Here is a 55,211-nt window from a genome sequence, read left to right on the forward strand (position 1 = left end):
GATTTATTGGTGACCCCGGCAGGATTCGAACCTGCGACCATCGGCTTAGAAGGCCGGTGCTCTATCCACTGAGCTACGGGGCCGGCGTGACCGAAAAATCATGCTAACCGACACATGCCCCGATCACGAACGCGAAGCGTCAATGGGTCCAGGGCTGGTTTCGGTCGTATCGGAAATTGTCCGCATAAGCCACTTTGGACCGTTTTGCGAGGTGGGGCTCCTCGACCCGGAACGGAATATCGTTGCGCTCCGCGTATTCGATCGCCAGCTCTTTCGTAGCGAAGGAAAGCTGGAGCTGGGAAGTCATGTCGCCCGACGACGTATAGCCCATCAGCGGCTCGATGCGCTTGGGCTCTTCCGGCTCGTAGACGAGCACCCAGTCGCGGGTCTTGGCCTTGCCGGACTGCATGGCGGTTCGGGACGGACGGTAGATTCTCGCAACCATCATGGCCTCGTCGGGAGCGCGGGATTCGCGTCGAAATACGGACGGATTGTGATGGTCGGAGCGGCAGGATTCGAACCTGCGACCCTCTGGTCCCAAACCAGATGCGCTACCAGGCTGCGCTACGCTCCGGATGCCATGATCCGCCTGTGGACGGGGGTTTGCAGGGCTTGCCCGCCGAAGTCAAGGCCAACGCGTGACCGGCCTCGCTGCGGGCGCCGCCTGCCGCAACCGGCATCCGTAAAAATCCTCATGTTCAGCGGGGTCCGGCGCCCTCCCGCGCGTGAAATCATCCGATCAAGACGCCGCGAGACCGCAGCCCGGTCACGATGCCGGTATGATCTCGTGCTTGAGCCGGTCCCCGACTCGCGCGCCGTAGCGCGCCGCCGCCCCACCGTTCAATTCCAACACGTACTTGACCGGACCGCCGGAAGGAATCAGATCGAGCGACAGAGGCTGCGCGTTCGTCTTGATATGGGTGACCGTGCCAGCCTCGTCGAGGAACAGCATATCCAGGGGAATGAGCGTGTTCTTCATCCACATGGTCACCGGCCGAACCGGATCGAAGGAGAACAGCATGCCTTGCCCCGCCGGCATGGACTCGCGATTCATCAGGCCGATTTCGCGGTCCTTCGGCGTCAGCGCAAGCTCGACATCAATCTGGTGCTCACCCGATCCGGTGATCAGCGTCGCTGACGACAGGTCGTCGCCCGCCATGGCAAAATAGGCCGCGGCCAGGAAAGCGAAGACCGCGAATCCAGCCACGATGATTGGCTTGCGAAAAATCATGGCCGAGAACCCGCGGTCAGTGGGATGATGGCTGGACAGGTCCGGTCCCGGGATGGATTTCGGCGGCCATCAGACCCTTCGCACCGTCGCCGAACCGCACCAGCACCTCCTGTCCTGGGCGCAGCTCCATCATACCGTATCGCCGCAGGGTTTCCATGTGGATGAAAATGTCCTCCGTCCCCTCGCCCTGGGTCAGGAACCCATAGCCCTTGGTGCGATTGAACCATTTCACCACCGCACGGACAAGATCGCTGCTCGGCACCACGGTGACGTGGGTGCGCGACGGCGGCAATTGCGAAGGGTGGACTGCCGTCGATTGATCCATGGAAAGGATACGGAACGCCTGAAGGCCGCGCTCGCCTTTTTGCACCTCGCAGACGAGACGTGCTCCTTCGATGGCGGTCGTATAGCCGTCGCGGCGCAGACAGGTCACATGCAACAGGATGTCGGCGCCCTGATTGTCGGGAACGATGAATCCGAACCCCTTGGCGACGTCGAACCATTTGATATGGCCGGACACGACCGTAAGTTGGACGTCGCCGCCGCCCAATGATTCACCCTCGCTATGCACGTCTGCAGAGGTTCTCTCCGACATTCGGGGGTCCCGCCTCTTACGCCAACCGAATCGGCACAGTTGAGCATAGCATTAACCCTCCGGTTTCGAGCAAGGGCAACTAAGGCATTTGTGCAAAAATGCGTCTTCTTGCACACAGGTTTCGGCGATCCAGGTGGTTTTGCAAGTTCTGGTGAAAGTGACGTCTCCTCCAGTCTTTGCGCGGCCCTACCCGATCGACACCAGCGTCCGCCGAGCGGCATGGCGCCGGGCTCGCGCCACGAGTTGCCGATCTGGAAACGAGATTTGCCGCCACGATCGCTTTGTCGGCGTCGGGGGGTTGGCCGTTGGGAACCGCGCCCTAACGTCTCTCCTACCTCATCAATGGAGACATCCCCATGCGCTATCTGCACACGATGGTCCGCGTCAGCGACGTCGACCGGTCGCTCGATTTCTACTGCAACAAGCTGGGGCTGGTGGAAACCCGTCGCGTCGAGAACGAAAAGGGACGGTTCACGCTGATATTCCTCGCGGCTCCCGACGACCTTCCCGGCGCCAAGGAGACCAAGGCTCCCCTGATGGAGTTGACCTATAATTGGGACCCGGAAACCTACGACGGCGGGCGCAATTTCGGCCATCTCGCCTTCGAGGTCGACGACATTTACGCGACCTGCCAGGATCTGATGGACAAGGGTGTGACGATCAACCGGCCGCCACGCGACGGCTACATGGCGTTCATCAAATCCCCCGACAATATTTCGTTCGAACTTCTGCAGAAAGGCGAAGCCAAGGCAGCGGCCGAGCCGTGGGCCTCGATGCAGAACACCGGCAGCTGGTAACATGACCCGGACCTGACGGCGGCGGCCAGGGTTTGCCGACGATCATGGTGCTGCCGTATTCTGGCCATATGCGCCGAAATAGGTTTTACTGTGCAGGCTTCGATGCTGACCGTCCTGATGCAGGCAGTCGGCGGGGGACATCACGACGAAGCTTGCGACGTCTGCCGCGTCGGCGGTGGCTCGAAAAGGCGGACCAACGGCCCGCCATTGAGAGGGTGGATAATTTTGACGACGAATATCCGGACCGTGCGCCGCTGGCCGCTGCGGCGGCATATTCTGGCTGCGGCGGTGCTCTCGACCCTTCCGCTGATGGGCGCATGCGTTTCGGCGCTTGACGATACGACGGCGTTTGGCTTTGCCGGCGCGGCGCCATCCGAAGACATCCTGGCTGCCGATCAGCAGTCCGCCACAGACCCTGTCGTCGCCGACGGCGAGGTTCCGGCGAGCGCCGCGGCAGACCCATCAACGGTCGCGGCAGACCCATCAACGGCTAGCGAGGAACCGCGGACCGCAAGCCTGGCAGAAGCCCCTCCCCGCGCTTCGGCCAGCATGCTCGAAGCTGGCGACAAAGCGGTTGCCGCTTACGCGGGCGGCAGCGTCAGCGAAGGCGACAGGACGACCTCAGCCCAGGGCGGCCGCGAGGCCGACCGCTCGCTTTTCGCCTCGCTTTTTGCTCGCTCCGCCGCGCGGACACCCATCGTCAACGCCGAAAAAGGCAAGAGCCGCCGGGTCGTTCTGCAGCGCGAGGGCGCCCCGCGCTCGGGCGGAAACGATGCGCTGCCCGGGGTCGATCCGTCCTCGCTGTTCGAGATCGGCCAGCGCGCTTCGGCGGATGACGAGGAGATCCTCGAAGAGGCCAGCGGCAGCTATCAGGTCGCCTCGCTTACCGGCCTCGCCCGGCTTGCGCCCAATGGGCTTCTCGTTCGGCGCGAGAGCGTGCAGACGAACTGCTTTCCCGCAAAATTGGTCGGAACCCTGCGGGCGGTCGAGCGTCGCTTCGGCAAGAAGATCGTCGTCACCTCCGGCTACCGTAGCCCAAAACATAACCGTCGCGTTAACGGCGCCCGCCGCTCGCAGCATATGGGCTGCAAGGCGGCTGACATCATCGTGCCGGATGTCGATCGGTTCGCTGTCGCGGCGTATGTGCGGTCGCTGCCGGGCCGTGGCGGCGTGGGAACCTACTGCCACACCGCGGCGATCCACGTCGATGTCGGACCCAAGCGTGACTGGAATTGGCGCTGCAGGCGCAAGTGAGGCAAGACCTGTCATCCTTGCCCGGACGCTTCGGCCTCGTTCAACCTGTTGGCGGAGCCAGATGACTTCCCTGGAAGAGCGAAAAACCCCGTTCCGACGTCTTGCGATCCCAAACGAACACCCGTATACACCCCGTCGCCGCGCCCATCGTCTAGCGGTCTAGGACGCCGCCCTTTCACGGCGGAAACACGGGTTCGATTCCCGTTGGGCGTACCAGCACCCCTCTATCGAGCGCTGGTTTTCTGGAAAAACAATCACTTACCACCCGCTAATGTGGCTTGCTTGTCAGGCTGCTGCATAACATCATGTGCAACATGGCGGTTGAAGTGGCGATCTCGAATCATCTCACCAGACGCAATGGCGTCTGGCAGTATGTCCGGCGCGTGCCCGAGGATTTGCGGGACGTCTTTCCTTTCACGCGGGTTCAAAAGTCCCTGCGAACCGAAGTCGAACGGCGCGCTCGGGAGGTTGCCCTCGACCTCGACCGGCTGTGGGATGGGCGCTTTGCCGAAGCGCGCGAGCGCAAAGGTCTCGTCAGCAATACTGGCGAACTGCCCTCGATCCGCACGGAGGAATGGGCATGGCCGGATTGGGAGGCGCTCGCGGGCTGGTTCGAGGCGAGCCTTGCCGAGGAGGGCTGGCAGGCCCGTCTCCTGACCATGACCGGCCCGGTGCTGTCGAAGGACGCCGATTTCTCCCGCATCCCCTGGCGCGATGATGTCGCTGCACGCGAGCACATCGACCGCGCGAAGCTGCTGCGGTCGATGTCGGTTTCGGAGTATGGCGAGACGCGCGCCTCTTTCGTGCGGAGCTACCTCCGGCGGCTTGGCGTGGCCCTGACGCGATCCGATCCGAACTTTCTTCGCTTCATGGCTGCATGCCATGCGGCGGAGCTTTCTTATCTTGACCTGTTCAGGTTGCGGGAGTCTCGACAGGGCGGCATCGGCAATACGCATCCCGATGCGATCGAAGGACCTTGGCGGCAGCGGCGAGCGTCGTATCCGCATGAGGCAGCACCCTTTCAGGGTGGCGCTTCTACCGACGCTTAGAGCGGGGTGGTTCTGTCGACAACGGCGCCGGCATCCGCGGCGGGATGGGCCGGCAAGACGCTTACGCACTGCATCGACAAGTGGGTGAGCAACCGGCGATCGGCGAAGCAGGCCGTTCGGGACCATCACCTCAGCGACATGCGCAAGACCGTCGCGGCATTCGAGGCCCATACCGGCCTTCGCGACATCGGCCTGATCACCCGCAGGCATGTTCTTTCCTTCCGCGATCAATTGAATTCGCGGCCGGACTACAAGACGGCGACCGTGAACAAGAAGGTCAGCTACATCACCAGCCTCTTATCGACGGCACTGAATGCCGGTTGGATCGATCGCGAGATCGGCAGCAAGGTCTTTTTGCGGGTCCCTGGCGACGAAGGCACGCGTGAGGCGTTCACCGACCAGCAGCTTACGGCGATCTTCTCGCACCGGATTTTCACGAGCGGTTACCGCTCTTCGTCCGTGAAGGCGTGCGGGGAGCTGCAGTTCTGGCTGCCGCTGATCGCCTGCATGCACGGCATGATCTCCTCGGAAATCCTGCAACTCGGGCCGGACACCATCCTGCCGCACGACGAATATCCAGATGTCCTGTGCTTTTCGGTGACCAACGCCGGCGGCCGAACCACCAAGACGCTGGCCCGGCGCCGCTGGGTTCCCATCCGCCACGAGCTGCTGGATCTTGGTCTTCGCGATCTGGTGGAGCGGGCGCGCGCTGAGGATCGGCCGTGGCTCTGGCGGGAGATGGACAAGGACGGCAAGACGCTGGCGCGTGTCTCGAACTACGCGTCCACCTTCTTCGGCAATATTCTGAGGAAGGACCTGACGATCACGGAGCCGGGCCTGAGCCTTTATTCGTTCCGACACGGCTTCCAGGACCGGATCGGACGAGCCGGCTACGGCGAGGAGGTCAAGAAGGCGTTGATGGGGCATGCCGACACGGGCATGACGGGCCGCTACGGGACCAAAAAGGCCCCCAAGCCGGTTGACATCATCAAGCTGAACGAAGCCATCCAGACACTGTCCTGGCCGTTTCTGAAGGACATTCGTGCAGCCGCTATCGCTACCGGGGTCGACTCGCAGGCGCCGCGGAGGAGCAAGCCCTCAATAGCGCGCGAACGAGCGGTGCCGACGCACGAAACCATGCAGGCCGCAGGTGCACAGGTGTGAAAGGAGCAAATTGAAGCACTTCGAAGCGTCTCGAAGCAAATTTGAAGGGTCCTGCCGGTCCGCATCAGATGACCGCGCCAAAAGCCGGAAATCGGCCGTTGTAAGCCGTCGAGCAGCTTCAGTGCGTCGGGTGTGAAGCTCAAAATGTGTGGCATAAGATGAGGCACGTCTGTGGCATACCTGCAGCATGTGAGGCAAAGGTGAGGCATCGCCGTCACAGCGGAGCCTCCAGCGGTTAACGCCGACGGATTTGAAAGACAGGGTTGACGACTGCGAATCACATCGATCGCTGTGGAAAAGCGCAAGCGCGATGCGCGTCACAGTGATTGGGCATCAACGGCATGACTCGCCTCGCTGCCGGCTACCCGGCGGGACAAGCCAACCATCAGTGACAGGGACTATTCTATGGCGCTGAAAAGCGCTTGTCCGGCCAGGAGCGATGCGGCAAGCGGTGCGACGCCGTCCGGCAAGCCCGTCGGCCCACCGCAAGCTGGGCGCTCGCCGCGCCTTGCTTCGTCGCCGGGCCTCGGCCATGCATCGGCGTCAAGGTGCAGGGAAGCGCCGGTCCAATGGGTTCCTATCACCGCAGGTCGGTATCAATGGCGATTAGGCCATGCCTCCAACCCCTCTCAAACGGTCTCTTCGCCCGAGATCAGGCTTAGCCGCATTTTCCGGTGTAGGTGACGATTGGCCAACGGTTCTGTCGCACGGTTTGTTGGCGAATCCACCCCGACACATCCGAAATGCGCGCCTTGCACCAGTTGCCATCGGAGGCGGTCGTGCATTCGTCGATGACGACGCAGGTGTTCGGCGGGATGGTCGCCACCACCGATGCGTCCGGACGCGCCTCCGAACGGGCGTTGAGGCGTACCAGAACCTCCGCCATCGGCTTGACGTCCTCGCTCGCGGCTGTCGGCCTGGCGAGATCCTCCGGCGTCGCGCAGGTCGCAGTATAGCCATAGAACACACAGCCGGTCGCCTGAGAGGCGTCCACCGGCGCCGGGGCGGCGGCCGCTTCCTCGGTAATACGCTCGAAGACCACCGTGGAGCCCGACGCCGTCTGTCCACTCATCCGGTTCTGGTTGCCGCCAAGCCTAGCGATTACGGCCCGCTCCGGGCCGAGGAGGCCGAGCTGGTTGTCGACGATCGCCCACCCTTGGAGCGAGGCCATCGGCCCGGCGCAGTTCGAGGATTCCAACGCGTACTGTTCATTGTTTCGAGCGCCGGACAACACAATCCTGCAGGCGCCGTCGCCCGAAAAGGCTGGGTCCAGCGTCTGCCAAGTTCCGCTGAAGGCGGCTACGAATGCAGTTTCGCTCTGCGCCAGGGCCGACCCGCTCCATCCGACGAAGCCAGAGAGTGCTACGCACAAGACAATTGCCGCTCGGCGCATCCTGTAATCCTTTAAATTGCCATTAGTCCGCCGGAGATCACCCTCCGCGCCCCGATGTTCCATGATTCTCATTGGCCGACCGACAAGGTGCTCGAGGAGAGTTCTCTGTCGTTGGATTTCAGCGTCAGTTCCACCGACAGCTTGTCGCCCGGCGTCAGCGAGATGCCGACCGTCGCGACGTCGGCGCTCTCGCCGGCCTTCAGTGAGAACGAGCCGCCCTGGCTGGTCGACATGCGTCCGGAGGCGCCGCTTTTCTCGATAGACATCAGGGCGTCGACTTCGACGTCGCTCAGCGCGGCAGCGCGACCTGTGAGTTTCACGCCTGTTTCACTCGTCGTGACCACGATCGAGCCGAGCGCGGCGGCCTTGGCGATCCCCTGCGCCATTGCGGCATTGGTCATGGTGAGTCCCAGCAGGAGCGAGATAAAGCCAGCAATCGCTGCCCAACGCTTCTTCTTCGGAGAGGTCATGGTGGTCCGGGTGTTGTCTGGTTGATGGTGACGGCGCCGCGTGTCGTCACGCCGGCGGAGTTCGTCTGTGTCACCGTCACCGGGCCGAGAGCGTTGGTGATCACCTGCAAATCCGTGAGCGACTGAAGGTTGCTACCGTTCTGGCTGTAGATGACGGATGAGCCAGGGTTTGAAAGGGTGAGGTCAAGGCTGGCATTGCTGCCGCTTCCGTTCTGCACGATGGCGCCACTCGTTTGAAGGCCGGTCGCTAGGCTCGCACTATTGTCGTCACCATTCTGGATAACGGCTCCATTGATCGCTCCGGTCTCCGTCGTCCCGCCGAGCAGAGGGCGCGTGAACGGTAGCGACAAGGGTGAAGGTTGGTTGCCGTCGACCTGGAGCTCGGCGAAGTTGCCGGTTCCGTTCTGCGCCACGACGCCGACACCCCCATTGCTCGAGGTCACATTCGCCTCGTTGACGCCGGCGCCATTGTTGCGCTGGTCGAGAAACACGCCGCCGCCGTCGTTCCGGATGGTAATCGTCGCGCGATTGTTGCCGCCCGACTGGACCGCCGTATCGGTCAGCGAAATCGGCACCCCGGCATCCAAGTTCGGCAGTTCGCCGGAGCCGTCGACCTTCAGACCTCCGACACGGCTATTGGACGCCAACGACTGGTCGACGAAGAGCGAATTGCCGTCGCCGGATTGCTCGATCGTCAGCGTGTTCTGCTGGGCCGAGGCTTGCGCTGCCAAGAGAGCAAACGTCAAGCCCGTCGTCGTCGAGAGAAGAAAGGCTTTGAACATGTCGATCGCTTTCCACAGAACCATCCCGTCGTTGGACGAGAATCGCGTTGCTAATACGAACGTTGCGTGATGCTCACACTATTCGCATTTCCCGCCTGTGAAAAGACCGCCGTATTGTTATTGCCGAACTGTTGAACTGCGGCCTGATTGCCGGCCCCCCGGATCGACGCGGTGACGGCGTTGCCGTCGCCGTTCTGGGCCAGCGCGAAAAGATTGGAGCGGCCGGTCACGGCGACAGTCATGTCGTTGCCGTCGCCGAGTTGGGCCATGCCGAAGATGTTGGAGCTGCCGGTGATGGAGACATCCATGGCGTTGCCCTCGCCGTGCTGGGTAAGCCGGCCGGGCAACAGGCCGGTGGCGAGTGGCGCCCCACTGAAGGCGCCGCCGGATGGTCCGCCATTGCCGTCGCCTTCGATTTTCAGGTTGATCGCGTTGGTCAGCGATCCGCCCGCGCTCGCCGTCTGCAGCACCTCAAGGCGATTGCCGTCGCCGTCAATCTGGTAGGATACGGCGTTTCTGGCGTCCGAGCCGTCCGAAATGACCAGCAGATTGTCGGCCGTCGCAGGCGATGCGGCGAGAAGGGCTGCGGCGAAAAGGGCGTGGCGTGCGAGGGACATGCGATGTCTCCGGAACCGTTGCGGTTTCCGGACGATCGCAGAAGCACCTTAAATCCTCGTTTCGAAATCGGTCGAATTGCTGTCTTAATCTGCGAGCCGGATCCGAACCCCGAACATCGCCTGAAGACTATTGTCGGACCAGCAACCGGTTGCCGTCGCCGGTCTGGCTGAACCCGGCGATGTTGCCGTTGCCATCCTGAACGACCACCGACCGGTTGGCGCTGCCGGCGACGACCGCCGTCACCAGATTGCGGGCGCCCGACTGCGACGCCGCAAAGGCGTTGCGGTTGCCGGAGACGATGAAGTCGACCTCGTTGAACGCGCCCTCCTGCCGGATCTTTCCGGGAGCCAGTCCGGCGACGGCGCTCGCGGCGGCGAGGACGCCGTCGCCGAAGCCGCCCGAGCGGCGTGTGTTGTTGTCGTCGCCGTCGATCTCAAGCCGGACGCGGTTGTCGGAGCCTTGCTGGCGGAGGGATGCCGCATTGCGCCGACCGTCAAACCGTGCGGCGAGCGCGTTGCGCTCGCCCGACTGCTCGAACACCAACGCGTTGTCTTCGCCCTCCTGGCGCGCGACCGCCTCGTTGGCGGCTCCCTCGACGACGCCGGTGATGGCGTTGCCGGCGCCATCCTGCAAGAAGCCGAAGAGGTTGCCGTCGCTGTTGGCGCCGGTGACGTAGGAGATCATGTTGCCGTCGCCGAACTGCGAGATCGACGCCTGCAGGACGCCAAGGTCGCCCGGCACCAGCGCGAGCCGCCCGGCCCCGTTCCGCCCGTCGCCGCCATTGCCGTCGCCGGCGAGCGTCAGGGTGATCAGATTGCCGGTGCTGGCGACACCGATCTTGCCCTGGACGACGTTCTCGATGAAATTCTCCGTGCCGGCCTGCGTCAGATCGGCCCGGTTGCGGTTGCCAGCCTGATCGACGGCACGCACGATGTTGCGGTCGCCCAGCGACTGCCCGATGGTGACGACGTTGGACGTGCCGTTCTGCCGCGACGTCTCGATCCGGTTGCCGCCCCCCAACTGCGTGGTCGTCAGGCTGTTGCCGGAGCCCTCCTGAAAAGCGGTGACGAGAACGTTGCCAGCACGAGAACCATCGCCCCGCTGGGAGATCGACACCGAGTTGGTCACGCCGGCGAAAGCCGTGGTGGAATCGTTGATCTGGATCACCTGGCCGATCGCCTGGGTGGCGTCGTCGGGCCCAGCAGCAACAGCCTGACGCAGCGTGAGGCTGTTGGAGAAAAACGGCGAGGCGCGACCCAAGGCGCGACTCGCCACTTGTCGGACCGCCTCCAGCACATTGCGGGCGGCCCCCGTGAAGCTCGAAATCTGCTCGATACTGATCCGGTTGCGGTTGCCGCTCTGGCCGGTGCCAGTCATCACCAGGCCAAGGCTGGGGCGGGCCCCGTCACGGTTGTTGGTGGCGACCTTGTTGCCAAAGCCGGTCTGGTCGATGGCGATGACATTGCCGAGCCCGTCCTGGGTCAAGCGCAGCGTATCGGCATCGCCGCCGACGACATTGCCGTTGCCGTTTTGATCGATGCGAATCCGGTTTGTGTCGCCGGTCTGGCCGACGAAGACCTCGTTGTCTCCGGCGGATTGCGCGGAGGCCGAAGCCGATGCGGCGATGCCGGCCAGCAACGCGGCGGTCGTGCGGATTAGGAGGCGGCCCATCGCGACGATGCCCTTCTAAATGAAAGGTGGCGGCCGTTCGCATGCCGTCGAACGTGCCGCCGCTCTTTATCGGTGCACCGGGCCTCGCGGCCCGGCGCTTCTCAAGCCTTTTGCCTACTGGCTAATGCCGAGGCTGTTGCCGCTGCCGGACTGGGTGAAGGCGGCGACGTTGTTGTTCCCGATCTGCGCCACGACGGCCTGGTTCATGCTGCCGCTGATAGACCCGTCGATAGCGTTGCCGTCACCGCGCTGGTACGTTGCGAAGGCGCTCCGGTTGCCGGTGACCGTCAGCGACAGTTCGTTTCCGGCCCCCTCCTGGAAGAGGTCGCCCTGCGAGAACGAGGACACGCCCGTCAGCCCAGTGTTGCCGGAGTCGGCCCGCGCGTCGTCACGTGCGCTGCCGGCCGCCGTCCCGTTGAAGCTGTTGCCCGTGACGGCGAAGTTGTTGTTCAGGCTTCCGGTGATGGTGACGCCGGCCGTGTTGGTACCGTCCTGCTGCACGTTGAGGATGTTGTCGTCACCCCGGACGATCTCGACGGTGGCCGTGTTGGCATCTGTCTGGTCGATATCGACGACGTTACCATCCGCGTTGTTGGAGATCGTGACGCTCGCGTCGTTGGCGCCAGCTCCACCGTCCTGAAGGACGTTCACCATGTTGTCGTCGGAGTTGTTGATGTCGATCATCGCCAAGTCACCGATGCCCGACTGCGTGACGTCCGTCACGTTGCGGTTGCCGCGAACGTCGATGTTAATGTCGTTGGTCGTGCCGGTCTGGGTCGTCGTCGCGGCGTTGTCACGGCCCCGCTGGGACAGCAGCGTCAGCGTGTTATCAATGCCGGTCTGGCTCACATCGGCGTCGTTGCCTCCGCCGATCTGCGTCAGCTCGGTGATTCGGTTGCCCGTCGTGTTGTTAGCGTTGCTCTGGAACGTGGTGGCGGTGTTGTCACCACCTCCGGTGTTCACCTGATTGAGGAGGCGGATGCCGGTACCCTCTGTACCATTCCCACCACCGTCTTGCGTGATGTTCGCGATGTTGGTGCTGCCGGAGCCGCGATTGTCCTGCCGGGCTTCGTAGACGCTAGAATATCCCCGCTGATCCACAGTGAGCTGGTTGCCGTTGCCGGTTTGCGTCAGGCCGGAGCCATCGCTACGCGGACCGCTGACCGTATTGCCGATCTTGTTGCGGGTGGATGTCTGATCGATCTCAATCATGTTGGCAGACGCACTGCCGCCACCCACGAAAGTCTGCTTGACATTCGAGACGACATTGATTCCGCCGCTCTGGTCGATGTCGGCCGTATTGCGGGTGGCGGAACCGCTCGACCGGCCGCGCTGCTGCACCTCGAATATAGTGCCGGTGCCGGTGCTGCCCTGCGTGATGGTCAGTTCGTTACCATTGTTGATCTGGTCGATCCCGCGCCCGGCCTGATCGCCAGCGACGCCGGCACGCTGGTCGGTGCCCGTCTGCTCGATGTCGATGCTGTTGAAGCTGCCGTTCTGCGTGACGGCGCCGGGCGGGTTCGTCGGAGCGCCCGCCTCCGAGCTGGTCGCGCCGCTCTGGTCGATGACAAGATCGTTGTTGTTTCCGGACTGCGCCGTATAGGCCTCGTTGCTCTGCGCATACGCCACGCCCGACATAAACGTCAGCGCGGTCGCGGCCATTAGGACTTTCTTAACGGATGCCATTGTAAATTCTCCCTGTTGATCGCTTGCCTCTGTGGTTGCTGCCTCGGGCAAGATCGCGATTGCATAGTCGCTTCTCATCCCCGGAGGGGAAGAAGCCCGTTGACCCGCTTTACGGGCGCAATTTTCCGCGCCCGGCACAGCCCGTGCCGGACCCGCTTTTCGAGGCGGTGCCCCACCGCGCAACCCTGGCAGCCCGGACTTAACGGCCGGCACTGGCGGGCATAACGTTCCTGTCGATACGGACGCCGCATCCGGTCGCCCGTGTTCGGACAGTTTCTCGGAAGTGGTTGAGATTCCCCCACCCACGCACGCTCCGGTTTCGTCACCGTGGTCAACGAACCGTTAACGAGACGTGCGAACTATACCTCAGTCTTACACAGCGTCAATCGCCCCGACGCTTATTGTCTTACCTAACGCATTGATAATTAATGCTCGGATTTGTCTCAAATTGACACGATCAGGGGTTCGGCCTCTGCGCCGCGCCTCCGCTCTTGGGGCGTGCGGCCAAAGACGCTACTCTCGCGAGGGATGGACGTCGGTTTTTGAAAGGAAGGACGGGCGACGCGCACGTCGCGTCCACAGGGGCGGGGCAGACACGTGCAGGCGGAGAGGCGGCGGACGCAGCCGCACAAGCGCGGCGCGACGAGATTGCGTCGGGCCGCGGGCGCTCCTAGCGGAACAGCATGCCGATCAGGGTGCGTGGCGCGTCCTCCGCGCCACTGTCGTTCGAGCCGACCGCGGGCTCGTCGGGCGCCGGCGCCGGGGGCAGATCGCGCGGCGCCTCTTGGGCCGGCTGACCACGAACCTGCCCTGGTGCCGGTTTCGCGTCGCTCCCATTAGCGTTCACACCCGGAACTCTTCGGACGATCGGCTGTGCGGGCGGCGGCGTGACCACGCGAGGCGTCACCGGTGCGGCTGAGCTTTTGGGTTGCACCACGCGGCGCTGCGTCACCCGCACCGGCCGCGCCGGCACCGTATCGACAACATCGCCGGCATTCGCGGTTTGTGGTCGCGACGGAGAGACCGCGCCGGCGGTCAGCCTGAAACCGTATTTTTCGTCACGGTAGGCGGCGATATAGGCCTGGCCCGCTGCCCGGTCGGCGAAGGACCAGACACCCAGCTCGGCGCCCTCGACGATCATCGCCTCGACCGCCTTTTCCACCGCCGATTGCACGGCGATCTGCTTGGGCTCGTTGTAGGTGGTGCCGGCCTCGGCCTGCAACAGTTCATCGAGCTTCACATAACGGAACGCGCCGCCCTGCAGCGAATAGGACGCCACGGCCTTACGCGTCGTCACGCTGGTCAGCACCTCGCCGGTCTTGGTCGAGACCGCGCGTAGGGTGACCGTCACGACGTCTTGGATGTATTTGGCATCGCCGCCGATGCCGAGGAAATTGGCACCGGCGCCCCCGGTCACGGTGTTGGTATCGTAACCGATGATGCCGCCCTGGACGATGATGCCGGCATGCAGCAGCGGTGGCAGGACGTTCGCGTTGATCTTCTCCTCGCCGCGATACAGACGGCGCATCTCAGTGATGATCTGGCGCTCCTTGAGGAGATCGTCGAGCTCCTTGCGCTCGAGGACCATAAACCAGCGTCGCTCGCCGGCGTCCTGCAGCGCCTTGATCAGGATCGCGGCACCGCCCTGGGTGACCGCCCTCGACAGCGTCTGGACGTTTTCGCGCTCCTTGAACTGACCGGTCAGGTCTTCAAGATCATAAACGGCGACCGCAGTCTTCTTGGCGGGGGGCGGCAGGCGGCGCAACGCGTCGTTGGGGTAGCTGACGGGGGCCACGACAGGCAACGTGTCGATGTAGGACTCCGTCGTCACGCAACCCGCGAGCGGCGCGATGCACAGCGTCAGAGCGAATCTCCGCGCGAGGCGGGCGCGCCCCGGATACTCTGAAATCATCAAATCCCCCTCGAAAACTGATCTGCCCCCGTAGATCAGTTCGAACTTGTCACAAGCTGTGGAACGACGATCTCCGTCGTGGTTCCGTCGATCGCATCGAAAATCGTCAGTCGGATGGAGTCCAGCGAGCGCGAGAATGTTACGGTGGTGCTGCCGAACTGTACTGTTCCCTGATCCTGCGGGTTGTCGCCGAAGATCGCGTCGGTCACCTGTCCGGCAAGAGCGGACAGCAAACGGCCCTGGAGCTGTCGCACGAAGAGGTCGGCGTCGTCGTTGCGCGCGGTCCCCGGATCCGTCAGTCCGCCACCCCCGGTGAGATCATCATCGGCGTCGCTGGCGGTCGCCTCCCGCTGGGCGTTCGCCACTGCGAAGAGATGCGAGGAGTTCAACGGGCTGCCGCCGAAGGATGGATTGATCGGCGTGTAGACAAGATCCCCGGCGAAGGCCGGCGACACGGAGACCATGGCAAGCGAAAGCAACAGGCAGGTCGAGAAGCGCACCATCGGAATCTCCTTCTAATTGCACCTTACCAACCGGAAATCGCTCTAATATGCAAGGCATTGGGTCAGTGAACGAGTTCGCGGCCCGATTTCTGTTGCCTGATAGGCACAGGAATCGAGCCGAACGAGTCACTATCGGGCTGGAATGGACGGGCCTGTGCGAGCGGTCTGCTCTGGATCGATAAGCGATGTGCTTGCCGGGTGCACTGGCGCGGCGGGAGCTTCGCTCGAATGTCTCTATTTGGAAGGGCAATTGCGTCGATAGGTTCTTTCCTGAAAGGAAGAAGTTTCGGCTTTCCGAATCGCCCTACCTTGGCTCCGGACGCCCCACTTCGCGAAACAGAAGCTTTGCAGGGCCGTATGCGCGGCCGGCACCCCCCGATCGATTCTGCGTCGAATGGAGCAGAAACCTGCGGCAGCCGGAATTGCCTTTTCACGACCTTGCATGTGCATAACATCGTGTATAACAATGCGCGACAGGAGCGGGGTAAGTTACTGTTTTTTAAGCTGCATTTATATCCAGCGCGGCGTCCCGTTGGGCGTACCATTTTTCTTCATCGCGAACCACTGCCGGGAGCTGGACGGATCAGCTGAGGCCCGCCCCGGTTTGAACTGCAACGGCGGTAGCGGCTATCGGGCGGCTTGTCTGTCGCCCCGCACGCCGGAGTGCATCGCAACGATGCGGTCGGCATCGCGACCGTAAACCTCCTCATAGTGGTCAAACGTGCTTTCGAACCATCCGATGCCCTGCGTCGCCGACCGGAGCGCCTGCCCCAGTTCTTCGAGGGCGCCCGCGGGAACACGTGCACGGAGCAGGTCCCAGCCGCGCGCGTCCGGATTCGGTTCGAAGCCCAGTACGCGGCCCTTCAGCGACGAGATCATCGCGACGAGCGCACCGGTATACAGAGACGGCGCGTGGATCGCCGCTTCGTGGATCGGCTGCAGCAGCATCGGTGCCCCCTCCGCCAGCGCCTCCACGACCGCCGCCCGGCCTGCCGCCCGAAAGGCGAAGTCCGAGCTGTCGACAGCGTGGTATTGTCCATCGGTCAGAGTCACTCCGATGTCGACCACCGAAAACCCGAGCGGCCCCGACACCAAAGCGTCCCGCGCTCCGGCTTCGACCGACGGGATATAGTTTCGCGGCACGGCGCCGCCCTTCACGGTCTCGTCAAAGCTGAAGCCGCTACCTCGTGGGTTTGGCCGTACGGTCAATTTCACGTCGGCGAATTGCCCCGCCCCGCCGGTCTGTTTGCGGTGACGATGGTGGATGCCGGCCGGTCGGCTGATCGTTTCGCGCCAGACACCGTCGGGCGCGTGGTCCGAAGCCTTCACGCCAAATTCCTCCGCCAGCATGCCGAGAACGCGACGAAGGTGCATCGGTCCCTGGAGATGCACGACAAGCGCACCCGTCGCCCCCTCCTGGCTGACCGTCAGGCCCGGATCATCCTCGGCGATGCGGGCAAGGGCCAGGGAAAGCTTGGCCTGGTCGCGATCGTTCTCTGGCGCCAGGCGGCGGACGAACATCGGCTTGGGCGAACGGGCCCAGGCGGGCGGATCGTCGCTCCGGTCGGCAAAGAGCAGCCGGCTGACGGCAAGGTGATCCGACTTGAGCGCCAGGGCGATGCCGCCGGTCGGCAGCGGCGACGCCGGCTTGCCCGTGCCCGCCTCCACGAGCGCGCCCAGATTTCCGCCGGCGAGCGAGGACCCGACGCTTACTCCTTCGACGAGCGCCCGAAGAATTTTCTCCTTGCCGAGATGCTTCCGGTATTGAGCATGAAACGTGACGGCCATCGGCCCCGCCTCGCCCACTCCCGATCCGCCGGCCAGCCGCTGACGCAGTCCATCGACGGCCGGGGCCTCATGGCGCAGTAGCTTCATCAGCCGGACGACGCCGGCACCATGCAGGGCGGAGCCTATCAGCGCCGGGTTCGCCCGGTTCTCGGTAAGCGCTCGGCAGCAGACCGCATAGAGAGCGCCTGTCGCCGGTTCGCGGTCCTCCACGATCTCCTCGAGCAACCAATCGTCGAACTCTGATAGGTTTTCCAGCAGCTCCGCCCGCGCCTCATGCTCACGCGCCACGACGCTCTTGGGAACCTCGACCAGGGCGGATGGTCCTCCCTCCTGATAGCGCCAGGCGCGCTCGGAGACGAGATCGACCGCGCCGACGACCTGCTCGTCGTCGCGAATCGGGATCTGGCGAAGCACGATCGGATGGCCGCAATAGTCCTGCAGCCTGGCAACGACGTCGCGGAGTCGGGCCCGGGCATCATCGATACGGTTGACGAAGACGAGACAGGGCGTGCCCGATGCCTCCACTGCCCGGAAGAACGGCGCCGTGAGCACGGCGGTCTCGGGATCGGGCGAAACGACGATCACCGCCGCATCGCTGGCCAGCAAGGCCGCGCGCGCTTGCGGCAGTGTCTCGATATCCCCCGGGCAGTCGATGGCGCACCACGGCTCGTCCATAAAGGCGAAGGAAACGATGCCGAGACCGTCACGAGTCTCGAAGCGCTCGCCCACAGCTTGGAAACCGGCGAGCCGATTGACGAGTGTGGTTTTCCCGGCACCTGCCGGACCGAGAACCGTGAAGCAGCGCATGATCGGCTCCTTTACGCGTCGCACTCGCGGCGTTTCGGGTGCCCCGCGCATTGGGGCAATCGCGACGAGTTGTTGGCAGAATGTAGCAAAACGGAGCCGCCGTCGATCTCATCTGCGAAACAGCCACCCAGGGACGCTTCTTTCCCAAACTTCGCATCGATGAGACATTGCCGCCGGCCGAGCCGAGGGAACCTCGGCACCGAACCAGGGAGCAACCCGTGGAAACAACCGACCCCTTCGATCTCGGGCGCTTCGTAAGGGCTCAGGCACCGGTCTTCGACCAAGCCGTTCACGAACTGGAAGCCGGGCAAAAGCGCAGCCACTGGATGTGGTTCGTTTTCCCGCAGCTGCGCGGCCTGGGGCGTTCCGCCCTGGCCCATCTCTACGGCATCGGCTCGCTCGACGAGGCGCGAGCCTATCTGGTCCATCCAGTCCTCGGATCGCGGCTGGTTCTTTGCACGCGGACGGTGCTTGCGGTGCGGGACCGCCCCCTCCGAGCCATCTTCGGCTCGCCGGACGACATGAAATTCTGCTCCTCCATGACCCTGTTCACGCAGGCGGCAGAATCGGAGGAAAATCCGTTCGCTCAGGCGATCGAACGCCAGTGCGACGGCCGGATGGATGTCAGGACGCTGACGCGGTTGGCGGCGGCCGCGGAAACATAGCGCGGTATGGAAACACGACGCGGCTTCGGACATGCCGCGAACAAATGTCCAGTGTCACGCTCGGCCGGCATCAAGCCAGCGCTTTTGCCTTGCGAAAGGAGATCAGCCTGCGGCTGTTTTCGTCCCACAGAACGAGCGGCACGCTGCGAAGGCTGTCCCTCAGAGTGATCCGGCCGACATCCCCCAACTCCGGGTGATCCCTCAGGATTTCCGGAAGCCGGTAATAGGGTACGCGGCTGGCGAGATGATGCACATGATGGATGCCGATATTGCCGGTGAACCACCGCAGCACGCCCGGCAAATCATAATGCGACGATCCGTGCAGGGCAGCCTCCTGGAACTCCCAGTCGGAACCCTGCGACCAGTGCGTCTCCTCGAATTGATGCTGCACGTAGAACAGCCACACGCCGATCGAGGCCGCCAATATGACGATCGGCAGATGGACGAAGAAAAACGGTCCGACACCGCCGAGCCAGATCAAGCCCGTCGCCAATAAGACGACGCTCAGATTCGTCGCCATCGTCGAGATCCAAGGCTCTGCGCCCGCGCGCATCATCCCGACCGGTAGGCGTTGCTCGAACAAGAAGAGCCAGATCGGGCCGATGCCGAACATCACGATCGGGTGGCGGTAAAGCCGATAACGCAGCCGGCCCCAACCCGACAGAGCCTTATATTCCGCGACCGTCAGCGTCATGATGTCACCAACGCCGCGTTCGTCGAGATTGCCGGTCGAGGCGTGGTGCTTGGCGTGCATGCGTCGCCAATAGTCGTAGGGCGTCAGGGTCAGGACGCCCAGCGCACGGCCGGTCCAATTGTCGAAATGGCGGTTCGCGAAGAACGATCCGTGGCCGCAATCGTGCTGGATGATGAACAGCCGGAGCAGGAAACCAGCCGCCGGGATGATCAGGATCAGTCCCCACCAGATCCCGTAGGATACGGCGGCCCACGCCAGCGCCCACAGCGCGGCAAACGGAATCAGCGTGATCGCAAGCTCGATCGCACTACGGGTTCTTCGCGGCTTGCGATAGTTGGACAGGACTTTCGGCCAGACGGGCGCGCGAGCACCCGTCGTGGACGCGGGGTTATTGGTTTTCATCGACGGCTAGGTTCCCGGTTCTCGGCGCGCATAGACGACGGCGCACCGGAGATGGTGCTCTAAATGATGGAGTAAAATCTCGACCATGATTCATGGCCTATATATGCTGTAGCATTGAAAAATTCTCTTTGCAGTCGTTTTCGGCGCGCCGGCCCCGCCACGTCGTCGATCGTGTAGGATCGTGCCGAGCCGCTGCCGCCCTTGGCAGTCAATGGTTTCAGTCGCCTTCGGCGCTCGCGTGTTTGCGGGCGCTCCCGGTAATTTGCTCGAAACGATCACAATTGTTGATCCTATCGAGGCGCATTGTGGCCATCGATGAGCACCGCGAGGCGCTCCGCCGTCCATACCCCCTTCGCCATAGCCCCCGATCAGTCGAACACGTCGGCGAGGTCAATCAGGCGAAAGCGCACATCCTCGCGACCACGGAAGCGATCGAGCGACAAGGTACCGGCCGCATGGATCGGCCGATCCCGTGCCGCCAGAAGCCGCTGTCCCACGTCGGTTTCAGCAGCCTTGAAGGCGATCGCCTGGACGTTGGCCCCATCCGCGCCACGCAGTGTCGCCCGGACATGGCCCTTGCCGACGATCGAGGATGACGCGATTCGGTGCCGGGCGAGCGCGAAAATCGGCGCTGCATGTCCCGATCCATATGGCCCGGCCCGTTCGATGGTGGCGTAGAGATCCGGGGTCAATCCCGCGGCGCTGACGGCGCCGTCGATCTTGAGGAAATCGCGCTCGCGCAGCGCCGCGACCGCCCCTGCCGCGCCGGCTTCGAGGAAAGCGCGGAAATCGCCGAGTCGATCCTTGCCGATAGTCACGCCGGCAGCCATGGCGTGACCGCCACCCTTTTCCAGCAAGCCGGCGGAGACCGCCTCGCGCACCAGCCGGCCCAGATCGAAACCGCCGATCGAGCGACCGGACCCGGTTCCCCGCCCGGGACGGTCGAAGGCGATGGCGAAGGCCGGCCGGCGATAACGTTCCTTGAGCCGCGCCGCCAGCAACCCGACGATCCCTGGGTGCCAGTCGTTCGAGCCGGCGACCAGCACAGCCGGTCCCTCCCCGCCCCCGATTTCAGCCATGACCTCGGCTTCGGCCTGTTCGAGCATGACCTGCTCCATCGCCTGCCGCTCTTCGTTCAGCACGCTCAGATGGGCAGCGAGATCGTCCGCCTCGCCGGCATCGTCGAGGCAAAGCAGGCGGCTGCCGAGCGACGCATCGCCAATCCGCCCACCGGCATTGATCCGGGGACCAAGAAGAAAGCCGAGATGGTGGCATTCGACCGGCCCCGAGAGGCGAGCGGCCCGCGCCAGCGCGGCGAGACCGGGATTGCGCTGGCCGTGCATGACCCGCAGTCCCTGCACGACGAAAGCACGGTTGAGGCCGACCAGCGGCACGACGTCGCAGACGGTGGCGAGCGCCACGAGGTCGAGCAGGCCGAAGACGTCCGGCAGACTCGCCTGCGAGCGCCTGCGATGGCGCAGTTCCCGTGAAACGGCAACCAGCGTCATGAAAACCACGCCAGCGGCGGCGAGATGACCGAGCCCGGACAAATCGTCCTGACGGTTCGGGTTGACGAGCACGGCGTCGGGAAGTTCGGGGCCGGTCTGGTGGTGATCGAGGACGACCACGTCGACGCCAGCTTGCCGGGCAGCTTCGATCGCCTCGAAACTGCCGGTGCCACAATCGACGGTGACGATCAGCGTCGCACCGGCTGCCGCCAGTTCCCGCATCGCGGCTGGGTTCGGTCCGTAGCCCTCGGTAATGCGATCGGGAATGCGGATCGCCGCGTCGATCCCGAAATGGCTCAGATACCGCCACAACAGCGCCGAGGACGCCGCGCCGTCGACGTCGTAATCACCGAAGACTGCAACCGTCTCCTTTCGCTCCACGGCATCGGCGAGGCGCGATGCGGCGGCCTCCATGTCGGTCATCGTCGAGGGATCGGGCATGAGGTCGCGGATGCGCGGATCGAGAAAGGCCGTGGCGTCGGCCTCGGCCACTCCGCGTGCGGCAAGGGCGCGGCAGACGATATCTGGCAGCGCCAGCGTCTGGGCCATCTTCAGCGCCGAAGCCTCGGCGCGCTCGTCGAGGGCATTCAACCAACGGCGACCACCGATCGAGCGGTCCACGGCAAGAAAGGTGCGGGCGGGTGTGGCCATGGAGCTTGTTCTGGCGAAGCGGGGCCGGACGTGCAACCCGCCTGCGGCGCTGTTGGCTTAGAGGCCGAACTTCGATCGGCCGTGATGCTCGGCCCGCACCTCGCGAATGGTACGCGAGTGCGACCGCATCACGAGCGTGTGCGTGGTGATGCGGTCGCTGTAGAAGCGAACGCCGTCAAGAAGGTTGCCGTCGGTCACCCCGGTCGCCGCGAAGATAACGTCGCCGGCGGCCATCTCCTCGGCGCTGTAGACCCGGTACGGATCGGCGATGCCCATTTTCTCGGCCCGCGCGCGCTTCTCGTTGGTGTTGAGCTGCAGCCGCCCCTGCATCTGGCCCCCAGTGCAACGCAAGGCCGCCGCCGCCAGCACGCCCTCCGGCGCGCCGCCGATGCCCATATAGATGTCGATGCCGGTCTCCTCCGGATCCGTCGTATGGATCACGCCGGCCACGTCGCCGTCGCCGATCAACCGGATCGCGGCGCCCACCTCGCGCACCGCTTCAATCAACGCCGCATGCCGCGGCCGGTCGAGAATGCAGGCGGTAATTTCCGAGACCGCCACACCCTTGGCCTTCGCCAAGGCTCGCAGGTTTTCCTCCGGCGAGTTGGACAGGTCGACGATTCCATCGGCGTAACCCGGGCCGACGGCGATCTTCTCCATATAGACGTCGGGCGCGTTCAGGAGGCTGCCGCGAACTGCCATCGCGATCACCGCGAGCGAGTTCGGCAGGTTTTTGGCACACACCGTCGTGCCCTCGAGCGGATCGAGGGCGATGTCGACCTTCGGCCCGTTCCTGGTGCCGACCTCCTCGCCGATGAACAGCATCGGCGCCTCGTCGCGTTCGCCTTCCCCGATAACGATGAGCCCGTCGATGGCAAGCCCGTTCAGCTCGCTGCGCATGGCGTCGACCGCCGCCTGATCCGCAGCCTTTTCGTCGCCGCGTCCGCGCAGATTCGCCGCGGCGACGGCCGCCATTTCAGTCACGCGGGCGATTTCCAGAGTGAGAACCCGGTCCAGCCTTTCGCCGCCGCTGCTGCTGTCGGTCATGTCCGCTCCCTTCATGGCCAACCCCACCCGATTCGATCCCGCATTGGATTACAAGCGAGATATGCCGCGCGACTGTAAAAACGCAATGTCAGTCGCCGACCGATGGCCATGGCAGAGTTTCGGCAGGCGGCCGACGATCAGTCCAAAGCCTCGATCCGAATCATCTTCGGTTCATCCTTGAGATGCCCATCCCTGGAGACAAGCTCCAGCGCCTTGCGCACGGCCGCTTCCGTGGTTTCGTGAGTGACAAGAATGACCGGCGCTGTCGTCGCGTCGGCGGAGTGCTCGCGCCGCCGCTGGACGATCGATTCCAGCGAGATTTCGTTTTCGGCCATGCGCCGGGCGATCGAGGCGAAGGCGCCGACACGGTCATAGACCGACAGCCGAATGTAATAGCCACCCTCGTGAGCGCGCATCCGCGCCCGCTTGTAAGGGACAAGCTTTGCCGGCGGCAGCCCGAGGGTCGGCGGCAGAACGCCGCCGGCGACATCCATGATGTCGGAGAGCACCGCCGAGGCCGTCGCGTCGCCGCCGGCGCCAGGGCCGGCGAGCAGGATCGAACCAAGGAGGTCGCTGTCGACAGCGACGGCATTGGTCACGCCGTCCACCTGCGCCAGCGCCGAATGCGCCGGGATCATCGTCGGATGCACCCGCTGCTCGATCCCCGTCTCGGTCAGTTGCGCCACCGCCAGAAGCTTGATGCGATAGCCAAGTTCCGCCGCCGCTTCGATGTCGTCATTGGTGACCGACGAAATACCCTCGATGAAGACGCTGTCGAGATCGATCTCGCAACCGAAGGCGAGCGAGGTGAGGATCGCCAGCTTGTGGGCGGCGTCGAATCCGCCGATGTCGAAGGTCGGGTCGGCCTCCGCGTAGCCGAGCCGCTGGGCGTCCTTCAGGCAATCGTCGAACGCGATGCCCTCGTTCTCCATACGGGTCAGCATATAGTTGCAGGTTCCGTTGAGAATGCCGTAGACGCGGCTGACGTCGTTGCCCGACAGCGCCTCGCGCATCGTCTTGATGATCGGGATCCCGCCAGCGACGGCTGCCTCAAACAAGATCTCGGTCTCGTTTTTCGCCGCCAGCGTGGCGAGCGCCACGCCATGATGGGCGAGCAAGGCCTTGTTGGCGGTGACCACCGGCAAGCCTCGCCCGAGCGCCGCCTTCACCGCGTCCAGGGCGGGGCCCGTCTCGCCGCCGATCAACTCGACGAAAACGTCGATGTCGCCGTTTTTCGCCAGCGCGACAGGATCATCGAACCAGGCGAGTTGCGATGTGTCGAAACCGCGATCCTTGGATCGCTCGCGCGCCGAAACGCCGGCCAGCTTGATCGGCCGGCCGACCCGGTTGGCCAAGGTTTCCGACTTGGTCTCGATGAGCCGCGCGAGGCTCGCGCCGACCGTTCCTAGCCCGGCAAGGCCGAGCCGCAATGGGCTTTTCATGAGCACCTTGTGACTGTTCGCGTCGTTCCGGCGCCAGCCGTCAGGACTTGGCGTCGAGGGAGACGACCTTCTGCCCGGCTTCGTCGCCGCTGGCAAGGAAGCGGCGTATGTTGCGCGCCGCCTGACGGATGCGGTGCTCGTTTTCCACCAATGCGATCCGCACATGCTCGTCGCCGTGCTCGCCGAAGCCGATGCCGGGCGCGACCGCGACATCGGCCTTTTCGATCAAAAGCTTGGAGAATTCGAGCGAGCCGAGGTCGCGATAGGCCGCCGGTAAAGGCGCCCAGGCAAACATGGTCGAAGACGGCGCGGGAACCGGCCAGCCGGCCCTGGTAAACGATTCGACGAGCACATCGCGGCGCCGGTGATAGATCTCGCGCACCTCCCGGGTGGCTTCCTCGCCTGCGTTCAATGCCGCGGTCGCGGCCACCTGGATCGGAGTAAAGGCGCCGTAGTCGAGATAGGATTTGACCCGGGCCAGTGCAGCCAGCAAGCGCTCGTTGCCAACGGCAAAGCCCATGCGCCATCCCGGCATCGAAAAGGTCTTCGACATCGAGGTGAATTCGACCGCGACGTCGATGGCCCCTTCAACCTGGAGAACGGACGGCGGCGGCGGGCCATCGAAATAGATTTCCGCATAGGCGAGATCGGACAGGACGATGATCTCGTGCTTGCGGGCGAAGGCGACGACCTCGCGGTAGAAGTCGAGATTCGCCTGGAAGGCGGTCGGATTGGCCGGATAATTGAGGATGATCGCGATCGGCTTTGGGATCGAATGACGGACCGCGCGGTCGATGGCGACCATGAAGTCCACGTCGGGCTTGGCTGGAATCGCTCGAATCGTCCCGCCGGACATGATGAAGCCGAAGGCGTGGATCGGATAGGTCGGATTGGGACACAAGACCACGTCGCCCGGCGCGGTGATGGCCTGCGCCATGTTGGCGAAGCCTTCCTTCGAGCCGAGCGTGGCGACCACCTGGGTGTTCGGGTCGAGGGTTACACCGAAACGGCGGGCGTAGTAATTCGCCTGCGCTTTGCGCAGACCGACGATCCCCTTGGACGCCGAATAGCGATGCGTGCGCGGATCGCGAATGACCTCGCACAGCTTGTCGACGATAAATTTCGGCGTCGCCAGGTCGGGATTGCCCATGCCGAGATCGACGATGTCGGCGCCCTTGGCGCGCGCCGCCGCCTTGAGCCGGTTGACCTCCTCGAACACGTAGGGCGGCAATCGGCGAACTTTGTGAAATTCTTCCATGATTCTCGTTCCGCGGCGTGGCGCTGGTTGCGGGAAGGGCGCGGCAGTCGGCGCGGGACTACTGCCCTGCCTCGATCTGCCGCAGTACTTCTTCGGGGCTCGGTGGCGCCGGAGCGTTGGGCGTCGGTTTGGCGGCCAGCGCCGCATCGACGTCTACCGCCTGCTTCTGCCGAACACCTTCCAGCCGGGCAATTTCGGAGGAATAACTGCTCGAAGTCGCGGCCGATGTGCGCTGGCTGGCTTGCGCATTGAGACGCGCCTGCTGCGCACGGACCTCCGCGTCGGTCAGTTGCTGTGCCGCCGTGCCGGGATAAGCGCCGAGCAGCGGAAAGCCGTCCTTGTCGACCTGCTGCGAGGAGGCAACCGACGCCGCCGCCGCGGACCGCAGGGCGGCCAGCGATGGGTCCTCCTCATCCGGGAAGATCGACTGGCATGCGGCGGCTGGCAAAAGCACCGCAATGACCGCAAGCGGCCGAAGAACTGAGAGCGTCATCATTGCAGGTCGGTAGCAGGCCTTCTGGAAACGGCACGATGTGTCATATCCTACAGGAACGGCATTTACAAAACGACAGCAAGCGATTGTCGATGATCGAAGCCGCGGTCACAATGTACCGGTGAGACGCAATGCAAGGCGGCTCAGACTGGACGCCACCGGTCGCATTGATAGGGAGGAGCGTACGATGACAAGCAAGCGAGCGAACGAACTCGGCGGCATCGATAAGGCCGGCACCGGTGAGGAATATGTGGTGAAGGACCCACAGGCCTTCGCCCTCAACATGGCGCGGGTGCTGGAGCAATTGGGCAAGGCCGCAGCGGCCTGGGTGGAGCCCCGAGAAAAGGGCGAACTCGACACCGGCCCGGTTTCTATGGGCGAGATGGTCCAGACGCTTTCGAAAGTCTCGGAATATTGGCTGACCGATCCCAGCCGTGCGATCGAGGCGCAGACAAGCCTGTTCACCGGCTACATGAACGTCTGGAACAATTCCATTCGCCGCATGTCCGGTGAGACGTCGCTAGGCTCCGTTGAGCCGCAGGCCGGCGACAAGCGCTTTGCCGATAAGGAATGGAACAGCCATCTGTTCTTCGACTTCGTCAAGCAGGCCTATCTCCTGACCGCGCAATGGGCCGACGATCTGGTGGAAAAGACCGAGGGGCTCGATCCGCATACGCGCCACAAGGCCGCGTTCTACATGAAGCAGGTGTCAAACGCGCTGTCGCCGACCAATTTCATCGCCACCAATCCCGAGCTCTACAGGGAAACAATCGCCTCCAACGGGGAAAACCTGGTGCGCGGCATGAGGATGTTCGCCGAGGACATGGCGGCCGGTGGCGGTAATCTGCGTCTACGGCAGTCGGACTATTCCACCTTCGAGGTTGGCCGCGACATGGCGCTGACGCCGGGCAAGGTCGTGGCTCAGAATGACGTCTGTCAGATCATCCAATATGGGCCGCAGACCGAGACGGTCTTCAAGCGTCCGATTCTGATCGTGCCGCCATGGATCAACAAGTTCTACATTCTCGATCTCAATCCGGAAAAATCCTTCATCAAATGGCTGGTCGAGCAAGGCCATACCGTCTTCGTCATTTCCTGGGTCAACCCGAACGACAAGCAGGCGGAGAAAGGCTGGAAGGATTACATCCAGGAGGGCATCGTCTTCGGCCTCGACACAGCCGAAACCGCCACCGGCGTCGGTGAGGTCAACACGATCGGCTATTGCGTCGGTGGTACGCTTCTGGCGGCGGCGCTGGCCTATCTGAAAGCCAGCGGTGATGAGCGCATCACCAGTGCAACGTTCCTGACGACGCAGGTTGACTTCACCCACGCCGGCGACCTGAAAGTGTTCGTCGACGACGCCCAGCTACAGACGCTGGAACGCACGATGGGCAAGAAGGGCTATCTCGAAGGCTCGCAGATGGCCACGGCGTTCAATCTGCTGCGGTCCGGCGATCTGATCTGGCCGTATTTCGTCAACAACTACCTCCGCGGCAAGGAGCCGATGCCGTTTGACCTGCTCTACTGGAATGCCGACTCGACCCGGATGCCGAAAGCGAACCACCTGTTCTACCTACGCAATTGCTATCTGGAGAACCGGCTGTCGCGCGGCACGATGGAGATCGACGGCAAACGGCTCGATCTGTCGACGGTCGATATCCCGATCTACAATCTGGCGACCAAGGAGGATCACATCGCGCCGGCCCGCAGCGTCTTCGTCGGCAGCCGCGCCTTTGGTTCGGATGTCACCTACGTCCTGTCCGGATCCGGCCATATCGCCGGCGTCGTCAACCCGCCCGTCAAGAAGAAATATCAGTATTGGACCGGGCCGACGCCGAAAGAGGCGACCAGCTACGAGGACTGGCTCCTGGCCGCGGCGGAAACGCCTGGTTCCTGGTGGCCGCACTGGCAGGAATGGATCGCCGACAAGGCTGGCAATCGCGTCAAGGCCCGCAAGCCAGGGGGGCGCAAGCTGAAACCGATCGAGGACGCGCCGGGCAGCTATGTGAAGGCGACGGCGTAGCAGCCAGACGGGGACAGACGCCTTGACGCGGTCCTCCGACCGCCGCTATCGGCCCCGGATGGTCGCCTTCCCCTCTCCGCTCATGCCGGCGCGGCTTTTGCGCCGCTACAAGCGCTTCCTCGCCGACGTCATCATCGACGGCGAGAGTGATCCCGTCACCGTCCACTGCCCGAACCCCGGCGCAATGCTGGGGCTGAAGGCGGAAGGATCGCGGGTCTGGCTGTCGCGCTCGGCCAATCCGGCCCGCAAACTTCCCCTGACGCTGGAGATCATCGAGGCGGACGGAGCCCTCGTCGGTATCAACACAGCCTTGCCGAACCGTCTCGCCGAAGAGGCGATCGCGTCGGGTCTCGTGCCGCGGCTTGAAGCATTTGGAGCGGCGCGGCGCGAGGTGAAATACGGTCGCAATTCCCGCGTCGACCTGCTCTATACCGACCCGGTCGGACAGCCGGTTTATGTCGAGGTCAAGAACGTCCATCTGATGCGCCAGCCGGGTCTCGCCGAATTTCCCGATTGCGTGACGACGCGCGGCGCCAAGCATCTGGTCGAACTCGGCGACCGCGTCGCGGCCGGCGAGCGGGCGATCGTGCTTTACGTGGTGCAACGGGCGGACTGCGACCGCGTAGCCTTCGCCGCCGATCTTGATCCGGGCTACGCCGCCGCATTCGCCGTGGCCCGCGCGCGAGGGGTTGAAGCCCATGCCGTTCGATGCGACATCAGCATAACAGCCATCCGTCCCGTGACCGCCATTCCGATCGTCGACACCGCGCCCCGACCATGACCACTTATCTCGAAGCCGAACCGAGCCCGACCCGCAATACCGGCGCCATCCGCCTCTACGACGCCGCGGCGTTCGAGGGGATGCGGCGGGCCTGCCAGCTCACCGCACGCTGTCTCGACGGCCTTGCGGCCATCGTTGAGCCGGGCGTGACCACCGAGACGATCGACCGCTATGTCGTGGACTTCGCGCTGGCCAACGACGCCTTTCCCGCGACGCTGAACTATCGCGGTTACGGCAAGAGCGTCTGCACCTCGATCAACCATGTGGTCTGCCACGGCATTCCCAACGACAAGCCGCTGAAGGAAGGCGACATCGTCAATATCGACGTGACGTTCATTCACGACGGGTACCACGGCGATTCCTCGCGCATGTACCCGGTCGGCCGCGTCAAGCGCGCCGCCGAGCGGTTGTGCGGCATCACCTATCGTTCGCTGCTGCTCGGCATCGAGGCCGTACGTCCGGGCGGTCATACCGGCGATATCGGCGAGGCGATCCAGGCCTATGCCGAATCCGAGCGTTGCTCGGTCGTGCGCGATTTCTGCGGTCACGGCGTCGGCAAGCTGTTCCACGACGCGCCGAACATCCTGCACTATGGCCGGCGGGGCGAAGGACCGGAAATGCGCCCCGGCATGGTTTTCACCATCGAGCCGATGATCAATATCGGCCGGCCGCATGTGAAGATCCTCTCCGATGGCTGGACGGCGGTCACCCGCGACCGCTCGCTGTCGGCCCAGTACGAACATACGGTCGGCGTGACCGAGACCGGTTGCGAGGTCTTCACCCTGTCGCCCGCCGGGCTCGACACGCCGGGACTGACGGTCGAGCCCCTCGCCGGCGCGGCGGAATAACCGCCGGCGATGACGCATTCCGGCTCCGACGACGAACCGGATTTTCCCGGCCTTGGCGAGGCTCCTTCACCGCAAACGCCGGCTGGCGCCGGCCACGCAAGACCTGCAGCCAAACACCATGACGGCCACCGTGATCGCCTGCGCGAGCGCTTCGGCGACGCCGGCCCCACCGCGCTGGCCGATTACGAACTGCTGGAACTGATCCTCTTCCGCACCATCCCCCGGCGTGACGTCAAGCCGATCGCCAAGGCGCTGATCGCCCGGTTCGGTTCGCTGGCGGAGGTGCTCAACGCACCGCCGCGCCGGCTGATGGAGGTACCGGGGGTCAAGGACGCCGTGGCGCTCGACATCGCCATCGTCGCGGCGGTCAACCAGCGGGCGATGCGCTCGGCGGTGAAAAGCCGCGAGGTGCTGTCGTCCTGGGCGGCGGTTCTCGACTATTGCAAGGCGGCGATGGCCTACGAAACGCGGGAACAATTCCGCATCCTGTTCCTCGACCGGAAGAACGCCCTGATCGCCGACGAAGTGCAGGGCACGGGCACCGTCGACCATACGCCGGTCTATCCGCGCGAGGTGGTCAAGCGGGCGCTCGAATTGTCGGCGACCGCGATCATCCTCGTCCACAACCATCCGTCCGGCGATCCGACGCCGTCACGCGCCGACATCGACATGACCCGCACCATCGTCGAGACGGCGAAACCCTTGGGTATTTCCGTGCATGACCACATCATCATCGGCAAGGCCGGGCATGCCAGCCTCAAGGGCCTGCGGCTGATCTAAACGCGGCCTTGGAGCATCGGACCGAAAAGTGGAACCCGGTTTTCGGATTGTTCCGATGCTCAATCAAAGTGTTAGAGCGTCCTTTGTGCGTCCGAACAGACGCACGGCGCTCTAATGCAGATAGCCGCCATCCTTCACCAACCGCAGTTCGCGCGGCTTGATCAGGCCCGCATGCATGATCCGCACCGAGTGGATCGCCGCCTCGATCTCGCGTTCCCAATGGTCGAGGAATCGCCGCAGCCGGGGATATTCCGGTGCCAGATCCTCGAACTGCCAGGCGAAGCTCTGCAGGAAGCTCGGGTGGTCCGGCATCCGGTACAGAACCTCCGCCGTGGTCAGACCATAACCCCGCAGCATCCGTGCGAATTGCGGATCGACGGTCTTGATGGTCATCGGCGCACCTCTTGGCTGCGCCGGCCGGGCATCGGCCGGCAGGAGAAATGCTGCGACCTAAGAGTTAACGATGTGTTACCGGGCGCCGAAGTTCAAGCGCGTACAGTGCCTTCCGCGTCACAGGACTCGTCACTTTCCCGGGATTGTTCACCTCGGCCGCGGGGCACCGACGCCAATCAGAGCGTACGAGCCTCAGAACACACCGGGAAACGCGCCGCCGTCGATCAGGAGGCTCTGGCCGGTGATGTAGCCCGAATGCGCGGAGCACAGGAACGCGCAGGCCTTTCCGAACTCGTCCGGTTCGCCGAAGCGCCCTGCCGGAATGCCGGCGGCCCGGTCGATGCGTATATCGTCGAGACTGCGGTTCTCGCGCTTTTGCGCCGCCGCGAAGTTGGAGCGCAGGCGGTCGGTGTCGAAGGCGCCTGGCAGCAGACAATTGATCGTGACGTTCTGGCCGGCGACGGTGCGGGCGACACCGGCCAGAAAGCCGGTCAGCCCGGCGCGCGCACCGCTGGACAGGTCGAGGCCCGGGATCGGCCCCTTGACCGAACTGGAGGTGATGTTGACGATTCGGCCGAAGCGGCGCTCGACCATGCCGTCGATGACACCCTGCACCATCTCGATGGGCGTGATCATGTTGCCGGTGAGACCCGCCACGAGATCGTCGCGCTCAAGCGCGCGAAAATCGCGGAGCGGCGGGCCGCCATTGTTGTTGACCAGGATGTCGACCTGCGGCACCGCGCCGACGAGCCGAGCCTGGCCTTCCGGTGTCGCCACATCCGCGACGACGGGAATGATTTTGGCGCCGGTCTCCCGTGAGATAGCCTCGGCCGTCGCATTCAGCACCGCCTCGTCACGGCCGTTGAGCACAACCGTGCAGCCGGCCCGCGCAAGCTCGGTGGCGCAGCCCCGGCCAAGTCCCCGGCTCGACGCGCAGACGACCGCGTATTTCCCTGTCAGTCCCAGATCCATGTCGTACTCCCTCCAGCCCTCAGCCGTCTACCGGCATGAGCCATTCTCGATTCTTGGCCAATCACTTAGCCGGCTTTGATGATTCACTTTGCCAGCCATCTACGTGATCGTTTTGCGAAATGGTCCCGCCGGCGGCGCGCACCGCTTCCTGGGTATCGACGTCGACACTCGCGGCAGCGCCGATCTCCACCTCGACCACGGCGTCGGGATGGTCGGCGATCACACCTTGCGCCCCGACATCTCCTGAAAGCGCCATGATTTCGGGGCGATATACCGTCGACACCACGACCGGGTTGCGCCGCCGACCGCGATCGAAAGCGGCCGCGATCGACCCGGCGCCGGACGGCACGAAGGCCGCGATGAGCCGGTCGAGATCCACCGAGGTCAGGAACGGCTGGTCGGCCAGCATGACAAGGACGCCGTCGGCTCCGGGCGAGGCCGCGAACCCGGCCTTGAGCGAGGTCGAGAGCCCGTCGGCGAAGGCGGGGTTCTCGACGATGCCGATATCGAGGCCGTCCAAAGCGGCGACGATCTCGCCCCGCATATGCCCGACGACCACACGCACATGCCCGGCGCTTTTCGTCGCCAGCGCGGTCTCGGCCGAGCGCCGGATCAGCGGGACACCCTCGAAGGTCGACAGCAACTTGTTCGGCCCGCCCATGCGGCTCGATCGGCCGGCGGCGAGAATGACGATATCGACGACCGGCTCCTCTGCAGCGCTGTCCGCCTCTCGCGGCTGCGGTCGCGAGGCGATCTCCATCAAGAGCCCGCCGACGCCCATCTTCCGAATGTCGTCACCGGTCACCGGGAGATCGGCCAGCAATCGGTCGAGCACCCAGTCGAAGCCGTTTTCCTTGGGACTGCGCGCGCAGCCGGGCGCCCCGAGCGCCGGCCGTCCGTCCAAAGTGCCGAGTAGCAAGAGATTGCCGGGGTCCACCGGCATGCCGAGATGGTCAATCCGGCCGCCCGCCGTGGCGATTGCAGCCGGGATAACGTCGCCACCGTCGATTACAGCCGAGGCACCGAAAATCAGCGTCAGATCCGCCGTCTCGCGCCGCCGCAGGGCATCGGTCAGGGCACTTACCTCATGGGCGCAGCGGATCTCACCGACGATGGTCGAGTGGGAGGCCGACAGCCGTGTTTCGGTGACGGCTCGGGTCTTGTCGAGAACGCTCGGCTTGACGCCAGGAAGTTCCGTCTGGATCAGCACGACGCGCTTCGGCGAAAACGGCGCGAGCCGAAGCACGGCATTGCGCGAACAGAGCCGCACGGCCGCCTCTACCGCCGCGCCGGAAACGGCAAGCGGGATGATCTTCACCGTCGCCACCATCCGCCCGGCCTCGACGGGGGCGTATTCGCCGAGCGTCGCGAGGGTCACGCCGGGGTCGATGGCGTTGAGCGCGTCGATGGCGGCGCGATCCGGCAGGAACACTCCCGCTGTTTCCGCAAAGAGATTGACCCGGCCAGTTCCGGCCTCGCCCGCTCGAATTCCCGCCCCACCAAGCGCGGCGCCGATCGCCGCAGCCGCCTGGTCCTCGGTCAGGTCGCCTGGTTCGAGACGCGCGGCCGTGACAACGCCGACACCTGCGTTGCGAAGCGCGGCAATGTCCGCCTCCGAGAGCCGTGCGCCCTTCTTCAGCCGGCGTTTGCCGAGCTTTTGGGCGTGCGCCAGAATCGTCCCCTCCGCCTCCGCGATCGGTATCTCCCCGAAAATCATGCCGCCTCGGTCTCGCCCCGACGCTCGGCAAACATCTTGCGCTTGCGGAACGCTTCGATGACCGACGCAAGAACCGCAACGGCGATCTCGCCGGGCGTCGCCGCGCCGATATCGGCGCCGATCGGCGCTTCGATACGGTTCATCGTCTGGGCGGAAATCCCGGCTTCGGTCAGTCGCTCGACCCGCCGCGCATGGGTCTTCCGGCTGCCCAGCGCGCCGATATAGAAGCACCCGGCCTCGAGCGCCTCGATCAGCGGATAGTCGTCGATCTTCGGATCGTGGGTGATGACGCAAAGCGCCGTATAGGCGTCCAGCGGCCGGGCCTTCAGCACCGCCTCGGGCCATTCGGCGACAAGCGCGACATCCGGAAAGCGCTCCTTCGTGGCAAAGGCCGTTCGCGGATCGACGACCTCGACATCATATCCGGCGAGCTTCGCCATCGGCCCCAGCGCCTGGCTGATATGAACCGCGCCGACGACCACCAAGCGGGGCGGCGGCAGATGAGCGTTGAGGAAGACCTCGCCGTGATCGGCCTGGACGATCCCGGATTTGCCGGAGCGGATCACCCGCCCGATCGGCTCGGCCAGCGGATCGCCCGCAACCTCGGCCTCACGCACGAGCCGCTGGACCCCATTCGCCAGATCGGTGACGACGACCGCCGCCCGGCGCGCGGCGCGCTCGACGTTCAAGTCGGCCAGAAGCGCGCGGTTCATCAGTTCACCCGTTCGACATAGACGCGGATACGCCCGCCGCAGGACAGGCCGACCCGCCACGCGGTTTCGTCGGCCACCCCGAATTCCAGCATGCGCGGCGCGCCGGCCTCGATCACGTCGACCGCCTCGGTGACCACCGCGCCTTCGACGCAACCGCCGGAGACCGAGCCCTCGAAATTGCCGTCGGCATCGATGACCAGCTGGCTGCCGGTCGGCCGGGGCGCCGAGCCCCAGGTTTCAACGACGGTGGCGAGCGCGAGGCTCCGCCCCTCGCCGGCCCACGCCTCGGCGGTCTTCAAGACATCGAACTCATGCATCGTCTGGGACATGATCTGACCCTCCTCAAAGGCGCGGCACACGATATCGCCGCAGCCGACCCGGCACCAGCGTCGGCAGAGCCTGCCCTTACGCCGCCATCGCACGATCGGCGGCGTCCATCCACCAGCGCGGATCGGTCTCCCGGCCCCCGCCACCTGACAACGCCTCGCAGAGCGCGCTCATCGCCTCCAGCGAATGCACCGAGCGGAACTCGTCCACATGCGGCAGCATGGCGCGGACTCCCTTGGCGCGGGCGGAAAATCCGTCGAAGCGCAACAGCGGGTTCAGCCAGATCAGCCGCCTGCAGGATTTATGCAGCCGCTCCATCTGTTTCGAGAGCTCGTCGACCGAATCGCGCTCCAGCCCGTCGGTGATCAGGATCACTACCGCGCCCTGGGTCAGCACCCGGCGCGACCAGGTCAGGTTGAAGCTCGACAACGCCTCGCCGATGCGGGTTCCGCCGGACCAGTCCTTCACCGCGCCGGCACAGCCGGCGAGCGCCTCGTCGGGATCCTTGTGGCGCATCTGCCGGGTGACGTTGGTCAGCCGCGTGCCGAACAAAAACGTATGCACCCGGCGCCGTCTCTCGGTCAGGGCATGGATGAAATGGAGAAAGACGCGCGTGTACTGGCTCATCGAGCCGGAAATGTCGGCGAGCACCACCAGCGGCGGGTGAATCTCGCGGCGCGAACGGAATTTCGGCAAGACGAGATCGCCGCCGGTCCGCATCGAGGCCCGCATCATCGCCCTCGGGTCGATTCGATCGCCGCGCGGATCGGGGCGAAACCGACGGGTCGCGATCCAGTCCGCTGGCAGGCGCAGCGCGGCGATGGCCTGCTTGGCCTCCTCGATCTCGCGCGCCGACATCTGGGCGAAATCCTTCTGGCGAAGCACCTCGTTGCCGGACACCGTAAGACTGGCGTCGATCTCGATCTCCGGCCGTTCCTGCTTGGTGATCCGGTCCCGGGCGCCTTCGAACATCGCTTCGGCGGCGCGGTCCTCGCCGGCCCGCTTCTTTTCCCGCTCCGATTGGCGTGGCGGCGCCTTCGGCGAGAACATGGCGATCATCTTCTCGATCAGTTCGCGCGAGCGCCAGAACAGCCGGAACGCTTCCGCGAACACCGCGTCGTCCTCATGGCGGGTGATCAGCACCGCGTGCAGTGTCCAGTAGAAATCGTCGCGGCTGGTCAGCCCCGCCGCCTTGACCGCCGCGATCGCATCGAGTGTCGCCGCTGGACCGACCTTCACGCCAGCCTTGCGCAGCGCCCGGGCGAAATAGGCGATGTTGTCCGCGAGCTTGCCGTCTGGATCGGCCGCCACTTTCGGCGGATCGGCGACGGCGCTCATGGGGCCCTGGCCAGTTCGCGCTTCACCTCAGCGAGAATCTCCCGGCTCTCGCCCCGCTCCATGCGCTGGATATCGTCATGATACTTCAAGAGCACCCCCAGCGTATCGGAGACATGCGCGGGGTCCAGCGCCACGGCGTTGAGTTCGGTCAAGGCGTTCGCCCAGTCGATGGTTTCGGCGACACCCGGCGCCTTGAACAAATCGATCTTTCTGAGCCTTTGCACAAAGGCAACGAGTTCGGCCGCGAGCTCGGCATTGGCCTTTGGTGCCTTACGGAGCACGATCTGAAGTTCGCGGTCCGAGGCGGGATAATCGACCCAATGATAGAGACAGCGCCGCTTCAGCGCGTCATGGATCTCGCGCGTGCGATTGGTGGTGATGATCACGATCGGCGGCTCGGCGGCGCGGACGGTGCCGAGTTCCGGGATGGTGACCTGATTGTCGGAGAGGATTTCCAAAAGAAACGCCTCGAACGCCTCGTCGGTGCGATCGAGCTCGTCGATCAGCAGCACCGGCGCGTATCCTGGCTCGCCTTCGAGCGCCTGCAGGATCGGCCGGCGGATCAGGAAGCGCTCCGAAAAGATGTCGGACCGCATCGCGTCCTTGGACGTATCGCCCGAGGCCTCACGCAGCCGGATTTCGATCATCTGCGCGGCGTAGTTCCATTCGTAGAGCGCCGAGGAGACGTCGAGCCCCTCATAGCACTGCAAGCGAATCAGCGGCCGGCCCAGCGCCGCGGCCAGCACCTTGGCGATCTCGGTCTTGCCGACGCCGGCCTCGCCTTCCAGAAACAGCGGCCGCCCCATCTTGAGCGACAGAAACAGGACGGTCGCCAGCGCCCGGTCGGCGACGTAGTTCTGACCGTCGAGCAATTCTTCGGTCTCGTCGATCGACGCCGGCAGTTTCGATGTCACGGATGCCCTTCCCCTGAAACGCTGCGAGGCCTGTAGCCTAGAGGCTGCGATAGGTCCGGTCGAGATAGACCAACGACGGCGATTTCGATCCGGTCCGGATCGCCACGACCTCGCCGATCAGCACGCGGTGCGTGGCGACGATCTTGGCTTCCAAAATCCGGCAGTCGAACCCTGCAAGCGAACCCACCAGCAAAGGCGCGCCGGTTTGCAGCACTTCCCATTCGCCCTTGGCGAAGCGCGCGTCCGACTCGAGCTGCCCTTCCCCGGCGAAGGCGCGGGCGATCGCCTCGCTATCTTGCGCCAGCAGATTGACGGCGAAATTGCCGTTGTTTTCAAACCGATCGTTGGCAGGGCTCGATGTATTGAGACAGACGAGCAGCGTCGCCGGCTCGTCGGATACCGAGCACGCGGACGAGACCGTCACGCCCCTGCGCCCGGCCGGTCCGTCCGTCGTCACCAGGTGGACCGCCGAAGCGAACCGGCTCATCGCGTCGCGAAAGCTGTCGCGGTCGATCGTCGATGTCGTCAGCAAACCATATTCCATTCATTGCGCCCGGGTCCCGAGCCGTTCGCGTCAAACATAGGGCGGGGATGGCGGATTCGCACGGGGTCTCGTCGCAATCCATCGCAGGCCCTGTCGAAATAGGCTTTCCCGATTATGGCCGTACCGCGTGAACCGACATCGCGATACCGTCGTCATGACGGCCCGGTTCTATCTCGCCAACGTCCGGGCGCTCGACTAGACTCGCGGGCATGATGCGTCCCTATCTTACCCACCTCCGGTTTTTCGCCGCCTTCGGCCTGATGGTGTTCTCACTCCTGCCGGCACAGGCCCAGGGCACCGGCGAGCCGATCACGCTCGGGGTCGCAGCCCCGCTGTCCGACAGCGTCGGGATACTTGGCCGGCAGCTCGCGGCCGGTGCGCGTGTCGCGGTTACGAAACTCGGCGATGGCCAGAGGGTCGCGGTCGTGGAGGCCGACACCAAATGTTCCGCCGATGGCGGCAAGCAGGCGGCCGAAAGCTTCGTCGCCATGAATGTCACCATCGTCGTCGGCTTCCTGTGCGCCGACGCCATCGAGGCGGCGCTTCCAATCCTTGCGGAGGCAGGCATCCCGACCCTCGACGTGGGTGTGCGGGCCAATCGTCTCACCGACCGGCGCGAGCGGACCGGCTTTCTCGTCTGGCGCGTTGCACCGCGTTCCGACAAGGAGGCCGCCGCCGCCGCGAACTATCTGGCGGGGCGCTGGAAAGCACAGCCTTTCGGCCTCCTGGAGGACGGCTCGATCGCCGCGCGGGCGCTAACCGATTCGGTCCGCCGACTGCTCGCCGACCAGGGCATGAAGCCACAGACGATCGACAATTACCGGCCGGCGGAAGAAAAGCAGTTCGGCCTGATAAGGCGCCTGGAGCGCACCGGGGTCAGCCGATTCTTCATCGCGGGAGACCGGCCGGACATCGCGACCATCGCCCGCGACGCGACCGAAATCGGGCTTGCCCTCGACATTGTCGGCGGCGAAGCGCTGTTCGACGAGGCCAGCAAGGACGTTCCGCTGCCGGATGGCATCGTCGCGGTCGCGCCGCGGTCCCACTTCCCGGAACTTCAAGATGGTGCTCCGGACAAAGGCCCGATGGACGGACCACAAGGCTATTTTGGCCCCGCTTTCGCGGCAACGCAGATCGCCGTCGCCGCCGCCGGCCAGAATCGGGAAACCGGTTGGCCGATCGCCGACATTCTGGGCAGCGAGACCTTCTCGACGGCGCTCGGCGCAATCCGTTTCGATGCCAAGGGCGATTCCGACCTCGACCTCTATCGTGTTTTCGAATGGCGCGGTAACGGCTTCGTCGACGAGACCGGGGGCTAAGGACATGAGCGCATGGCGGCCTGGCACTCGCAATCTCCTCAGCGACGTCGCCGGGGTCAGGGTCGGGCACGCCGGCGACGAACGGCTGAAAAGCGGCACGACCGTCGTCGTGCTCGACGCACCATCAATCGCTTCCGTGGCTATTACGGGCGGCGCGCCGGGAACGCGGGAAACTGATCTGTTGGCGCCGGAGAACACCGTTACGGCGGTCGACGCGCTGGTGCTATCGGGCGGGTCCGCCTTCGGGCTCGACGCTGCATCCGGCGCCCAGGCATGGCTCGCCGAGCATGGACGCGGTTTTGCCGTCGGCGAGGTGCGCGTGCCGATTGTACCGGCGGCGATCCTGTTCGATCTCGCCAATGGCGGGACCAAGGATTGGGGCCGCTATCCCCCCTATCGCGAGTTCGGCTACGACGCGGCGTGCTCGGCGGCGGCCGATTTTCCGATCGGCACAGTCGGCGCCGGCATCGGCTGCACCACGGCGACGGTGAAGGGCGGCCTCGGCTCGGCGTCGACGTTGCTCTCGAACGGCATGACGGTCGCGGCGCTGGTCGCGGTCAATGCCGCCGGCTCGGCGACGATCGGCGCGGGTCGCTGGTTCTGGGCCGCGCCCTTCGATCTGGGCGGAGAGTTCGGCGGCCTCGGCCTGCCGCATCCGTTTCCGCTGGATGCGACAGATCCACGAACCAAACTCGACGCACGGGTGGGCGCCAACACGACGATCGGAATCATCGCCACCGACGCCGTGCTCGACAAGCCCGCTGCCAAGCGACTCGCCATCGCCGGTCAGGACGGGTTCGCCAAGGCGATCTGGCCATCGCACACCGATTTTGACGGCGATCTTGTCTTCGCGCTGGCGACGGGCAGCAGCGGGACCGTGCCGGAGGCGAGCGACCGTGTGGAACTCGCCGCAGCGGCTGCGGCGACCGTGGCCCGCGCCGTCGCCCGCGGTATTTACGCGGCAGTGGCGACGCCGACCGATCGGCTACCAACTTGGAAGGATAAGGCGTGATGTTTCGATCTCTCACCCGCTCTGCCGCGCTTTCGGCTGCGCTTCTCGCCGTCCCGGCGACCGCCGGGAATTTCGCGACACTCGAACCGCTCGGGTTCTCCGAGGACGGCAACGTCTTTGCCTTCGAGCAATCCGGCCTCCAGGACGGCTCCGGCTTTCCCTATGCGGAGATCTTCTTTCTCGATCTCGCCGAGGACCGCTTTCTGCCCCCCTCCCCCGTCCGCATCCGGATCGAGGATGACGGCGCCGACATCGCGGATGCCAGAGAGCGCGCTCGCGAGGCAGCGCAGGCTCTGTTCGCGGCCCATGATCCCGAGGCGCAACCTGGCTTGCTCGTCGTCGCCAATCCGCCAACCGAATTGTCGGCCGACCCGTACCGCGCCCGCTTCCTGCCCCGTCCCATCGAGCCGACGCCCCACAGGCCGGTGGAACTTCGGCTGGAGCCGATCCCGCTCAGCGGCGGCAAAGCCTGCGAAGTCTTCGGCACGTCCTACGGCTATCGGCTCGTTCATATCGCCACCGAGCCGGGCGACTCGGCCTCGCTGATTCACGAGGACACAGCGATTCCGGAAAGCCGGGGCTGCCCGCTCGACTATCGTCTGACCGAAATCCGCGTCTACAAGCGGCCGACCGGCGGCTTTTCGGCGGTGGCAATCATCGGGGTCAAATCCGTCGGCTTCGAGGGACCGGACCTGCGCTACATCGCCAATCCCGTTCCCATGGACTGACGAGCGATCGCTTCGGCAAACGTTGAGGCGCGGCAAAGGCTCTGTTAGACGGCAGCCGTCCTTCCCAATCGTCTAGCTGAAAGAATCCGCACCATGATCCCCCGCTATTCCCGCCCCGAGATGGTCGACGTCTGGTCGCAGGAGACGAAATACCGGATCTGGTTCGAGATCGAGGCCCATGCCTGCGACGCCCTCGCCGAGCTCGGCGTCATTCCCGAAAGCGCGGCGAAGACGATCTGGGAAAAGGGCAATGCCGCGACGTTCGACGTCGAGCGGATCGACGCGATCGAGCGTGAGACGAAGCACGACGTCATCGCCTTCCTGACGCATCTTGCGGAAATTGTCGGCCCGGACGCCCGCTTCGTCCACCAGGGCATGACCTCCTCGGACGTCCTCGACACCTGCTTCAACGTGCAGCTGACCAAGGCCTCCGACCTGCTCGTGGCCGATCTCGACGGGCTGCTCGCCGCGCTCGAACGCCGCGCCTTCGAGCACCGTGACACGGTCACGATCGGGCGCTCCCACGGCATCCACGCCGAGCCGACGACCTTCGGCGTCAAGCTCGCCCTCGCCTATGCCGAGTTCCAGCGTTGCCGGGAGCGCCTTGTCGCGGCCCGTGCCGAAATCGCCACATGCGCGATCTCCGGCGCTGTCGGCACGTTCGCCAACATCGATCCGCGCGTCGAGGAGCACGTCGCCAAGGCGATGGGGTTGAGTGCGGAGCCCGTGTCGACGCAAGTCATCCCCCGCGACCGGCACGCGATGTTCTTCGCCACGCTCGGCGTCATCGCCTCATCGGTCGAGCGCCTCGCCACCGAAGTCCGCCATCTGCAACGCACCGAGGTGCTGGAAGCGGAAGAATATTTCTCGCCGGGCCAGAAGGGCTCGTCGGCGATGCCCCACAAGCGCAATCCGGTGCTGACGGAAAACCTCACAGGCCTCGCCCGCATGGTGCGCTCCTACGCGCTGCCGGCGATGGAGAACGTCGCGCTCTGGCACGAGCGCGACATTTCCCATTCCTCGGTCGAGCGGATGATTGGGCCGGATGCGACTGTGACGCTCGACTTCGCGCTGGTGCGCCTCACCGGCGTCATCGACAAGCTGCTCGTCTACCCTGAACGGATGCTGGCCAATCTCAACAAGTTCAAAGGCCTCGTCCATTCGCAGCGGGTGCTGCTGGCGCTGACCCAAGCCGGCGTTTCCCGCGAGGATTCCTACCGGCTGGTGCAGCGCAACGCGATGCGCGTGTGGGAAGAGGACAAGGACTTCCTGACGGAACTCCTCGCCGACAAGGAAGTGACGGCCGCACTGCCGGAAGCCGAGATTCGCGAAAAGTTCGACCTCGGCTATCATACCAAGCATGTCGGCACGATCTTCGAGCGGGTTTTCGGCCACGCCGGTTGAATTCCGCGCCTGCGATCGTCGCTGCACCGATGCGCCCGGCCTGATCGAGACGAGCTCGGATCGGACGGGCGCTGGAATGGAGGACATCGATATGCCTCAGACGTCGGATCGATCCGCAACCAATAGCCGCCGGCACATGATCTGGATCGCGATCGCCGTGGTGGCGCTGGCGTTTCTGGTTTATTTCTTCTTCTTCACCACGACGCCGGATCGGGCGATCTTGACGGAGGACGAATTGTCGCCTGCGACGGTCGCCGAGGAGCCGGCCACGTAGCGGTGAGACGTCGGCGCGACTATCATCTGTTCTTCCAGATCACAGGGTGCGAGGATCGAAAACCGGTGCCCTGACGGCTTGACTTGCGCGGCTCGCATTCGCATGTCCCGCCGATGCGCATTGCCGAAGCCGATATCCTCATCCTGCCCGGTTACAAGGGCTCTCCCGACGACCACTGGCAGACCCGTTGGGAGCGACGGCTTTCGACGGCGCGGCGTGTACCGCAGGCCGAATGGTCGAAGCCGGTCCGCGACGACTGGATGGCGGCAGTGGCGGATGCTGTAAACAGCTCCGCCCGGCCGGTCGTCCTGGTCGCCCATTCGCTCGGCGTCGCCGCCGCCGTGCAGGCGATCCCGCGTTTTGAGCGGCCGGTGTCCGGCGCGTTCTTCGTCGCGCCGCCCGACGTAGAGAATGATGGAATCCGGCCGAAGCATCTGCGGACCTTCGGTCCCTACCCGCGCGATCCGCTGCCGTTTCCCAGCGTCGTCGTCGCCAGCCGCAACGACATGTTCTCGTCCTTCGAGGCCGCCGAGGACATCGCCGGTGCCTGGGGATCGCTATTCATCGATGCCGGCGAGGCTGGCCATCTGAACGCCGAGAGCGGCCATGGCCCTTGGCCCGAAGGCCTGCTCACCTTCGGCAAGTTCATGACCGGACTACGCGTGCCGGCCTGACCGGCCGCATTCAGCCGCGTACGGCATCGGCGAGCGCCCGCGCTCCCGCGGTGATCACGGCCTGGTCGGAGCCGACACACACCATCCGATAGCCGTACTCCCGGTAACGCCTGGCGTCATCAGGCGTTGCGGCATAGATCGTGGCGATCTTGCCGGCTGCCGAACTCGCCTCCGCGATCCGTTTGATGGCCGCCTCGGCTTGCGCGCCGCGCGGATGGAGCGTCCCGTCGCGGGACAATGCTATCGACAGATCGGAGGGGCCGACGAAGACGCCGTCGAGTCCCTCGACCGCCAGGATCGCGTCGAGATTGTCGACCGACGCACCGGTCTCGATCATGGCGAAGGCCAGCGTCTCGTTGCGGGCGTCAGAGACGTAGTCGGCGCGATCGACGTAGCCATGCAGTTCGCCGGCACGCGTCGGACCATAAGACCGCTGACCGAGCGGGGGATATTTCGCCACCGCCACGAAGGCGGCGGCGTCATCGGCGGTTTCGATCATCGGCATCATCACGGCCGAGGCACCGAAATCGAGAACCCGCGCCGCAAGCGCCCGGTCCTCGATCGGCAAGCGCACCAGCGCGGGCTTGCCAAGCAGAACCGCGCGTTCGATACCGGCACGCAGGCTGGCCGTATCATGTAAACCGTGCTGGACGTCGAAGGTCACGGCATCGAAATCGGCGCGCAGAAACGCTTCATGGACGACAGGATCGGTCAGTCCGAGCCAGGCGGAGACGACGAAGCCGCCTTCGCCCAGTTGATCACGCAGTCTGGGGAGCGCCATCAGGCGCTACGGATCTGGGTTTCGGCTTCCGCCAGAAACTCCGCCATGTGCTTGCGAATCTGATGTTCGGACTGTTCGACGCCGGCGGCGACAAAGTCGTCACGAATCTTGTGGACCACATCGTCGTCGCCGGGCAACAGGAAGTCGACCTTGATAACCTCTTGCGCATAGGCGTTCGCATCGTCGCCGCTCTTGCCAAGCTTTTCGGCGGCCCAAAGGCCGATCAACTTGTTGCGGCGCGCTTCGATCCGGAACCGCAATTCCTGGTCGTGGGCATAGCGGGACTCGAAATCGCGCTCGCGATCGTTCAGGGACATAATGTTCCTCCTTGATTAGAATCGGCCGTCCGATCGATTGGCCTTTCCACTGACATACGGTCCGGCGCGGCGATTTTGAAGCGCCATTTCGCTTCCAGCTTTGTCATCGGGCCTTGATTTGCGACGCTTGCGGCACGACTTGCGCCAAAGCAATTGCCGAAACGATTGTTAAGGCGGGCCGTTTGGTCTATTCAGCCGCACCATCGTCAGCCGTCTTCGCACCGTGGCCAGGGCCGGTGCCCCCATCACGATAGAGTTCCATGATGACACGTCGCCGCCGTATCTACGAAGGCAAGGGCAAAATCCTCTATGAGGGCCCCGAGCCGGGCACCCTGGTGCAATTCTTCAAGGACGACGCCACCGCGTTCAACAAGAAGAAGCATGAGATCGTCGACGGCAAGGGCGTTCTCAACAACCGCATCTCGGAATACATTTTCTCGCATCTGAACAAGATGGGAATTCCGACCCACTTCATCCGCCGACTCAACATGCGCGAGCAGCTGATCAAGGAGGTCGAGATCATTCCGCTCGAGGTGGTGGTGCGCAACATCGCCGCCGGCTCGCTGGCCAAGCGCCTCGGCATCGAGGAGGGGACCGTGCTACCCCGCTCGATCATCGAATTCTATTACAAGGCCGACGCGCTCGACGATCCGATCGTTTCCGAAGAGCACATCACCGCCTTCGGCTGGGCGAGCCCCCAGGAGATCGACGACATCATGGCCCTGGCGATCCGGGTCAATGATTTCCTCTCCGGCCTGTTCCTCGGTGTCGGCATCCAGCTCGTCGACTTCAAGATCGAGACGGGCCGGCTGTTCGAGGGCGACATGATGCGGATCATCGTCGCCGACGAGATTTCTCCCGATTCCTGCCGGCTGTGGGACGTCCAGACGCAGGACAAGCTCGACAAGGATCGCTTCCGCCAGGATATGGGCGGTCTCGTCGAGGCATATCAGGAGGTCGCGCGCCGGCTCGGGATCATGAACGAAAACGAGCCGCCCCGCCCCTCCGGGCCGGTGTTGGTCAAGTAAGGCGGCGCAGAGCCTCCAAGCAGCCGGCACCGGCACTCAAACTCGTTTATTCCAGGGACAGGCGCATATCGTGATCAAGGCTCGCATCGTCGTCACTCTCAAGACCGGCGTTCTCGACCCGCAGGGCAAGGCCATCGAGGGCGCGCTCGGGCATCTCGGCTTTGCCGGCGTCGGCGCCGTCCGGCAGGGCAAGGTCTTCGACATCGAAGTCGATGCCGAGGACGAGGCAACGGCGCGGTCAGAGCTTTCCCAGATGTGCGACAAGCTCCTCGCCAACACGGTCATCGAGAACTACACTGTCGAGATCGCGTAAAGGTTGCTCCGGAGCGGGACGATGGCAGAGGTCACGAACGAACTGATGTACGAGCTCATGAAGCGGATGCATCAACAGATGGGCGAAATGAAGCAGGGCATTCGAGAAGTGAAGTCCGAGCTGGTCTCGATCCGCGGACACATGCTCTCGATGCAACACGACATTCACAACATGTATGGCGTGCTCGGCCGCCACGACGAGCGTTTCGAACGGATCGAGCGGCGTTTGGAGTTGCGCGAGATGGCCGAACCTCAGCGCCCATTCGATCATAATTCATGAACACAGCCGTCCTCCTCCTCCCCGGTCTCAATCGCGACCGCGACATGATCGCGGCGCTGACCGCGATCACCGGCAAGGCACCGCTCACGGTCTGGCAGACCGAGACGGCGCTCCCCGACGTCGACCTGATTGTCGTCCCCGGCGGGTTCTCCTTCGGCGATTATCTGCGCTGCGGCGCGATCGCCGCCCGCTCGCCGGTGATGCGCGCCGTCGCCGACGCCGCGGCCAAAGGCGTTCCGGTCCTCGGCGTCTGCAACGGCTTCCAGATCCTTTGCGAAGCAGGGCTGTTGCCCGGCGCCTTGATGCGCAACAATTCGCTGCGCTTCGTCTGCCGGGACGTGAAACTGGAAGTCGTCAACGCCGCTACGCTCTTCACCGCCAATTATCGCCAGGGCCAGGTGATCCGCTGCCCGGTCGCCCATCATGACGGCAATTATTTCGCCGATGCGGACACGCTTGCGCATCTCGAGGGTGAGAACCGGGTCGTATTCCGCTATGCCGAAGGCACCAACCCCAACGGCGCGATCCGCGACATTGCGGGGATCGTCAACGACGCGGGCAACGTCCTCGGCATGATGCCGCATCCGGAAAACCTCGTCGAGCCGGAGCATGGCGGCACCGACGGGCGTGCTCTCTTCGAAAGCGCGCTCGGCATGACCACGAGTGCCGCCGCGTGAGGTCGCTCCCTTTCGGTCGCTTGTCGGCTCTTGCCGCTTTGGTCGTCACGCTCGGTCTCGGCGCCTGTGCCGCGGGTCCTGCGAACCAGAACAAATCAGGCGCTAAGGCCGATTCCGGCCTCGACCGGGTGGAGCGGCTGGCGCTGACGGCCAGTCGCTGTTGGTTCAAGTCGGGCGATCCGGCCTTTGCCCGCTACAGCCTCGCGCCGGAACTCTCCTCCTTCTCCGGCCGGCCGCGCTTCCTGCTCGTGCCGCGCGGTCAGCTGGAAGCACGGCCATTGTTGGTCGTGGAAGCGCAGCCCGGCTCGGCGGAGGTCGCCGTCTACGGGCCGCTGATGAATGAGGCTCTCGCAAGCCGCATCGACACCGACATCACCCGCTGGCGCGCCGGCGCCAAGACCTGTTCGGCCTGATATGAGCACGCTCCGCCGTCCAGGTACCTTGGGCGTCCTGCTTCTTTTCGCCGGCAGCCTCCCCGCCTGCGCCGCGGCCAACGGAACCGCGTCCAGTCCGGCATCACCGCCCGCGACGATCGCGGCGGCGTTCCCGACCACTGCGGATGCAGAACCGGACAGGATGGGCCACCGGGTCGATCCGTCGGCCGCGCCCGTTGCGAGCGGCCAGCTGACTCCGGCCGAGATCGCCTATGTGAACGGCACCGCAGCCGCGATCTATCGGCGCCGCGCCGTCGAACGCGCGACGACCTTCGTGCCGACGGGCGAAGTCGGCGGCTACGGGATTTGCGTGCGCTCGTCCGCGGCCAAGGGCGGTTACGACGTGGCGCTGGTGATAATTGCCCGGCGCCTTTACGGCGAGCCGATCTCGCAGGTGGATGACGATACGATCGTGCTGCGGCGGGCTGCGGACACCGGTGTCTGCCGCGCCACCTCGATGACCTATGTCGCTGCCCGCTCCGGTTGAGATGTACAGACCTGGCTCGCTACCTCCATCCGACTAGCTCGGGCTTTTTCGACACCGCCGCAGATGATAACAGGCCGATCACCCAAAGCGCAGACCAACGCCCAGGAAACGCCATGACCGCCGAGACCGACATCACCCCGGAGCTGATCGCGGCCCACGGACTAAAACCGGATGAATACGAGCGCGTCCTGTCGTTGATCGGCCGCGAGCCGACGATCACCGAACTCGGCATCTTCTCGGCCATGTGGAACGAGCATTGTTCCTACAAATCCTCCAAGCGCTGGCTGCGGACGCTGCCGACCAAGGGGCGGCGCGTCATACAGGGGCCGGGCGAGAATGCCGGCGTCGTCGATATCGGCGACGGCATGGCGGTGGTCTTCAAGATGGAGAGCCACAACCACCCCTCCTTCATCGAGCCCTATCAAGGGGCGGCGACCGGCGTCGGCGGCATTCTGCGCGACGTCTTCACCATGGGCGCGCGGCCGATCGCGGCGATGAACGCGCTCCGCTTCGGCGCGCCGGACCACCCCAAGACCCGTCATCTCGTCGCCGGGGTGGTCGCCGGCGTCGGCGGTTACGGCAATTCCTTCGGCGTGCCGACGGTCGGCGGCGAGGTCAATTTCCATCCCCGCTACAACGGCAATTGCCTGGTCAACGCCTTTGCGGCGGGCCTTGCCCGGACCGATTCGATCTTCCTGTCGGAAGCCAAGGGCGTCGGCCTTCCGGTCGTCTATCTCGGCGCCAAGACCGGCCGTGACGGCGTCGGCGGCGCAACGATGGCGTCGGCCGAATTCGACGAGAACATCGAGGAGAAGCGGCCGACGGTGCAGGTCGGCGATCCCTTCACCGAAAAATGCCTGCTCGAGGCGTGTCTGGAACTCATGCAGACCGGCGCCGTCATCGCCATCCAGGACATGGGCGCGGCGGGCCTCACCTGCTCGGCCGTCGAGATGGGGGCCAAGGGCGGGCTTGGCATCGAGCTCGATCTCGACAAGGTGCCGGTGCGCGAGGCGGCGATGACGCCTTACGAGATGATGCTGTCGGAAAGCCAGGAGCGGATGCTGATGGTGCTCAGCCCCGACAAGCGCGAGGTCGCCGAGGCGATCTTCGTCAAATGGGGGCTCGATTTCGCGATCGTCGGACGCACCACCGACGATCTGCGCTTCCGCATCATGTTCGAGGGCCGCGAGGTCGGCAATCTGCCGATCAAGGAACTCGGCGACGAGGCGCCGGAATACGACCGCCCGTGGATCGAGCCGAAGCCGGCACAAGCAATCCACGCAAAGGACGTCTCCGAGCCCGCCAATTATGGCACCGCCCTGCTGACGTTGCTCGGCTCGCCGGATCTGTGCTCGCGCCGCTGGGTGTTCGAGCAATATGACACGCTGATCCAGGGCAACTCGCTGCAGCGCCCCGGCGGCGACGCCGGCGTCGTGCGCGTCGACGGGCACCGGACCAAGGCGCTCGCCTTTTCCTCCGACGTCACGCCCCGCTATTGCGAGGCCGATCCGTTCCAGGGCGGCGCCCAAGCCGTCGCCGAATGCTGGCGCAACCTAACCGCCGTCGGCGCCGAGCCGCTCGCCGCCACCGACAACCTCAATTTCGGCAATCCGGAAAAACCGGAGCTGATGGGCCAGTTCGTCAAGGCGGTCGAGGGGATCGGCGCGGCCTGCGAGGCCCTAGCCTTCCCGATCGTCTCCGGCAATGTCTCGCTTTATAACGAGACCCATGGCGAGGCGATCTTGCCGACGCCGACCATCGGCGGCGTCGGGCTGATCGATGACCGCGCCAGGACCGCCCGCGTCGGCGGCCTGAAGGAGGGCGACATCCTGTTCCTCGTCGGCCGGGACGGCTCCCATCTTGGCGCGACGATTTATCTGCGTGAGATCGAGGGGCGCGAAGCAGGCGCGCCGCCGCCTGTGGACCTCGCCGAGGAAAGGCGTAACGGCGACTTCGTTCGCGACCTGATCCGGTCGGGCCGTGTCGCGACCTGCCACGATCTGTCGGATGGTGGGTTGGCCATCGCGGTCGCCGAAATCTGCATGGCCTCCGATCGCGGCGCCCGGATCGACGCCGGCAGCGGAGCGGGCCACGCCCTGCTCTTCGGCGAAGATCAGGCTCGCTATGTCGTGGCGGTCGCAGCGAACCTCGCCGAAGTGATCGAGGCCGAGGCCGCGGAAGCTGGCGTGCCTCTGCGCCGGCTCGGTGCTGCTGGCGGGGACAGGCTCGTCATCGACGGTCGGCTCGACATGTCGATCGCGGCGTTGACGATCGCGCACGAATCCTGGTTCCCCGCCTATATGTCGGGGGAGATCATCGAACCGGCGGCCGCCGCCTGAGCGAGAGGCGGCGCCCGCTGGATTGATCGCGCCCGGCGCAATCCCTATCATCCAGCAGGGTTCGCGATTCCAGACGCCGAACCAAGGAGACCCGACATGCCCATGAACGCCAGCGACATCGAGAGGATGATCAAGAGCAAGATTCCCGATGCCGAGGTGACGATCCGTGATCTGGCCGGCGACGGCGACCATTACGCCGCCGAGATCGTCTCGGAGAGCTTTCGCGGCAAGTCCCGGGTGCAGCAGCATCAGATGGTCTACAAGGCCTTGCAGGGCAATATGGGCGGGGAACTCCACGCCCTGGCTCTACAAACCAGCGCGCCGAAGTAGTATGTTGGCGAAATGAGCGAGATCGGCGACACCGTTCCAGATAATTTGGCGAGCCATACGCTCGCCCATCTGCGTCGGATGGACGGCGTCGAAAAGACGATGATTCCAATGATCGATCTCTTGAGCCGACATGCGATGAAGGCAGAGCGCAGTGATCGGGACAATCGCGAGAGCTTCGCCCGGATCGAGCGCGATCTGGGCGAGATAAAAAGCGACGCGATCATTTCCGAGAACAAGAGCTTGGATCGACTCAACGAGGCGCTCGCTCTATCGCGGCGTATCGACAAGCACGAGGAACGGTTGGATAATATCGAAAAGCCGCTCTCCTCTCCACATTCATAAGTCAGGACATGCCATGACAGCCATCAACGAATGGATCGACAACGAGGTGAAGACGAACGACGTCGTCGTCTTCATGAAGGGGACGCCTGCCTTCCCGCAATGCGGATTTTCCGGTCAAATCGTCCAGATTCTCGACTATCTGGGCGTCGAGTATAAGGGCGTGAACGTCCTCTCGACCGACGATCTGCGTCAGGGTATCAAGGACTACGGCGATTGGCCGACGATTCCCCAGCTCTACGTCAAGGGCGAATTCGTCGGCGGCTGCGACATCGTCCGCGAGATGTTCCAGGCCGGTGAGCTACAGACCTTCTTCGGCGAGAATGGTGTGGCGACGACGGCCCCGGCCGCCGCGAACGGCTGACCGCGAAGGACGCGTTTTTTGTCGGGAGCTCGTGGCAGCCCCCGCGTTCCGACGCGGGGGCTTTGCCGTTGACGGACTGTCTCTGCTTCGGATCGACGATTTTATAAGTGCCACTTGCATTTTCTTCGATCGAGGGTAGGTCTCCCCTACCCTTCGTGAGGCCAACCATGTCGAACGCGTCCAACCACGGCGAAACGCGCGGGCTCCCCTATTGGGAGCTGGTGACGATGATCGCCTGCCTGATGGCGATGAACGCGGCGGCGATCGACATCTTCATCCCGGCGATGCAGGAGATGGGGTCGGCGCTCGGCGTGGCTGACGCGAACCAGCGCCAGTTGGTGATTACCGCCTACATCCTGGGGTTTGGTAGCGCTCAGATCGTCTATGGCACGCTCTCCGACCGGTTCGGGCGGCGGCCGATCCTGTTTTTCGGCCTCGGCGTATATGTCGTTGCTTCGGTGGCGGCCATCTTTGCGCCAGACTTCGAGACAGTTCTCGCGCTACGGGCGATCCAGGGCGTCGGCGCAGCGGCGACGCGCGTGATCGCAGTCTCGGTCGTTCGCGATTGTTTTAACGGCCGGCGTATGGCCAGCGTCATGTCGCTGGTGATGATGGTGTTCATGGCCGTGCCGGTGATCGCCCCGAACATCGGCCAGTTGATCATGCTGTTCGGAGACTGGCGCGAGATCTTCCTGGCGATCGGCGTCTTCGGCGTGGTCGTCGCAGTCTGGACGGCCCTTCGCCTGCCCGAGACGCTGCACCCCGAGAACCGACGGGAACTGACCGCCAAGCGCATCCTCGAGGCGTTTCGGATCGTCCTGACCAACCGGGTCGCCTTCGGCTACACGGTCGCGACGGCGCTGATCTTCGGCGTGCTGTTCGGTTTTCTCAACCAGGCCGAACAGCTTTACACGGAGGTCTATGGCCTCGGCCCGACCTTCACCCTCGTCTTCGCCGCAACGGCGGTGTTCATGGCCCTCGCATCTTTTCTCAACGCGCGACTGGTCGAGAAGCTTGGAATGCGCCGCCTCTCCCACGGAGCCCTGATCAGCTTCCTGCTGCTTGCGGTCATCCATCTCGTCGTTGCCTACGCCATGGGGGGCGCTGCCCCGCTGTGGTTCTTCGTCCCCATGCTGACCGTCAATTTCTGTCTGTTCGGCTTCATCGGAACGAATTTCAACGCCCTTGCCATGGATCCGCTCGGCCATGTAGCGGGAACGGCCTCGTCGGTTCTCGGCTTCATGCAGACCTTCGGCGGCGGTCTTTTCGGCGCGCTGATCGGCTATGTCTACGATGGCACGGTGGTCCCGATCCTGGTCGGCTTCACGGTTTTGTCGATCGCCGCACTCGGTTCGGTCTGGCTGGCCGAGGGCCGGCTGTTCGAGGCCAAGAACGCACCGGCGCCTCACGCAAGCCAAGCGCTTCGCCAGAACCCCGCCGAATAGACCTGTCGGAGGCAGACAGGCAGGTCGGGGAGCCTAAACGGGTAGCAGCCCGTCCCTGACATCCCGCCAGAGGCCCGGATCGCACGCCGCGATCAGCGAGCCGCCGCGATCCCTCGGCGTATAGGATGAGCCGTCGGCCTTGGCGACATGCCCGCCCGCCTCGGCGACCAGCAGGCAACCGGCCAGATGGTCCCACGGCATCAGCTTGGCATAGAGCGAGAAATGCGTGCCGCCCGAAGCGAGTAGGCGATACTCGTGGCCGGCACAGCGGTAGTTGCCGAAGATCTTCACCGTTCCGAGACGCGGCAACAGGGCTGCCTTCTCGTCGGCGGGGAAATGGGTCGCGCTGACGCAGCCGACAGCATCGGACAGCGCGACAGGCTTCGCCGTCGTCAGCTTTTGCGTATCGCCCGAAGGCGTTCTGCGGACAGCCCCCGCGCCCTTCTCCGCCAGCATGAAGTCATCGCCCAATGGATCGTAGATGACGCCGCCGACGGCATCTCCCTTCGCAACGACAGCCGCCATGACCGCAAACAGCGGAACGCCCGCAGCGAAGTTCGCCGTCCCGTCGACGGGGTCGACGACGATCGCCAGATCGGCACAGTCAAGTTGATCGAGGAGGTGCGGCTCGGCCGCGACCGACTCCTCCCCGACGAACAATGCGCCGGGTGCGAGTGCGCGGCATTCGCGCGCGATGAAGCGTTCGGCCGCCTCGTCTGCTTCCGTCACAAGATCGGTCGCCGATGCCTTTTCGCGGATGTCGGCGTCGGACAAATTGCGAAAGCGCGGCATGATTTCGGCCTTGGCCGCCTCGCGCAGGATCTCGGCCAGGCGCTCCATATCGACGGAACGGGTCAAGAATCCTGACTTTCGGATGAAGGGGACAGAGTAGCGAAATCGAACAGCGCCGGATCGAGCAGATGCCCAGCCCGCACGTTCGACAGCGCGCGCATCATCACCTGCTTGCGGCCGGGAAACCGCCGCTCCAGGTCGGCCAGCATCTGTTTGGTCACATTGCGCTGCAGCCCGTCCTGGCTGCCGCAGAGATCACAGGGAATGATCGGAAACGCCATGGCGGCGGAAAACTTCGTGATGTCCTCCTCGGCCGACCGAATGAGCGGGCGCAGGACGAGAAGGTCGCCCTCGTCGTTGAGCAGCTTGCCGGGCATCGCCGAGAGCCGGCCGCCGTGAAACAGGTTCATGAAGAAGGTTTCCAGGCAGTCATCCCGGTGATGGCCGAGTACCAGTGCCCCGCAGCCTTCCTCGCGCGCAATGCGATAAAGATTGCCGCGCCGCAGACGCGAACACAGCGCGCAATAGGTGGCGCCCTCGGGCACCTTTTCAGTCACGACCGAATAGGTGTCGCGATATTCGATCCGGTGCGCGATGCCGAAACGGGTCAGGAAATCCGGCAGGACGTGCTTGGGAAAGTTCGGCTGGCCCTGGTCGAGATTGCAGGCCAGAAGGTCGACCGGCAGCAGCCCGCGCCATTTGAGGTCGTGCAGCAGCGCCAGCAGCGCGTAGGAATCCTTGCCGCCCGAGATGCCGACGAGCCAGCGGGCACCAGGCCGCGCCATGGCGCACTGCGTGATCGTTTCGCGCATTTCGCGGAGCAGGCGCTTGCGCAATTTCTTGAAGCCGACCGACGACGGCACGTCGCGAAACAGCGGATGGGCGCCCTCGGCCTCGCTCTCCGGCTCGCCGGCGTCGTCAGCCCGATTCGCCGGGTCGAGGCGATCTTCCTCCAGCATTGTCGTCCCTTCCCCGTTTCACCTCCGTCTAAACGGCGAAGTCCCAAAACAAAAGGCCGCCTCGAGGGGACGGCCTTCGCATTCGTAAGGGATCGAACCGATATCAGCGCGAGTAGAACTCGACGACTAGGTTCGGTTCCATCTGCACCGGATAAGGCACATCGTGGAGACCCGGCACGCGCTGATAGGTCGCGACCATCTTCTGATGATCGACCTCGATATATTCCGGCACGTCGCGCTCGGCGAGCTGGATCGACTCGAGCACGATGGTCAGCTGCTTCGACTTCGGTCGCACCTCGATCACATCACCCGGCTTGCAGACGTATGACTGGATGTTCGTGCGCCGGCCATTGACGTTGACATGGCCGTGATTGACGAACTGGCGCGCCGCGAAGATCGTCGCAACGAACTTCGAGCGGTAGACGACGGCGTCGAGCCGGCTCTCCAGGAGGCCGATCAGGTTCTCGGAGGTGTCGCCACGACGGCGCGCGGCCTCTTCGTAGATCTTACGGAACTGCTTTTCCGATACGTCGCCGTAATAACCCTTGAGCTTCTGCTTGGCGCGCAGCTGCACGCCGAAATCGGAGACCTTGCCCTTGCGGCGCTGGCCGTGCTGGCCCGGTCCGTACTGACGGCGATTGACCGGGGACTTGGGACGACCCCAGATGTTCTCGCCCATGCGGCGATCGATTTTGTACTTCGCTGATGCGCGCTTGCTCATCGCATTTCCTTCAATAACAACGAAGCCCGACGGACCGTCCGCGGACTTTCAAGGAAACGCGCCCTCCTCTGCCCGCATTTCGCGGACTGACAGGACGGCATGGGCACGAAGCGATGCCGTCCACGGGACACGTCAAAAACCGGCTGGAACGGATCCCAACCGGATGAGTGCTTCCTAACGACCGGCCGCATGGGTGTCAACGACCCATTCGGATACGGGCCTCAGTACTTCGCGATGACCCAGATAGCGTGGATGATGCCCGGGATGTAGCCAAACAGCGTCAGGAGGACGTTGATCCAGAAATGCTTGCCCAGGCCGACCTGCAGAAAGACGCCGAGCGGTGGCAGCAGGATGGCGACGATGATGCGGATGATGTCCATGTGTGGTCAAGCCTTCGTGATTGTGTTGACGGACCAACGTTCGCGGCGCGAGGTCGTTCCCGCGGGCCACGGTCCCGCGACGCAACTCGTCATCAATTGGCCGCAACGGCTCGCCAAGGCTGCGGCGATAACCAGACAAAACGGATATGCCATGAAGCCTTTGCTTTTCCCGTCGATCGCCGCGTTTCTGGCCGTTTCCTCTCTGGTGGCCGCGGCCCAGACCGCCGACTATTTCGACCGTTACGATGGTGGCTGGGTCGGTGGCGGCTCGGTGAAGGTGGAGCAGCTTCCCGGACCGAACAATGTGAGCTGCAAGGTCGCGGGCAGCCGCGGCAGCAAGACCTCGTTCTCGCTGGCCGGAACCTGTCGGGCCATGCTGGTCGTGAGCCGGAAGATCGGCGCGGACCTTAGACTCGATCCGGAGACAGGCACCTACTCGGGAACCTATACCGGGTCGTCAAGCGGCCCGGCCCACCTCGTCGGCAGACTGAAAGGTGATACGCTCGATCTCACAGTCACCTGGGGCCGCGTCATCTACGACGACAACACGGCGCGGATGCTGATCGAGAACCCCGGCGGACAATC

59 protein-coding genes and 3 tRNA genes (1 of these 62 running past the window's edge) are annotated in these 55,211 nt (G+C 64.4%); 28 read left to right on the forward strand and 34 right to left on the reverse strand.

Annotated features, from left to right (window positions below):
* Positions 1–7: 7 nt before the first annotated feature.
* From ING15_RS08595 to ING15_RS08615, 5 genes are all read right to left on the reverse strand, one after another.
* A tRNA-Arg gene (locus tag ING15_RS08595) sits at positions 8–83 on the reverse strand.
* 56 nt (positions 84–139) lie between these two features.
* Positions 140–448 carry an ETC complex I subunit gene (locus ING15_RS08600; protein ID WP_206454394.1) on the reverse strand — a complete coding sequence of 103 codons (309 nt, stop codon included), beginning with the start codon at positions 446–448 and terminating at the stop codon, positions 140–142.
* A 49-nt stretch (positions 449–497) separates the two neighbouring features.
* Positions 498–574: transfer RNA gene (locus ING15_RS08605), tRNA-Pro, on the reverse strand.
* A gap of 192 nt (positions 575–766) precedes the next feature.
* The gene (locus tag ING15_RS08610) at positions 767–1,231 is read right to left on the reverse strand and encodes a DUF192 domain-containing protein (protein WP_206454395.1); all 465 of its coding nucleotides are present in this window, start codon (positions 1,229–1,231) and stop codon (positions 767–769) included.
* A gap of 16 nt (positions 1,232–1,247) precedes the next feature.
* The gene (locus ING15_RS08615; protein ID WP_206454396.1) at positions 1,248–1,826 is read right to left on the reverse strand and encodes a cold-shock protein; all 579 of its coding nucleotides are present in this window, start codon (positions 1,824–1,826) and stop codon (positions 1,248–1,250) included.
* Between the two features lie 356 nt (positions 1,827–2,182).
* On the opposite strand from ING15_RS08615, the gene ING15_RS08620 reads away from it, so the two are divergent.
* From ING15_RS08620 to ING15_RS08640, 5 genes are all read left to right on the forward strand, one after another.
* Positions 2,183–2,623, forward strand: a complete 441-nt coding sequence (locus tag ING15_RS08620) for a VOC family protein (RefSeq protein ID WP_206454397.1) — start codon at positions 2,183–2,185, stop codon at positions 2,621–2,623.
* Positions 2,624–2,848: 225 nt separating this feature from the next.
* On the forward strand, positions 2,849–3,877 hold the full coding sequence (locus tag ING15_RS08625) for a D-Ala-D-Ala carboxypeptidase family metallohydrolase (protein WP_232845656.1): 1,029 nt from the start codon (positions 2,849–2,851) through the stop codon (positions 3,875–3,877).
* A 140-nt stretch (positions 3,878–4,017) separates the two neighbouring features.
* Positions 4,018–4,093: transfer RNA gene (locus tag ING15_RS08630), tRNA-Glu, on the forward strand.
* A gap of 110 nt (positions 4,094–4,203) precedes the next feature.
* Positions 4,204–4,926, forward strand: a complete 723-nt coding sequence (locus tag ING15_RS08635; protein ID WP_206454398.1) for a DUF6538 domain-containing protein — start codon at positions 4,204–4,206, stop codon at positions 4,924–4,926.
* Positions 4,927–5,010: 84 nt separating this feature from the next.
* Entirely contained in the window at positions 5,011–6,090 is a 1,080-nt protein-coding gene (locus ING15_RS08640) for a site-specific integrase (protein WP_206454399.1), read from the forward strand.
* Positions 6,091–6,748: 658 nt separating this feature from the next.
* On the opposite strand, the gene ING15_RS08645 is transcribed toward ING15_RS08640, so the two are convergent.
* From ING15_RS08645 to ING15_RS08685, 9 genes are all read right to left on the reverse strand, one after another.
* The gene (locus tag ING15_RS08645; RefSeq protein ID WP_206454400.1) at positions 6,749–7,288 is read right to left on the reverse strand and encodes an SH3 domain-containing protein; all 540 of its coding nucleotides are present in this window, start codon (positions 7,286–7,288) and stop codon (positions 6,749–6,751) included.
* A gap of 263 nt (positions 7,289–7,551) precedes the next feature.
* Complete coding sequence (gene csgH / locus ING15_RS08650) at positions 7,552–7,953, reverse strand: curli-like amyloid fiber formation chaperone CsgH (RefSeq protein ID WP_206454401.1); 402 nt, start codon at positions 7,951–7,953, stop codon at positions 7,552–7,554.
* The gene (locus tag ING15_RS08655) at positions 7,950–8,735 is read right to left on the reverse strand and encodes a hypothetical protein (RefSeq protein WP_206454402.1); all 786 of its coding nucleotides are present in this window, start codon (positions 8,733–8,735) and stop codon (positions 7,950–7,952) included. The genes csgH and ING15_RS08655 overlap by 4 nt, the downstream gene beginning before the upstream one ends.
* Before the next feature lie 50 nt (positions 8,736–8,785).
* On the reverse strand, positions 8,786–9,352 hold the full coding sequence (locus tag ING15_RS08660; protein ID WP_206454403.1) for a hypothetical protein: 567 nt from the start codon (positions 9,350–9,352) through the stop codon (positions 8,786–8,788).
* Positions 9,353–9,479: 127 nt separating this feature from the next.
* Complete coding sequence (locus ING15_RS08665; protein WP_206454404.1) at positions 9,480–11,024, reverse strand: hypothetical protein; 1,545 nt, start codon at positions 11,022–11,024, stop codon at positions 9,480–9,482.
* Positions 11,025–11,138: 114 nt separating this feature from the next.
* Complete coding sequence (locus tag ING15_RS08670) at positions 11,139–12,710, reverse strand: beta strand repeat-containing protein (RefSeq protein ID WP_206454405.1); 1,572 nt, start codon at positions 12,708–12,710, stop codon at positions 11,139–11,141.
* A 670-nt stretch (positions 12,711–13,380) separates the two neighbouring features.
* Positions 13,381–14,622 carry a CsgG/HfaB family protein gene (locus ING15_RS08675; protein WP_232845671.1) on the reverse strand — a complete coding sequence of 414 codons (1,242 nt, stop codon included), beginning with the start codon at positions 14,620–14,622 and terminating at the stop codon, positions 13,381–13,383.
* 35 nt (positions 14,623–14,657) lie between these two features.
* A complete protein-coding gene (locus ING15_RS08680) occupies positions 14,658–15,125 on the reverse strand; it encodes a curli assembly protein CsgF (RefSeq protein ID WP_206454407.1) in 468 nt (155 codons plus the stop codon).
* A gap of 627 nt (positions 15,126–15,752) precedes the next feature.
* Positions 15,753–17,720: an elongation factor G gene (locus ING15_RS08685; RefSeq protein WP_206454408.1), complete on the reverse strand. Its 1,968-nt coding sequence runs from the start codon at positions 17,718–17,720 to the stop codon at positions 15,753–15,755.
* 218 nt (positions 17,721–17,938) lie between these two features.
* Here ING15_RS08685 and ING15_RS08690 point away from each other — a divergent pair, with 218 nt between their 5' ends.
* On the forward strand, positions 17,939–18,385 hold the full coding sequence (locus ING15_RS08690) for a DUF1810 domain-containing protein (protein ID WP_206454409.1): 447 nt from the start codon (positions 17,939–17,941) through the stop codon (positions 18,383–18,385).
* A 70-nt stretch (positions 18,386–18,455) separates the two neighbouring features.
* Here ING15_RS08690 and ING15_RS08695 read toward each other — a convergent pair whose 3' ends face one another.
* From ING15_RS08695 to ING15_RS08720, 6 genes are all read right to left on the reverse strand, one after another.
* The gene (locus ING15_RS08695; RefSeq protein ID WP_206454410.1) at positions 18,456–19,481 is read right to left on the reverse strand and encodes a fatty acid desaturase; all 1,026 of its coding nucleotides are present in this window, start codon (positions 19,479–19,481) and stop codon (positions 18,456–18,458) included.
* A gap of 368 nt (positions 19,482–19,849) precedes the next feature.
* Positions 19,850–21,640 (reverse strand): single-stranded-DNA-specific exonuclease RecJ, encoded by a 1,791-nt coding sequence (gene recJ / locus ING15_RS08700; RefSeq protein WP_206454411.1) that lies wholly within the window; start codon positions 21,638–21,640, stop codon positions 19,850–19,852.
* A gap of 57 nt (positions 21,641–21,697) precedes the next feature.
* Complete coding sequence (gene glpX / locus ING15_RS08705) at positions 21,698–22,687, reverse strand: class II fructose-bisphosphatase (RefSeq protein ID WP_206454412.1); 990 nt, start codon at positions 22,685–22,687, stop codon at positions 21,698–21,700.
* 137 nt (positions 22,688–22,824) lie between these two features.
* Positions 22,825–24,129 carry a homoserine dehydrogenase gene (locus ING15_RS08710; RefSeq protein ID WP_206454413.1) on the reverse strand — a complete coding sequence of 435 codons (1,305 nt, stop codon included), beginning with the start codon at positions 24,127–24,129 and terminating at the stop codon, positions 22,825–22,827.
* Between the two features lie 40 nt (positions 24,130–24,169).
* Complete coding sequence (locus ING15_RS08715; protein ID WP_206454414.1) at positions 24,170–25,387, reverse strand: LL-diaminopimelate aminotransferase; 1,218 nt, start codon at positions 25,385–25,387, stop codon at positions 24,170–24,172.
* Between the two features lie 58 nt (positions 25,388–25,445).
* Entirely contained in the window at positions 25,446–25,880 is a 435-nt protein-coding gene (locus ING15_RS08720; protein WP_206454415.1) for a hypothetical protein, read from the reverse strand.
* Positions 25,881–26,067: 187 nt separating this feature from the next.
* On the opposite strand from ING15_RS08720, the gene phaC reads away from it, so the two are divergent.
* From phaC to radC, 4 genes are read left to right on the forward strand one after another with little or no spacing between them, the layout of a single operon-like run.
* Positions 26,068–27,903 carry a class I poly(R)-hydroxyalkanoic acid synthase gene (gene phaC, locus ING15_RS08725; protein ID WP_206454416.1) on the forward strand — a complete coding sequence of 612 codons (1,836 nt, stop codon included), beginning with the start codon at positions 26,068–26,070 and terminating at the stop codon, positions 27,901–27,903.
* A gap of 58 nt (positions 27,904–27,961) precedes the next feature.
* Positions 27,962–28,684: a DNA/RNA nuclease SfsA gene (gene sfsA / locus ING15_RS08730; RefSeq protein ID WP_206454579.1), complete on the forward strand. Its 723-nt coding sequence runs from the start codon at positions 27,962–27,964 to the stop codon at positions 28,682–28,684.
* Complete coding sequence (map, locus tag ING15_RS08735; RefSeq protein WP_206454417.1) at positions 28,681–29,532, forward strand: type I methionyl aminopeptidase; 852 nt, start codon at positions 28,681–28,683, stop codon at positions 29,530–29,532. Before sfsA ends, map begins: the two co-directional genes overlap by 4 nt.
* A gap of 9 nt (positions 29,533–29,541) precedes the next feature.
* Positions 29,542–30,312, forward strand: a complete 771-nt coding sequence (gene radC / locus ING15_RS08740; protein ID WP_206454418.1) for a RadC family protein — start codon at positions 29,542–29,544, stop codon at positions 30,310–30,312.
* Positions 30,313–30,423: 111 nt separating this feature from the next.
* Here radC and ING15_RS08745 read toward each other — a convergent pair whose 3' ends face one another.
* The 8 genes from ING15_RS08745 to ING15_RS08780 form a co-directional block, all read right to left on the reverse strand.
* On the reverse strand, positions 30,424–30,705 hold the full coding sequence (locus tag ING15_RS08745; protein WP_206454419.1) for an usg protein: 282 nt from the start codon (positions 30,703–30,705) through the stop codon (positions 30,424–30,426).
* Positions 30,706–30,897: 192 nt separating this feature from the next.
* Positions 30,898–31,677, reverse strand: a complete 780-nt coding sequence (locus tag ING15_RS08750; RefSeq protein WP_206454420.1) for an SDR family oxidoreductase — start codon at positions 31,675–31,677, stop codon at positions 30,898–30,900.
* 61 nt (positions 31,678–31,738) lie between these two features.
* Positions 31,739–33,394 carry an NTP transferase domain-containing protein gene (locus ING15_RS08755; protein WP_206454421.1) on the reverse strand — a complete coding sequence of 552 codons (1,656 nt, stop codon included), beginning with the start codon at positions 33,392–33,394 and terminating at the stop codon, positions 31,739–31,741.
* Positions 33,391–34,107 carry an XdhC family protein gene (locus ING15_RS08760; protein WP_206454422.1) on the reverse strand — a complete coding sequence of 239 codons (717 nt, stop codon included), beginning with the start codon at positions 34,105–34,107 and terminating at the stop codon, positions 33,391–33,393. The genes ING15_RS08755 and ING15_RS08760 overlap by 4 nt, the downstream gene beginning before the upstream one ends.
* Positions 34,107–34,436, reverse strand: a complete 330-nt coding sequence (locus tag ING15_RS08765; protein ID WP_206454423.1) for an XdhC family protein — start codon at positions 34,434–34,436, stop codon at positions 34,107–34,109. Before ING15_RS08765 ends, ING15_RS08760 begins: the two co-directional genes overlap by 1 nt.
* Before the next feature lie 76 nt (positions 34,437–34,512).
* The gene (locus ING15_RS08770) at positions 34,513–35,772 is read right to left on the reverse strand and encodes a vWA domain-containing protein (protein WP_206454424.1); all 1,260 of its coding nucleotides are present in this window, start codon (positions 35,770–35,772) and stop codon (positions 34,513–34,515) included.
* Entirely contained in the window at positions 35,769–36,686 is a 918-nt protein-coding gene (locus ING15_RS08775) for an AAA family ATPase (RefSeq protein WP_206454425.1), read from the reverse strand. Before ING15_RS08775 ends, ING15_RS08770 begins: the two co-directional genes overlap by 4 nt.
* A gap of 37 nt (positions 36,687–36,723) precedes the next feature.
* Positions 36,724–37,230 (reverse strand): flavin reductase, encoded by a 507-nt coding sequence (locus ING15_RS08780; protein ID WP_232845657.1) that lies wholly within the window; start codon positions 37,228–37,230, stop codon positions 36,724–36,726.
* A 209-nt stretch (positions 37,231–37,439) separates the two neighbouring features.
* Here ING15_RS08780 and ING15_RS08785 point away from each other — a divergent pair, with 209 nt between their 5' ends.
* From ING15_RS08785 to ING15_RS08810, 6 genes are all read left to right on the forward strand, one after another.
* Positions 37,440–38,549, forward strand: a complete 1,110-nt coding sequence (locus tag ING15_RS08785) for an ABC transporter substrate-binding protein (RefSeq protein ID WP_206454426.1) — start codon at positions 37,440–37,442, stop codon at positions 38,547–38,549.
* A 4-nt stretch (positions 38,550–38,553) separates the two neighbouring features.
* Positions 38,554–39,561: a P1 family peptidase gene (locus ING15_RS08790; RefSeq protein WP_206454427.1), complete on the forward strand. Its 1,008-nt coding sequence runs from the start codon at positions 38,554–38,556 to the stop codon at positions 39,559–39,561.
* Complete coding sequence (locus ING15_RS08795; RefSeq protein ID WP_206454428.1) at positions 39,561–40,289, forward strand: DUF2259 domain-containing protein; 729 nt, start codon at positions 39,561–39,563, stop codon at positions 40,287–40,289. Before ING15_RS08790 ends, ING15_RS08795 begins: the two co-directional genes overlap by 1 nt.
* A gap of 93 nt (positions 40,290–40,382) precedes the next feature.
* Positions 40,383–41,693, forward strand: a complete 1,311-nt coding sequence (gene purB, locus ING15_RS08800; RefSeq protein ID WP_206454429.1) for an adenylosuccinate lyase — start codon at positions 40,383–40,385, stop codon at positions 41,691–41,693.
* Between the two features lie 91 nt (positions 41,694–41,784).
* Entirely contained in the window at positions 41,785–41,967 is a 183-nt protein-coding gene (locus ING15_RS08805) for a hypothetical protein (protein WP_206454430.1), read from the forward strand.
* Between the two features lie 113 nt (positions 41,968–42,080).
* Positions 42,081–42,641, forward strand: coding sequence for an RBBP9/YdeN family alpha/beta hydrolase (locus ING15_RS08810; protein WP_206454431.1), 561 nt, complete (start codon positions 42,081–42,083; stop codon positions 42,639–42,641).
* Between the two features lie 10 nt (positions 42,642–42,651).
* Here ING15_RS08810 and ING15_RS08815 read toward each other — a convergent pair whose 3' ends face one another.
* Positions 42,652–43,422 (reverse strand): HpcH/HpaI aldolase family protein, encoded by a 771-nt coding sequence (locus tag ING15_RS08815; RefSeq protein ID WP_206454432.1) that lies wholly within the window; start codon positions 43,420–43,422, stop codon positions 42,652–42,654.
* On the reverse strand, positions 43,422–43,742 hold the full coding sequence (locus tag ING15_RS08820; RefSeq protein WP_206454581.1) for a DUF1476 domain-containing protein: 321 nt from the start codon (positions 43,740–43,742) through the stop codon (positions 43,422–43,424). The genes ING15_RS08815 and ING15_RS08820 overlap by 1 nt, the downstream gene beginning before the upstream one ends.
* A gap of 260 nt (positions 43,743–44,002) precedes the next feature.
* Between ING15_RS08820 and purC the strand changes: the two genes are divergently transcribed.
* The 11 genes from purC to ING15_RS08875 all read left to right on the forward strand — a co-directional run bounded on the left by purC (position 44,003) and on the right by ING15_RS08875 (position 51,774).
* Entirely contained in the window at positions 44,003–44,767 is a 765-nt protein-coding gene (purC, locus tag ING15_RS08825; protein WP_206454582.1) for a phosphoribosylaminoimidazolesuccinocarboxamide synthase, read from the forward strand.
* Between the two features lie 70 nt (positions 44,768–44,837).
* A complete protein-coding gene (gene purS, locus ING15_RS08830; RefSeq protein ID WP_206454433.1) occupies positions 44,838–45,080 on the forward strand; it encodes a phosphoribosylformylglycinamidine synthase subunit PurS in 243 nt (80 codons plus the stop codon).
* A gap of 21 nt (positions 45,081–45,101) precedes the next feature.
* The gene (locus tag ING15_RS08835) at positions 45,102–45,359 is read left to right on the forward strand and encodes a hypothetical protein (protein WP_206454434.1); all 258 of its coding nucleotides are present in this window, start codon (positions 45,102–45,104) and stop codon (positions 45,357–45,359) included.
* The gene (purQ, locus tag ING15_RS08840) at positions 45,356–46,036 is read left to right on the forward strand and encodes a phosphoribosylformylglycinamidine synthase subunit PurQ (protein ID WP_206454435.1); all 681 of its coding nucleotides are present in this window, start codon (positions 45,356–45,358) and stop codon (positions 46,034–46,036) included. Before ING15_RS08835 ends, purQ begins: the two co-directional genes overlap by 4 nt.
* Entirely contained in the window at positions 46,033–46,449 is a 417-nt protein-coding gene (locus tag ING15_RS08845; RefSeq protein ID WP_332873800.1) for a hypothetical protein, read from the forward strand. Before purQ ends, ING15_RS08845 begins: the two co-directional genes overlap by 4 nt.
* Position 46,450: 1 nt before the next feature.
* Positions 46,451–46,957 (forward strand): hypothetical protein, encoded by a 507-nt coding sequence (locus tag ING15_RS08850; protein WP_206454436.1) that lies wholly within the window; start codon positions 46,451–46,453, stop codon positions 46,955–46,957.
* A 113-nt stretch (positions 46,958–47,070) separates the two neighbouring features.
* Entirely contained in the window at positions 47,071–49,296 is a 2,226-nt protein-coding gene (gene purL / locus ING15_RS08855; protein ID WP_206454437.1) for a phosphoribosylformylglycinamidine synthase subunit PurL, read from the forward strand.
* A 96-nt stretch (positions 49,297–49,392) separates the two neighbouring features.
* Positions 49,393–49,626, forward strand: coding sequence for a BolA family protein (locus ING15_RS08860; protein ID WP_206454438.1), 234 nt, complete (start codon positions 49,393–49,395; stop codon positions 49,624–49,626).
* 12 nt (positions 49,627–49,638) lie between these two features.
* On the forward strand, positions 49,639–49,968 hold the full coding sequence (locus ING15_RS08865; RefSeq protein WP_206454439.1) for a hypothetical protein: 330 nt from the start codon (positions 49,639–49,641) through the stop codon (positions 49,966–49,968).
* 13 nt (positions 49,969–49,981) lie between these two features.
* Positions 49,982–50,329 carry a Grx4 family monothiol glutaredoxin gene (gene grxD / locus ING15_RS08870; RefSeq protein ID WP_206454440.1) on the forward strand — a complete coding sequence of 116 codons (348 nt, stop codon included), beginning with the start codon at positions 49,982–49,984 and terminating at the stop codon, positions 50,327–50,329.
* A 167-nt stretch (positions 50,330–50,496) separates the two neighbouring features.
* The gene (locus ING15_RS08875; protein WP_206454441.1) at positions 50,497–51,774 is read left to right on the forward strand and encodes a multidrug effflux MFS transporter; all 1,278 of its coding nucleotides are present in this window, start codon (positions 50,497–50,499) and stop codon (positions 51,772–51,774) included.
* Between the two features lie 33 nt (positions 51,775–51,807).
* Here the strand turns inward: ING15_RS08875 and ING15_RS08880 are convergent, their stop codons facing one another.
* The 4 genes from ING15_RS08880 to ING15_RS08895 form a co-directional block, all read right to left on the reverse strand.
* On the reverse strand, positions 51,808–52,632 hold the full coding sequence (locus ING15_RS08880; RefSeq protein WP_206454442.1) for an inositol monophosphatase family protein: 825 nt from the start codon (positions 52,630–52,632) through the stop codon (positions 51,808–51,810).
* The gene (gene ttcA, locus ING15_RS08885) at positions 52,629–53,525 is read right to left on the reverse strand and encodes a tRNA 2-thiocytidine(32) synthetase TtcA (protein ID WP_206454443.1); all 897 of its coding nucleotides are present in this window, start codon (positions 53,523–53,525) and stop codon (positions 52,629–52,631) included. The genes ING15_RS08880 and ttcA overlap by 4 nt, the downstream gene beginning before the upstream one ends.
* Positions 53,526–53,628: 103 nt before the next feature.
* The gene (gene rpsD / locus ING15_RS08890) at positions 53,629–54,246 is read right to left on the reverse strand and encodes a 30S ribosomal protein S4 (RefSeq protein ID WP_206454444.1); all 618 of its coding nucleotides are present in this window, start codon (positions 54,244–54,246) and stop codon (positions 53,629–53,631) included.
* Positions 54,247–54,467: 221 nt separating this feature from the next.
* Entirely contained in the window at positions 54,468–54,626 is a 159-nt protein-coding gene (locus ING15_RS08895; RefSeq protein WP_206454445.1) for a YqaE/Pmp3 family membrane protein, read from the reverse strand.
* Here ING15_RS08895 and ING15_RS08900 point away from each other — a divergent pair.
* Positions 54,598–55,211 carry the 5' portion of a hypothetical protein gene (locus ING15_RS08900; RefSeq protein WP_206454446.1) on the forward strand. 76 nt of this gene lie beyond the right edge of the window, so 614 of the gene's 690 nt are visible here — the first part of the coding sequence; the start codon lies at positions 54,598–54,600; its stop codon lies beyond the right edge, outside the window. The genes ING15_RS08895 and ING15_RS08900 overlap by 29 nt on opposite strands.

This window comes from Aurantimonas marina (assembly GCF_017183135.1).
GTDB lineage: Bacteria > Pseudomonadota > Alphaproteobacteria > Rhizobiales > Rhizobiaceae > Aurantimonas > Aurantimonas marina.

Excerpts from the sequence above, each read along its gene's own strand:
- ING15_RS08695 (WP_206454410.1), bottom strand. The coding sequence starts at position 19,481 with ATGAAAACCAATAACCCCGCGTCCACGACGGGTGCTCGCGCGCCCGTC.
- ING15_RS08750 (WP_206454420.1), bottom strand. The coding sequence starts at position 31,677 with ATGGATCTGGGACTGACAGGGAAATACGCGGTCGTCTGCGCGTCGAGC.
- rpsD (WP_206454444.1), bottom strand. The coding sequence starts at position 54,246 with ATGAGCAAGCGCGCATCAGCGAAGTACAAAATCGATCGCCGCATGGGC.
- ING15_RS08670 (WP_206454405.1), bottom strand. The coding sequence starts at position 12,710 with ATGGCATCCGTTAAGAAAGTCCTAATGGCCGCGACCGCGCTGACGTTT.
- ING15_RS08745 (WP_206454419.1), bottom strand. The coding sequence starts at position 30,705 with ATGACCATCAAGACCGTCGATCCGCAATTCGCACGGATGCTGCGGGGT.
- purQ (WP_206454435.1), top strand. The coding sequence starts at position 45,356 with ATGAACACAGCCGTCCTCCTCCTCCCCGGTCTCAATCGCGACCGCGAC.
- ING15_RS08875 (WP_206454441.1), top strand. The coding sequence starts at position 50,497 with ATGTCGAACGCGTCCAACCACGGCGAAACGCGCGGGCTCCCCTATTGG.
- ING15_RS08610 (WP_206454395.1), bottom strand. The coding sequence starts at position 1,231 with ATGATTTTTCGCAAGCCAATCATCGTGGCTGGATTCGCGGTCTTCGCT.
- ING15_RS08860 (WP_206454438.1), top strand. The coding sequence starts at position 49,393 with ATGCCCATGAACGCCAGCGACATCGAGAGGATGATCAAGAGCAAGATT.
- purL (WP_206454437.1), top strand. The coding sequence starts at position 47,071 with ATGACCGCCGAGACCGACATCACCCCGGAGCTGATCGCGGCCCACGGA.
- ING15_RS08780 (WP_232845657.1), bottom strand. The coding sequence starts at position 37,230 with ATGGAATATGGTTTGCTGACGACATCGACGATCGACCGCGACAGCTTT.
- ING15_RS08765 (WP_206454423.1), bottom strand. The coding sequence starts at position 34,436 with ATGTCCCAGACGATGCATGAGTTCGATGTCTTGAAGACCGCCGAGGCG.
- ING15_RS08755 (WP_206454421.1), bottom strand. The coding sequence starts at position 33,394 with ATGATTTTCGGGGAGATACCGATCGCGGAGGCGGAGGGGACGATTCTG.
- purB (WP_206454429.1), top strand. The coding sequence starts at position 40,383 with ATGATCCCCCGCTATTCCCGCCCCGAGATGGTCGACGTCTGGTCGCAG.
- ING15_RS08790 (WP_206454427.1), top strand. The coding sequence starts at position 38,554 with ATGAGCGCATGGCGGCCTGGCACTCGCAATCTCCTCAGCGACGTCGCC.
- ING15_RS08760 (WP_206454422.1), bottom strand. The coding sequence starts at position 34,107 with ATGAACCGCGCGCTTCTGGCCGACTTGAACGTCGAGCGCGCCGCGCGC.
- ING15_RS08660 (WP_206454403.1), bottom strand. The coding sequence starts at position 9,352 with ATGTCCCTCGCACGCCACGCCCTTTTCGCCGCAGCCCTTCTCGCCGCA.
- ING15_RS08805 (WP_206454430.1), top strand. The coding sequence starts at position 41,785 with ATGCCTCAGACGTCGGATCGATCCGCAACCAATAGCCGCCGGCACATG.
- ING15_RS08850 (WP_206454436.1), top strand. The coding sequence starts at position 46,451 with ATGAGCACGCTCCGCCGTCCAGGTACCTTGGGCGTCCTGCTTCTTTTC.
- ING15_RS08665 (WP_206454404.1), bottom strand. The coding sequence starts at position 11,024 with ATGGGCCGCCTCCTAATCCGCACGACCGCCGCGTTGCTGGCCGGCATC.
- ING15_RS08815 (WP_206454432.1), bottom strand. The coding sequence starts at position 43,422 with ATGGCGCTCCCCAGACTGCGTGATCAACTGGGCGAAGGCGGCTTCGTC.
- ING15_RS08895 (WP_206454445.1), bottom strand. The coding sequence starts at position 54,626 with ATGGACATCATCCGCATCATCGTCGCCATCCTGCTGCCACCGCTCGGC.
- ING15_RS08615 (WP_206454396.1), bottom strand. The coding sequence starts at position 1,826 with ATGTCGGAGAGAACCTCTGCAGACGTGCATAGCGAGGGTGAATCATTG.
- ttcA (WP_206454443.1), bottom strand. The coding sequence starts at position 53,525 with ATGCTGGAGGAAGATCGCCTCGACCCGGCGAATCGGGCTGACGACGCC.
- ING15_RS08675 (WP_232845671.1), bottom strand. The coding sequence starts at position 14,622 with ATGATTTCAGAGTATCCGGGGCGCGCCCGCCTCGCGCGGAGATTCGCT.
- purC (WP_206454582.1), top strand. The coding sequence starts at position 44,003 with ATGACACGTCGCCGCCGTATCTACGAAGGCAAGGGCAAAATCCTCTAT.
- ING15_RS08795 (WP_206454428.1), top strand. The coding sequence starts at position 39,561 with ATGTTTCGATCTCTCACCCGCTCTGCCGCGCTTTCGGCTGCGCTTCTC.
- ING15_RS08770 (WP_206454424.1), bottom strand. The coding sequence starts at position 35,772 with ATGAGCGCCGTCGCCGATCCGCCGAAAGTGGCGGCCGATCCAGACGGC.
- ING15_RS08865 (WP_206454439.1), top strand. The coding sequence starts at position 49,639 with ATGAGCGAGATCGGCGACACCGTTCCAGATAATTTGGCGAGCCATACG.
- ING15_RS08600 (WP_206454394.1), bottom strand. The coding sequence starts at position 448 with ATGATGGTTGCGAGAATCTACCGTCCGTCCCGAACCGCCATGCAGTCC.
- ING15_RS08785 (WP_206454426.1), top strand. The coding sequence starts at position 37,440 with ATGATGCGTCCCTATCTTACCCACCTCCGGTTTTTCGCCGCCTTCGGC.
- ING15_RS08715 (WP_206454414.1), bottom strand. The coding sequence starts at position 25,387 with ATGGAAGAATTTCACAAAGTTCGCCGATTGCCGCCCTACGTGTTCGAG.
- ING15_RS08810 (WP_206454431.1), top strand. The coding sequence starts at position 42,081 with ATGCGCATTGCCGAAGCCGATATCCTCATCCTGCCCGGTTACAAGGGC.
- ING15_RS08620 (WP_206454397.1), top strand. The coding sequence starts at position 2,183 with ATGCGCTATCTGCACACGATGGTCCGCGTCAGCGACGTCGACCGGTCG.
- ING15_RS08655 (WP_206454402.1), bottom strand. The coding sequence starts at position 8,735 with ATGTTCAAAGCCTTTCTTCTCTCGACGACGACGGGCTTGACGTTTGCT.
- ING15_RS08680 (WP_206454407.1), bottom strand. The coding sequence starts at position 15,125 with ATGGTGCGCTTCTCGACCTGCCTGTTGCTTTCGCTTGCCATGGTCTCC.
- glpX (WP_206454412.1), bottom strand. The coding sequence starts at position 22,687 with ATGACCGACAGCAGCAGCGGCGGCGAAAGGCTGGACCGGGTTCTCACT.
- csgH (WP_206454401.1), bottom strand. The coding sequence starts at position 7,953 with ATGACCTCTCCGAAGAAGAAGCGTTGGGCAGCGATTGCTGGCTTTATC.
- ING15_RS08685 (WP_206454408.1), bottom strand. The coding sequence starts at position 17,720 with ATGCGCTGCTTCACGGTTCTCGGTCCGGCAGGTGCCGGGAAAACCACA.
- ING15_RS08720 (WP_206454415.1), bottom strand. The coding sequence starts at position 25,880 with ATGACGCTCTCAGTTCTTCGGCCGCTTGCGGTCATTGCGGTGCTTTTG.
- recJ (WP_206454411.1), bottom strand. The coding sequence starts at position 21,640 with ATGGCCACACCCGCCCGCACCTTTCTTGCCGTGGACCGCTCGATCGGT.
- map (WP_206454417.1), top strand. The coding sequence starts at position 28,681 with ATGACCACTTATCTCGAAGCCGAACCGAGCCCGACCCGCAATACCGGC.
- phaC (WP_206454416.1), top strand. The coding sequence starts at position 26,068 with ATGACAAGCAAGCGAGCGAACGAACTCGGCGGCATCGATAAGGCCGGC.
- grxD (WP_206454440.1), top strand. The coding sequence starts at position 49,982 with ATGACAGCCATCAACGAATGGATCGACAACGAGGTGAAGACGAACGAC.
- ING15_RS08835 (WP_206454434.1), top strand. The coding sequence starts at position 45,102 with ATGGCAGAGGTCACGAACGAACTGATGTACGAGCTCATGAAGCGGATG.
- ING15_RS08710 (WP_206454413.1), bottom strand. The coding sequence starts at position 24,129 with ATGAAAAGCCCATTGCGGCTCGGCCTTGCCGGGCTAGGAACGGTCGGC.
- radC (WP_206454418.1), top strand. The coding sequence starts at position 29,542 with ATGACGCATTCCGGCTCCGACGACGAACCGGATTTTCCCGGCCTTGGC.
- sfsA (WP_206454579.1), top strand. The coding sequence starts at position 27,962 with ATGGTCGCCTTCCCCTCTCCGCTCATGCCGGCGCGGCTTTTGCGCCGC.